At 39.5% G+C, this 57,671-nt stretch carries 40 protein-coding genes (2 of these 40 running past the window's edge); 20 read left to right on the top strand and 20 right to left on the bottom strand.

Features of this window, described 5'->3' with window-relative positions; translation table 11 throughout:
• The 7 genes from E4635_RS07495 to E4635_RS07465 all read right to left on the bottom strand — a co-directional run.
• Nucleotides 1–2,024, bottom strand: partial view of a non-ribosomal peptide synthetase gene (locus E4635_RS07495; RefSeq protein WP_135526011.1) — the 5' portion only. Its footprint begins 3,778 nt before the window's first position; the window shows 2,024 of its 5,802 coding nt (coding positions 1–2,024); its start codon is at nt 2,022–2,024; its stop codon lies beyond the left edge, outside the window.
• Nucleotides 2,025–2,074: 50 nt separating this feature from the next.
• Nucleotides 2,075–3,064, bottom strand: coding sequence for a TauD/TfdA family dioxygenase (locus E4635_RS07490; protein WP_135526010.1), 990 nt, complete (start codon nt 3,062–3,064; stop codon nt 2,075–2,077).
• Between the two features lie 2 nt (nt 3,065–3,066).
• Nucleotides 3,067–7,728, bottom strand: coding sequence for a non-ribosomal peptide synthetase (locus E4635_RS07485; protein WP_135526009.1), 4,662 nt, complete (start codon nt 7,726–7,728; stop codon nt 3,067–3,069).
• An 81-nt stretch (nt 7,729–7,809) separates the two neighbouring features.
• Nucleotides 7,810–16,509 (bottom strand): non-ribosomal peptide synthetase, encoded by an 8,700-nt coding sequence (locus E4635_RS07480; RefSeq protein ID WP_135526008.1) that lies wholly within the window; start codon nt 16,507–16,509, stop codon nt 7,810–7,812.
• A 15-nt stretch (nt 16,510–16,524) separates the two neighbouring features.
• On the bottom strand, nt 16,525–17,046 hold the full coding sequence (locus E4635_RS07475) for a UpxY family transcription antiterminator (protein WP_135526007.1): 522 nt from the start codon (nt 17,044–17,046) through the stop codon (nt 16,525–16,527).
• Nucleotides 17,047–17,708: 662 nt separating this feature from the next.
• Complete coding sequence (locus tag E4635_RS07470) at nt 17,709–18,539, bottom strand: alpha/beta hydrolase (protein WP_135526006.1); 831 nt, start codon at nt 18,537–18,539, stop codon at nt 17,709–17,711.
• 31 nt (nt 18,540–18,570) lie between these two features.
• Nucleotides 18,571–18,990, bottom strand: coding sequence for an OsmC family protein (locus E4635_RS07465; protein WP_135526005.1), 420 nt, complete (start codon nt 18,988–18,990; stop codon nt 18,571–18,573).
• A 141-nt stretch (nt 18,991–19,131) separates the two neighbouring features.
• Here E4635_RS07465 and E4635_RS07460 point away from each other — a divergent pair, with 141 nt between their 5' ends.
• Entirely contained in the window at nt 19,132–20,100 is a 969-nt protein-coding gene (locus E4635_RS07460) for a hydrogen peroxide-inducible genes activator (protein WP_135526004.1), read from the top strand.
• 107 nt (nt 20,101–20,207) lie between these two features.
• Nucleotides 20,208–20,384, top strand: coding sequence for a hypothetical protein (locus E4635_RS15725; RefSeq protein WP_169630219.1), 177 nt, complete (start codon nt 20,208–20,210; stop codon nt 20,382–20,384).
• 38 nt (nt 20,385–20,422) lie between these two features.
• Here E4635_RS15725 and E4635_RS07455 read toward each other — a convergent pair whose 3' ends face one another.
• Nucleotides 20,423–20,620 carry a hypothetical protein gene (locus tag E4635_RS07455; RefSeq protein ID WP_135526003.1) on the bottom strand — a complete coding sequence of 66 codons (198 nt, stop codon included), beginning with the start codon at nt 20,618–20,620 and terminating at the stop codon, nt 20,423–20,425.
• A gap of 487 nt (nt 20,621–21,107) precedes the next feature.
• Between E4635_RS07455 and E4635_RS07450 the strand changes: the two genes are divergently transcribed.
• From E4635_RS07450 to E4635_RS07440, 3 genes are all read left to right on the top strand, one after another.
• Nucleotides 21,108–21,599, top strand: coding sequence for a nuclear transport factor 2 family protein (locus E4635_RS07450; protein WP_135526002.1), 492 nt, complete (start codon nt 21,108–21,110; stop codon nt 21,597–21,599).
• Between the two features lie 115 nt (nt 21,600–21,714).
• Complete coding sequence (locus E4635_RS07445; RefSeq protein WP_135526001.1) at nt 21,715–22,152, top strand: hypothetical protein; 438 nt, start codon at nt 21,715–21,717, stop codon at nt 22,150–22,152.
• A gap of 18 nt (nt 22,153–22,170) precedes the next feature.
• Nucleotides 22,171–22,755 (top strand): globin family protein, encoded by a 585-nt coding sequence (locus E4635_RS07440; RefSeq protein WP_135526000.1) that lies wholly within the window; start codon nt 22,171–22,173, stop codon nt 22,753–22,755.
• Between the two features lie 125 nt (nt 22,756–22,880).
• On the opposite strand, the gene E4635_RS07435 is transcribed toward E4635_RS07440, so the two are convergent.
• The 4 genes from E4635_RS07435 to E4635_RS07420 all read right to left on the bottom strand — a co-directional run bounded on the left by E4635_RS07435 (nt 22,881) and on the right by E4635_RS07420 (nt 27,793).
• On the bottom strand, nt 22,881–23,351 hold the full coding sequence (locus E4635_RS07435) for a hypothetical protein (RefSeq protein ID WP_135525999.1): 471 nt from the start codon (nt 23,349–23,351) through the stop codon (nt 22,881–22,883).
• A gap of 565 nt (nt 23,352–23,916) precedes the next feature.
• A complete protein-coding gene (locus E4635_RS07430) occupies nt 23,917–26,577 on the bottom strand; it encodes a carboxypeptidase-like regulatory domain-containing protein (RefSeq protein ID WP_135525998.1) in 2,661 nt (886 codons plus the stop codon).
• 3 nt (nt 26,578–26,580) lie between these two features.
• On the bottom strand, nt 26,581–27,348 hold the full coding sequence (locus E4635_RS07425) for a GLPGLI family protein (RefSeq protein WP_169630218.1): 768 nt from the start codon (nt 27,346–27,348) through the stop codon (nt 26,581–26,583).
• Nucleotides 27,349–27,400: 52 nt separating this feature from the next.
• The gene (locus tag E4635_RS07420) at nt 27,401–27,793 is read right to left on the bottom strand and encodes a hypothetical protein (protein ID WP_135525996.1); all 393 of its coding nucleotides are present in this window, start codon (nt 27,791–27,793) and stop codon (nt 27,401–27,403) included.
• A 517-nt stretch (nt 27,794–28,310) separates the two neighbouring features.
• Here E4635_RS07420 and E4635_RS07415 point away from each other — a divergent pair.
• The 5 genes from E4635_RS07415 to E4635_RS07395 all read left to right on the top strand — a co-directional run bounded on the left by E4635_RS07415 (nt 28,311) and on the right by E4635_RS07395 (nt 35,623).
• The gene (locus E4635_RS07415; RefSeq protein WP_211518742.1) at nt 28,311–30,032 is read left to right on the top strand and encodes an AraC family transcriptional regulator; all 1,722 of its coding nucleotides are present in this window, start codon (nt 28,311–28,313) and stop codon (nt 30,030–30,032) included.
• 84 nt (nt 30,033–30,116) lie between these two features.
• Nucleotides 30,117–30,317, top strand: coding sequence for a hypothetical protein (locus E4635_RS07410; protein ID WP_135525994.1), 201 nt, complete (start codon nt 30,117–30,119; stop codon nt 30,315–30,317).
• An 83-nt stretch (nt 30,318–30,400) separates the two neighbouring features.
• Nucleotides 30,401–32,050 (top strand): S8 family serine peptidase, encoded by a 1,650-nt coding sequence (locus E4635_RS07405; protein ID WP_135525993.1) that lies wholly within the window; start codon nt 30,401–30,403, stop codon nt 32,048–32,050.
• A 159-nt stretch (nt 32,051–32,209) separates the two neighbouring features.
• Nucleotides 32,210–33,886 (top strand): S8 family serine peptidase, encoded by a 1,677-nt coding sequence (locus E4635_RS07400; RefSeq protein ID WP_135525992.1) that lies wholly within the window; start codon nt 32,210–32,212, stop codon nt 33,884–33,886.
• An 84-nt stretch (nt 33,887–33,970) separates the two neighbouring features.
• Nucleotides 33,971–35,623, top strand: a complete 1,653-nt coding sequence (locus E4635_RS07395) for a S8 family serine peptidase (protein ID WP_135525991.1) — start codon at nt 33,971–33,973, stop codon at nt 35,621–35,623.
• Between the two features lie 169 nt (nt 35,624–35,792).
• Here the strand turns inward: E4635_RS07395 and E4635_RS07390 are convergent, their stop codons facing one another.
• The 3 genes from E4635_RS07390 to E4635_RS07380 all read right to left on the bottom strand — a co-directional run bounded on the left by E4635_RS07390 (nt 35,793) and on the right by E4635_RS07380 (nt 44,233).
• On the bottom strand, nt 35,793–37,670 hold the full coding sequence (locus tag E4635_RS07390) for an OmpA family protein (RefSeq protein ID WP_135525990.1): 1,878 nt from the start codon (nt 37,668–37,670) through the stop codon (nt 35,793–35,795).
• A gap of 18 nt (nt 37,671–37,688) precedes the next feature.
• Nucleotides 37,689–38,609 carry a PorP/SprF family type IX secretion system membrane protein gene (locus tag E4635_RS07385; RefSeq protein ID WP_135525989.1) on the bottom strand — a complete coding sequence of 307 codons (921 nt, stop codon included), beginning with the start codon at nt 38,607–38,609 and terminating at the stop codon, nt 37,689–37,691.
• Nucleotides 38,610–38,677: 68 nt separating this feature from the next.
• Nucleotides 38,678–44,233: a fibronectin type III domain-containing protein gene (locus E4635_RS07380; RefSeq protein ID WP_135525988.1), complete on the bottom strand. Its 5,556-nt coding sequence runs from the start codon at nt 44,231–44,233 to the stop codon at nt 38,678–38,680.
• Nucleotides 44,234–44,406: 173 nt separating this feature from the next.
• Here E4635_RS07380 and hflX point away from each other — a divergent pair, with 173 nt between their 5' ends.
• The 7 genes from hflX (at nt 44,407) to E4635_RS07345 (ending at nt 50,044) form a co-directional block, all read left to right on the top strand.
• Nucleotides 44,407–45,636 (top strand): GTPase HflX, encoded by a 1,230-nt coding sequence (gene hflX / locus E4635_RS07375; RefSeq protein ID WP_135525987.1) that lies wholly within the window; start codon nt 44,407–44,409, stop codon nt 45,634–45,636.
• Nucleotides 45,637–45,727: 91 nt separating this feature from the next.
• Complete coding sequence (locus tag E4635_RS07370) at nt 45,728–46,414, top strand: HAD family hydrolase (protein WP_135525986.1); 687 nt, start codon at nt 45,728–45,730, stop codon at nt 46,412–46,414.
• The gene (locus tag E4635_RS07365) at nt 46,414–47,037 is read left to right on the top strand and encodes a chloramphenicol acetyltransferase (protein WP_135525985.1); all 624 of its coding nucleotides are present in this window, start codon (nt 46,414–46,416) and stop codon (nt 47,035–47,037) included. Before E4635_RS07370 ends, E4635_RS07365 begins: the two co-directional genes overlap by 1 nt.
• Before the next feature lie 90 nt (nt 47,038–47,127).
• Nucleotides 47,128–47,538 (top strand): BrxA/BrxB family bacilliredoxin, encoded by a 411-nt coding sequence (locus tag E4635_RS07360; RefSeq protein ID WP_135525984.1) that lies wholly within the window; start codon nt 47,128–47,130, stop codon nt 47,536–47,538.
• An 84-nt stretch (nt 47,539–47,622) separates the two neighbouring features.
• Nucleotides 47,623–48,357 carry a lysophospholipid acyltransferase family protein gene (locus tag E4635_RS07355; RefSeq protein ID WP_135525983.1) on the top strand — a complete coding sequence of 245 codons (735 nt, stop codon included), beginning with the start codon at nt 47,623–47,625 and terminating at the stop codon, nt 48,355–48,357.
• Between the two features lie 4 nt (nt 48,358–48,361).
• Entirely contained in the window at nt 48,362–49,351 is a 990-nt protein-coding gene (locus tag E4635_RS07350) for an acyl-ACP desaturase (protein WP_135525982.1), read from the top strand.
• A 48-nt stretch (nt 49,352–49,399) separates the two neighbouring features.
• Entirely contained in the window at nt 49,400–50,044 is a 645-nt protein-coding gene (locus E4635_RS07345; protein WP_169630217.1) for an HD domain-containing protein, read from the top strand.
• Between the two features lie 30 nt (nt 50,045–50,074).
• Here the strand turns inward: E4635_RS07345 and E4635_RS07340 are convergent, their stop codons facing one another.
• From E4635_RS07340 to E4635_RS07320, 5 genes are read right to left on the bottom strand one after another with little or no spacing between them, the layout of a single operon-like run.
• Nucleotides 50,075–50,857: an enoyl-CoA hydratase/isomerase family protein gene (locus tag E4635_RS07340; RefSeq protein ID WP_135525980.1), complete on the bottom strand. Its 783-nt coding sequence runs from the start codon at nt 50,855–50,857 to the stop codon at nt 50,075–50,077.
• A 13-nt stretch (nt 50,858–50,870) separates the two neighbouring features.
• On the bottom strand, nt 50,871–52,346 hold the full coding sequence (locus E4635_RS07335) for a sensor histidine kinase (RefSeq protein ID WP_135525979.1): 1,476 nt from the start codon (nt 52,344–52,346) through the stop codon (nt 50,871–50,873).
• Nucleotides 52,347–52,901: a CopD family protein gene (locus E4635_RS07330; RefSeq protein ID WP_135525978.1), complete on the bottom strand. Its 555-nt coding sequence runs from the start codon at nt 52,899–52,901 to the stop codon at nt 52,347–52,349.
• A gap of 2 nt (nt 52,902–52,903) precedes the next feature.
• Complete coding sequence (gene hemH / locus E4635_RS07325) at nt 52,904–53,920, bottom strand: ferrochelatase (RefSeq protein ID WP_135525977.1); 1,017 nt, start codon at nt 53,918–53,920, stop codon at nt 52,904–52,906.
• A gap of 52 nt (nt 53,921–53,972) precedes the next feature.
• On the bottom strand, nt 53,973–54,845 hold the full coding sequence (locus E4635_RS07320; RefSeq protein WP_135525976.1) for a helix-turn-helix domain-containing protein: 873 nt from the start codon (nt 54,843–54,845) through the stop codon (nt 53,973–53,975).
• A 229-nt stretch (nt 54,846–55,074) separates the two neighbouring features.
• On the opposite strand from E4635_RS07320, the gene hemA reads away from it, so the two are divergent.
• The 3 genes in view from hemA to E4635_RS07305 are tightly spaced (each overlapping or abutting the next) and all read left to right on the top strand, a layout consistent with a single transcriptional unit that may run on beyond the window.
• Nucleotides 55,075–56,328, top strand: a complete 1,254-nt coding sequence (gene hemA / locus E4635_RS07315) for a glutamyl-tRNA reductase (protein ID WP_135525975.1) — start codon at nt 55,075–55,077, stop codon at nt 56,326–56,328.
• Nucleotides 56,328–57,251 (top strand): hydroxymethylbilane synthase, encoded by a 924-nt coding sequence (gene hemC / locus E4635_RS07310; protein WP_169630216.1) that lies wholly within the window; start codon nt 56,328–56,330, stop codon nt 57,249–57,251. The genes hemA and hemC overlap by 1 nt, the downstream gene beginning before the upstream one ends.
• Nucleotides 57,251–57,671, top strand: the 5' portion of a protein-coding gene (locus E4635_RS07305) for a uroporphyrinogen-III synthase (protein WP_135525973.1). Its footprint extends 248 nt past the window's final position; 421 of the gene's 669 nt are visible here — the first part of the coding sequence; it begins with the start codon at nt 57,251–57,253; its stop codon lies beyond the right edge, outside the window. The genes hemC and E4635_RS07305 overlap by 1 nt, the downstream gene beginning before the upstream one ends.

Below are 57,671 nucleotides of genomic sequence, written 5' to 3'. Positions count from 1 at the left end.
GTTAGTTTTAAAGTGTCGATTTCCGGGTTGGCAAAAGCATCGGATAACATTTCACTGATATTTTTCTCAAAATCCCCCAGCCATAATTTCTTCCCTCGGGTCAAGCTCGTAAAAAGCGCAGTTACTGTCAAATCGAATGAAATGGAAGTGATTAGGCCCCAATTCCCAACGTTTGGAGTTTCGAAATAATACTCATTTGCCCATTGGATGTAATTCAATAAACTGCCATGGCTGATCGTGCAACCTTTAGGATTTCCGGTAGAACCCGAAGTATAAATGCAGTAAACCAAATCTTCCGGGTTGATGGCGACCGGATGGTCTTTCCATTGCTCTGTATAAATCTGCGCATCATGAGGATTCACGTGTGTGGCTCCTGTAGTATGGGCCGCCCCGTTTTCCGGATCGCAGACTAAAACACTGCAATTGGATTCTTTTAAAATGTAATCTATTCTTTCTTTTGGGTATTTGCTATCGACTGGGATGTAGTACGCGCCGGCTTTGATAATCCCTAAAATACTGATGACAAACCAATCTGTGCCTTCGCCTACAACACAAACAGCATCACCTTTCCTGACATTGTGGTTCTCGATAAGGTAATTCCTGAACTGGTCTGATTTTTTATGGAGCCCGGCGTAATCCAGTTCCAAACCATTCGCAAACAGGGCTATGTTTTTGGGGAAAGCCTGGGCTTGTTCTTCAATTATAGGTATAATGGATCCAGCTGCTGCAAATTTCCGGTCAGTGGTGTTGGATTTTTCGATAATCTCTTTTTCCAGAAGGCTTATTTCCGGATTTGAGGCCTGGAACAAGTCTAGGTATTTTGCCCGGATTTGCCTAGATACAATAGTAATATCGGTTGTATTGAGGCAGGCCTGGTTGTAATACAGTTCGACGGAAATGCTGTTGCCGTTATCAATACAGGAAATTTTCAGGTCAAAAAGGTCTTCTGTTGAAAACAATTCTGCAACATGGAAAGCTTGCAAGTATTCGGAGCTTACAGAAGGTAGGTCTATAAATTCAAAGCCGTAATTGAAATACCGTAGCGGTTCGGAAACTGCCGATTCTTTTCTGTTTAACGTAAAAAAATCTGTCCATTCCGAAGCGTCCTGCCTTTGGGTTTCTATTTCTTTGACTCTTTCGGCAAGGCTTTTTCCGTCCTGTTTGCCGATGGCCAGAGGAATAGATTTCGAAACCAATCCTAACGTATGCTCCAATTCATCATAATCCCTTTTGAAATCAGAAACCCCAACGGTTACCTCATTCTCGGAAAACAATTGCAGGTATTGTACAAAATGGGACAGGAAAACCGTTTTGGCCTCGCAGTCATTACCGGTACAAAAATCTTTGATTTTGGCATATTCCGCGCCATCTATGGTAAGGATATGTTTTTTTACAGGCTGGAATGATTTTGCCTTTTCCGAAAACGGGAACAACGCTTCCGATGTATGATAACTGGCATTTTTCCAGAAAACAATGGCTTCCCTTTCCGGTTTGCTGATCAGGTCATTTTGCCAGGCACTGTAATTGATATAATCGATTTTATCCTGGCCTTCTTCCGGGTTGTTTTTCCCGCCCGACAGGATTTTGCCTAACTGGTTGCAGAGGTAAAAACAGCTGTAGATATCCCCGAAAACCGCATACAGGCGTACTGCCAAAGATGTCAGTTTCCCGGATTCCTTCACCAGGCAAAACCTTGCTGGATTATTTACGGAAGGATCGTACGGATAATCCAGTACCGCATCCACTTCCTTTATCGTGCCTTCGATTTCCTTCCAATCAATGTCGGAAGTATCCGATTCGATCTGGAAAGGATAATTGAAATTGGCATGATGGATCAGGTTGTATCTTAAAATAGTATTGGCATCGGTTACTGTTTGTATCGCATGAAGGACCTCCCTTACAGACCAATCCTTTTTTATTTCCAAAATAATCTGGTTGTAATAAAGCCCTGTCTGGTTTTTAGAAATGCTCCAAAGGTTCTTTTGGTTTTCTGATAATTCGTAACCTCCGATATTGTTGATCATACTATGTTTTTTTAGGTATTATAGTGCGTTTTTGCAGCAGGATGAGTAAATCAGGAAATGGACACAATGATTTTCCTGGCACCTTTGTATGGGTTCCTGCCATGGGAGAAAAGGTAATTGTCCAAAAACAGGACATCACCGCTGATCCATGGGAATTCGGTCGTAGCCTTTTGATAAGCTGCTTTTACTTCTTCGATTTCTTCCTTCGAAATTTCGGAACCATCGCCAAAAAAAGTATTGTTAGGCAGTTCGTCATCGGAATTAAGCGATTTCAAAAAGGCCTCGTCCAATAAGTATTTGTTAAAGAACAAACTATGGTTGAACCAGGTCAGTTCGCCGGTAACCGGATGCTCCCAAATGGCCTCTTTGCGCCAGGTCAGCACCAATTCGTTGTCGTTTACCCATTCGAAATCAATCCCGTTGGCCGTACATTCGGCTGAAACCTGCTCCTTGTCCGTAGTCTGGAAAACTTCCTGCCAGGCCAAACCTAATACGCCGTTAAGGTTCCTTCTGTATAAAACCCCTTTTTCCTTGAATTTTTTCCGCAAAGGCTCACTGATATAACTAAGGACCAACCTGTTGTCGGCAATAGGCGTTTCCCCGCGGTATTCTGCAGCGGTCACGCAACAAAACACGATCCGCTGCGGGGAATGCACAGCATACGAGTTCTCGCTGTGCATGTTGATGCTCTCGTCTTCCGGATATGTTGTAGAAACGTATACATTGTCTCCCAGTTCGAACCTTGGCGAAGAACGGAATTTGTATTCCAGCAGTTCTGTTGGGAAGATGGACATCAGGTCCTGGAATTTCTCTACGGAATTGATATTGAAATCGCGGAAAAGTATCGCTCCGTATTTCGTAAGGTCCTTGTTGAATTTTTCGTTGTTTTCGGTAAACCAGTTTTTTAAACTGTACCCCGAATTGACAGGAGTGATAACTAAAGGGAATGTTTGGCCTTCAAAGAAAAAGGTTTTAACATCTTCTTCCGGGTTGATTTTCTGGGCCGATTGATTCTTTAATGTGCTTATTCTGTTCATCATGGTTAGATCTTTAAAAAGTCAGACATTCTGTTTATATTTCTCTTTTTGGTTTCTTTTTTTGATGCTGTAAATTCGTTCAGGGCCATAGCCGGATTTGCAAAAGCCTTGTTCCAGATTTTCTCGAAATCGCTAAAAATCCGTTCTATCTCAAAAGCTTCAAAAATGTCGGTATTGTATTCGATAGTTAATCCCAATGGGCCGCTTTCGTTAAAAACAAAATTCAGGTCGAACTGGGCCGCTTCCTTTTCGATTTCGAACCTTTCAATTTCAAAAGCCTGGAAGGCGGAATAATCGATAATCTTATTTTCAGCGTTCAGGCTCATCATAACATCAAACAATGGCGAACGGCTGGCATCTCTGTCCAGGTCCAATTTTTCAATCAGGTCGATGAGCGGATAATCCTGGTGCCTGAACGAATGGAGCAAGTTGTTTTTCTGCCTTTGCAGGAAATCTTCAAAAGTACCTTCCGCTTCGATGCGTGACCGTATCGGTATGATATTCAGGAATAAACCTATCAGGTTTTCCGTATCCGGGTGGTTCCTTCCGGCAAGAGGTGTCCCGATGATGATGTCCTCCTGGTTGGAATACGTGTAGAGCAATACATTTACGCCCGAAAGCAATGCCATAAACAGGGTAATGTCCTGGTTTTGTGCAAATGCTTTTAATTCATTGGAGAATTCATAGGAAAACTGATGGCTTTTTTTGCCTCCGTTGAATGTTTTAGTCAATGGGCGGTCTTTTAGGCTCGGAATAGTCAAAACAGGCAACGTACCTGTAAACTGTCCAAGCCAGTATGCTTCAGATTGTAGGTAATCTTCTTTTTGGCCATTTCTCCAGGAAACAAAATCCTTGAATTGGATGTCCAACTCCTGTAGCCCAATTTCCCTTTGGTTTGTCAGGCTGTTGTAGGAACGCAGTACTTCATTGATGATGATTTCCAATGACCATCCGTCACCGATAATATGATGCATCGAAAAGAAGACCAGATGCTCGTTATGGTTTGTTTTGATTAAGGAAACTTTTAGCAGCGGCGCTTTCTGAAGGTCAAAAGGAGCTTCGTTGGCCGCATTGATATATTGTTTTATGGCATGTTCCTTATTTTCTTCCGAAAGGAATTCCACCTTTTCGATATTCAGGTGAACGGTACCTTGGCCCGCAATAAACTGTTCGATGGTACCTTTTTCATTCCATTGAAAAGTTGTCCGTAATATTTCATGGCGGTTGAGTAACATTTGAAAGGACTCTTCGAGTTTATCCGTGTCCAGGGCTCCTTTTATTTTTACGGCAATGGAAATGTTATAGGCCATCGTGCCTCCTTCAAACTGGCTTAAAATCCATAATTGCTTTTGGGTGGAAGATATCGGGTAGGAAACAGATTCCGGGGCTTTGGGTATGCTTTGGTAATCGAAATCGGTAAGTTTCCCGGACAATCCTTCTATTGTAGGATGGGAAAAGAAATCCTTGAAGGAAATGTTTTTGTGTAACTGTTTCTGGATTTTATTCATCACCTGGAGCAAAATCAGGCTGTGTCCTCCCAGTTCAAAAAAATTATCGGTTATGCCTACCGTATCTAAGGATAAGATTTCTTTCCATATCGTTGCGATCTCTTCTTCGAGGGAATTCCTTGGTGCCACATATTCCCGGCGGATCAGGTCATCACCGTTTACATCCGGCAGGGCCTTTCGATCTGTTTTCCCGTTTGAAGTTAGCGGCAAACTATCCAAAGCGATATAAAAAGCCGGGACCATATGCTCCGGCAGCCTCTCCTGAAGATAGGTGCGAAGTGAAGATTTGTCTATAGCTGTACCGCAAACATAATAGCCTACCAGCACTTTCTCCCCGTTCACTTCTTTGACATCTGCTATTGCCTGAAGCATCTCTTGGGAATACTCCAAAAGGGCAGCTTCGATTTCTCCCAATTCTATCCGGAATCCGCGAATTTTCACCTGATGGTCTATCCTCCCGATATAACCAATGTTGCCATCTGCCAGCCAATAGGCCAGATCGCCCGTACGGTATAAAAGTGTCTCGGGATGAAAAGGATGGGGCACAAATTTTTCCCTGGTAAGTTCCGGTTGGTTCAAATACCCGGAAGACAATCCTTCGCCTGAAATACAGAGTTCGCCGGCAACACCTATTGGAGCCAATTGAGTCGTTCCGGGTTCCAGGATATACACCTGCCTGTTGGCAATAGGTTTCCCAATAGGAATGGCCGTTTGGAGGTTTGTCACCGGATAATAGGTAGCACAAACCGTACTTTCTGTTGGGCCGTAGGTATTATACACCGCTACCTTATCCCATAAATTATGGATATATTCAGGTTTTAATACATCTCCTCCGCTAATAAGGGCTCTTATGGCAAGATTATAGTTCCCGTAGGCATTGTTCAAAAACTGAAGGGCATACGGATTGGTACTTAAAACAGTGATCTTATGTTGCTCGCACAAACGGAACAAACCTTCAAAATCGCTTTTCGTTTCATACGATACCAATGTCCCGCCGCTTATCAGGATGGGGAAAATTTCTTCTATGGAAGTATCAAAAGAGATACTGGCCTGCTGTACAATACTGTCTTGTGCCGTTATCTCAAAATAAGTTTGAAACGTGGTGGCATAATCCGCTAACGAAGCATGCGTGATTTGGACACCTTTAGGTTTTCCGGTAGATCCGGAAGTGTATATGATATAGGCTAGATCTTCCGGTGTGGCTTCAGAAGCATACTTTGGAGGATAACCATGCATTCGGTCCTTGCATTCTTCCAATACGGCATTTGTAATGATTAGCCTGCAGTCGCTATCTTCAGAAATATAGTGTTTCCTTGTTTCCGGATACGCCGGGTCTATAGGAACATACACCGCACCTGTTTTTAGGATAGCCAGCATTGTAATGATCGTCCAGGAATTCCTTTCCAGCGCGATTCCGATAAAATCCCCTTTGCGGATGGCAAAACGGTTTTCCAAATGATGGGCCAGGCGGTTACTGTATTCTTCCAAAAAAGCATAACTGGTTTCTTCGCCTTGGTAAATCAGTGCGGTTTTATTGGGGTTCTTTTCGGCTATTGCACTTATAAGGTGTACAACCGTTTCAGATGGCCCGCAAGAAACAGGCGGCGTATTAAATTCGGTCAGGAGTTTATTTTTTTCTGCAGGAGTTACCATTTCAATGGTATGAATAGCTTGATCCGGTTGCTGCATCCCTGTTTTTAGGAATGCTTCAAAATGATGCAAAAGGGCTACGATAAAACCTTCCGTATAAATATCCGTATTGTATTCTACGCTTAAGGACAAGCCTTCTTCTTTTTCCACAAAAACAAAACTGATATCCAGCTGGCTTACACCTCTTTCTATTTCGGTATATTCCGATGCGGTAACGCCATTGATGCCTTTCTGATCGTTAATTTCCATTCCTTGGTGGTTCTGCAGCAGCACCATAATATCAAACAAAGCGGACCTGCTCTGATCTTTTGGAAGCGACAAATGATTGACTAAGGCCGTAAACGGGTATTCCTTGTTTTCATAAGCCTTGAGAAGTGTTTGCTTCTGCTTTTGCATCAAACTCAGGAAACTGTCCTCTTTTTCAAATTGCGCCCGGATGGGCAGCGCGTTGGAATACAACCCTATCTGATGTTCAAGATCAGCGTGTTCCCTTCCGGCAACCGTAGTCCCAAGTGTAATGTCGTTTTGCCCTGTATACCTGGAAAACAACCCGCTCAATCCTCCTGACAAAAGCATGAACAAGGTCATTTGATGTTCCCTGGCAAAATTGATCAGTGCTGCGGAAAACGGCTTCGGGAATTCGTGCTGATGGATGCGCCCGGTATAGGTTTTTACTGCAGGGCGTTTCCCTTGGACCAGATCCAGGCCTACCGGTTTGGTGGCAAACTGTTGTTTCCAATAGTCCAATTTAGCTGCATATTCCGGCTGGGAAAGTTTTCCGGAAAGCCACTCGCTGTAGTCTTTGTATTGCAAGGCCAGAGGAGTCAACGGTATTGCTGTTTCACTAACCAGGCTGTTGTAAGCCAGCATGACTTCTCTGGTAAGTAATTGAAGGGACCATCCATCTCCAATGATATGATGGAGCACAAATACCAAAATATGCGCTGCTGACTTGCTTTTTAATAGTGTGGCGCTTAACAAAAAGTCTTTGCCCAGGTCAAAAGATTTCTGGTATTCCTGCTTGATCTGATCATGGAGCTGTTCTTTCGATAAATGTTGCAAATCCATCGTTTGCAATCTAAAAGTTATCTCCTCTTCAGTCCGGATATATTGCTGTACCTCATCGTTTTGATTTTTCCTAAAAAAAGTCCTCAGGGATTCATGGCGTGCAATGACATATTGGAATGCTTTTTCCAGAAGATTCTTATCCAGCTCGCCCTGTAACTTTAATGTTGCCGTGATATTATAAGCCCTGCTGCCTCCCAGGTATTCGTGTGTGAACCACATGAAATACTGTGTTGGAGTGACCGCATAACTTTCTTTTGCCTCAGCCCGGGGAATCGAACTATTGGCTGTAATGAGGTTGATTAAATACGCCTTATGTGCTGAAATTTCTTCCAGCAGCTCTTTTGTCAATACTCCTTTTGGAGCATTCACTTTAAGGTTTCCTTCGACTATTTTTAGCTGGACTCCTAAAGAAAGGAGTTTGTGTATGATTTCGGTTTTCACAAAAAAAATTTGCTCCCGGAAATTCCCGGAATACGTATGTTATTGTTCTTAAAATGATTGAAGTTTTCTTTCGATTAGTATTTAAAGGATGATTTCGTCCTGGTCCAATTCCCGGTCTGCCGTCTCAAATTCCTGGTTTTGAACCAAAGAAAAATGCAGTAAGGCAGACAAATCTTTGATAGTCAGGGTTTCATATAGGTTCGCTATCGAAAAAGAGGTATTGTAGTTTTTATTGATTTTATTGATCAGGACAACACCTTGCAGGCTGTTTCCTCCCAGTTCGAAGAAATTATCTTCGGTTCCCACAATTCCGATATCCAGTTTCAGCACTTCCGACCAAATAGCAGCCAATTTGCTTTCAATATCGTTTTGAGGTGCTACGTAAGGAACTGTTTTCAGGTCGGAAATGGTAGGATCAGGCAAGGCTTTCCGTTCTATTTTACCGGTTCTGGTCATTGGGAATTCTTCCAAAGTGATATAAAGCGCCGGAATCATATATTTCGGTAATATTTCAGCCAGGAGCGCTTTTATTTTTGCCGTCCCCAGTGTTTCGCTTACTCTTATGTAGGCCGTAATATAACTGTTGCCTTGCATTTCCTTAAGCAACACCACTGCTTCTTTTATGGCTTCGATTTGTTCCAACTGGTATTCTATTTCCGAAAGTTCGATCCGCAATCCGTTCAATTTGACCTGGGAATCCTTACGCTGAAGGAATTCGATTTCACCCGAAGGCAGCATTTTTCCTATATCTCCCGACTTATAGACCCTTCCTTTGCCCGTTGCCGGATCTGTAAGGAAAACTTGCTCGGTAAGTTCCTGCCTGTTCAGGTAGCCCAAAGAAAGATAGTCGCTTTTGAAAACGATTTCCCCTTCCTGATATACTCCAAGCGGCTGGTTGTTTTTATCCCATAGGAAAAGGCTTGTTTCCTGTACGGTTTTGCCCAAAGGCATATTGTTCCTGGTTAATTTGGAAGCATGGTTTAGGAAATTCTGGGCCACGATGGTAGATTCTGTCGGCCCGTAATCGTTGACCAAAAAGGCACCTTCCGTAAAATGTTCCCGGAACAAATCCAGATCAGGCTTATGGCAGGATTCACCACCTAAATCAACCAACCGGACTGTGGTAAGGACTTCATTTTCTTCCAATCCTTTCAGGAAATTCCTGTAAATAGTCGGTACCATATGGATAATGGTGATGTTTTGCGTGAATAGCCATTCGGAAAGCTTGTCAAGCCCGTTTTCGGTTATATCGTAAATGCTGACTGTCGCCCCGTTTAAGATGGCGCCGTAAATATCTTTTACAGAGGCATCAAAAGTATAGGTAGAAAAAACACTTAGATTGTCATTGACGGCAATATGGACATTGTTGGTATACACTCTTATAAAGTGAAGGACATTCCTTTGGTTCTGCAAAACTCCTTTTGGCATGCCCGTTGATCCTGAAGTATACAGGACATAGGCTTCATCTGAAGGTTTTATGCTATTCTCAAGGTTTTCCATTTCCGGCAGGACATAGCTTTCAGGTAATTTTATAACCGATAAATAAGGTAATTCTTCCTGTAATAACCGGGTTTTTTCTTCGGTTGTGCTGTTGCAGATGAGCTGGCTGCATCCTGAATCTTCCATGATATACCGGATCCTGTTTACAGGACTGTTGGCATCTATGGGAACGTATGCAAATCCGGCTTTGAGTACACCCATCATCCCTATAACACAGGTTTCGTTATGGCTCAGAAGCAACGCGATCCGGCGTGTACCTTCCTGGGCTTTTTCGAGTATTTGCTGCGCCAGGTGATTGGCACAATTATTCAGCATATGATACGTAAGCACTGTATCGTTGGCATAAACGGCCGTATGATTGGGGAATTGGGCTACTTTCTTTTCAAATCGGGCGGCAATGCTTTGCTCAATTTCAGCAGCTTCGAAAAAGTCAAAATCATTGGTTGGCCTTGCTGCTGCTTCCTGTTCGATATACTGGTCAAAAAGGGTAATCTCACTTATCTGTTTTTCTTCATTTGCGGTCACCTGATCAATGACAGACAAATAAGCGTCCATCCAATAGGTAATGGTTTCTGGCTTAAAAAGCTCGTGGTCGTAAACACAATTGATGCTGTATCCGTTAGCAAAACTTTTGATATAACATTCGATATCAAATTTCGGGGCAGCTTCCAAAACCTCATGGCTTGGACTAAAGTCCGTAATTGTTTCCAGGGTTTTAACATCGAAATCGACCATATTCAAAAACACCGGGCTTATCGGGAAACGATTGTCTTTCTGAGGGACATTCAGCAGTTCCAATAATTGTTCGAAAGGATAATTTTGATGCACCAAAGCATTTACCAACGTTTCATTAACCTGTTGCAACCAAGTATTAAAAGACATTGTCCCGGCTATCGTATCGCGCAGCATGACCGTATTGATGAAACAGCCCACCAGGTCTTTGAGCTGGTAATGGTTCCTGTTGGCTACCGGGATGCCTACGATAATATCTTCTTCCGAAGTAAGCCTGAACAACATTATTTTGAGTGTCGCCACAAATACCGCAAATGCACTGATGCCTTTTTTGACAAATAGCGTTTCTATTTTTTGCTGCTGTACTTGGGTAACATACACTGTATAGGAAGAGGAATTCGCCTCGTTATTTTTCAGTTTCGCCGTATAATCCGAAGGCAGCGGCAAATATGGCAATGTCCCCGAGAGTTTTTCTTTCCAGTAGTGTTCCGGGACATTCGATACGGATGGCTGCAGCAACCCATTTTGCCATTGCGCGTATTCTTTATATTGTATATCCAGCTGCGGAAGCCCGGCTGTATTCCCGCTAATTACGGCGGCATAAAGTGCCATCAAATCCCTGGATATGATTCCCATTGACCAGCCATCGCTTATACTGTGATGGATATTGAAGAACAAGGTATGGTTTTGCCCCTCTTTTACGATGGCTATTTTAAACAAAGGATACGTTTCGAGATCGAACGCATGCCCGAATACTTCTTTTTTACCTTCTTCTTCTGAGGCCAAAAAAGGTACAGGCATGGTTTGGTGCGGCAGTATCTTTTGTTTGGGGATGCCCGCTTCTTCCGCGAAAACACTTCTCAATACCTCGTGCCGTTCCAGCAAAAGGTTGAACGCTGTTGCAAAAGCACTGGTGTTTAAATGCTCCGGAAGTTCGAAGGTACTGTAAATGTTGAACTCCCTGGATTTTCCCTGGATTTTATACAATAACCAATACCGCATCTGAGAAGGCGATATCTCATAATATTCCTGTGGGGCGGTTTTTTTGATTTCCTGCACTACTGTTGCAGCATCTTGTAACAAAACGGCATGGCTTTTCAGGCTGGTATTGGAATACAGTATTTTAAGATCGATTTGGGCCTTAAATGCTTTTTGGTATTCATTTAGCAATTTCGTCAATAGCAAACTGTGCCCTCCGAGTTCAAAAAAGTCATCGGTAACGCCTATCGCCTGGTGGCCCAGCAATTCCTGCCAGATGCCGACGATTTTGGCCTCGGTTTCATTTCCTGGTGCCACATATTCCTTTTTGAGGATATCTTCCTGGGAAGGTGCCGGCAGTTTTATCCTATCTACTTTCCCATTGGCATTCAACGGCAGTTTTTCAAGAGCGACATAATAACCCGGTACCATATAATCCGGCAAAAGTTCTTTCAGGTAATCCCTGAGTTCTTTTTTATCAATTGTTTCCGAAGCGGTATAATACGCTACAATCGCTTGTTCCTGATAGACTTCTTTTACATCTACCAGCACATCGGAAATGCGAGCACCATATTCCCGGATCACGTGTTCGATTTCTGCCAATTCTACCCGGTTGCCGCGAATTTTCACCTGATTGTCTTTTCTTCCGATGAATTCAAGGTTTCCGTCTGGCAGCCATCTGGCCAAATCTCCGGTTTTGTATAATTTTCCTGTAGCCGAAAACGGGTTGGGAATGAATTTTTCTGCTGTAAGTGCCGGCTGCTGCCAGTATCCTTTTGAAAGCCCGGCCCCGGAAATACACAATTCTCCAATAACGCCCACAGGTTGTAATTTCAGGTTATCGGACAAAATGTAAACTTTTGTATTACTTACCGGCTTACCGATGGAAACTTTTTCCTTTACCGCTTTTTTGCAGTCATAATATGTAGTGACTACTGTATTTTCCGTAGGGCCGTAGTTATTGTACACCTGTAGAGAAGTATGAGTTGCATAATTCAGGCTTTCCCCTCCGGTAAGGATGATGGTTTTCAGTTCCAGGTCTTCTTCTGCCATCATTTCCTGGCATATTTTGGAAGGTAGGTACGTATGTGTTATTTCATTGGTTTTCAGAAAGGACGCTAATAACGAGGTCTGCAAGCGTATGTCCTCATTTTGGATCGGATACAATGTGGCACCCGAAACCAGGTACGGGTAAATTTCCCATACGGAAGCATCAAAAGCCACTCCTGAAAATAACGTTCCCTTACTGGTTTGATCCACGCCATAAGCTTCCTTGTGCCAAAAACAAAGATTGGCCAAACTCTGGTGCGTAATCATTACCCCTTTCGGTTTTCCCGTAGACCCGGAAGTGTAGATGATATAGGCCAGGTCAGTACTTTCGGTTTTTAGTTCCGGTACAACGGAAGGCAATTCTTCCTCGCAATAGAAATCATCCATAAAAGCATCATCTACCACAATTTTGCCACTCACATCCTGCAGGATATCCTTAATCCGGTTTTCGGGATAATTGCTGTCTATCGGTACATAGGCTGCACCGGCTTTGAGGATTCCCAACAAAGCAATAAGCAGGCGTTCCCCTCTTTCCAACAATACAGCCACAACATCATGCTGCCCGATTTTATAATTCAGGATCAGATAATGGGCCAGTTTATTCGACAATTCATCCAGGCCGGCATAACTCAAGGCTTCCCCATTGGCTACGATTGCTGTATTTTGTGGTGTTTTGGACACTTGTTCCAAGAATAGGTCTATTATTGTTTTCCCGGTATCAAAAATAGTATCTGTTGTATTGAAGGTATCCAACAACAGCTCTTTCTCTGTTTCGGAAACCAGTTCTATTTCTTCCAGCTGTATTTCGGGAGTTTTTACGATTTGTGTGAAGAGTTGTTCCAAATGAACCGCAATCCCTTCGATAAACCCGGGCGTATATACATCAGAATTATACAGCAATTCAAGCTGTAATGTTTCTTTTTCTATAAACGTGAATACCATGTCAAACGGAGATACGTTTCGGTCGATAGCCAAATCTTCCATCACCACCCCCGAAGAAAAGGTGTTTGTAAAACCCGATACCTGGTGCTGGTTCTGTAAAACAACCATAACATCAAATAACGGCGACCTTGAAGTATCCCTTGCTGTTTTTAATTGTTCCACCAAAGCATCAAATGGGAAGGATTGGTGCCCGTAAGCCGTGAGAAGTTGTTTTCCTGCTCGTTGCAACAATGCTGAAAAAGTTTCTTTTGGATTGATCGATGTCCTTAAGGCCAAGGTATTGATGTACAATCCTATCTGATGTTCCAGGTCAGGATGTTCCCTTCCTGCAACCGGTGTTCCGATAACAATATCGTCTTGATTGCTGTACCGCGACAATAGTATTTTTACTCCTGCCATCAAAACCGTAAACAAGGTGACACCGGATTCTTTGGAAAGTGATTTCAACGATGCAAGCAGTCCGGCTGGCATCGCAAAGCGGTATTGATTGCCATGGTATGTTTTTACAGATGGGCGGTTGGAATACCCCGGCAACTGAAGCACCGGAACAGTTTCCTGAAATTGGGCGAGCCAAAATTCTTTAGCAGCCCGATAGTTTTCTTTTTGTTGTTCGGAAGCAAGCCAGGCCGCATAATCCTTAAATTGAATTGATTTCCCGCTCAACGGAAGCGCTTTCCCTGACTGCAAGGCATCATAGCATTCCAAAACCTGCGACGTCATCACTTTGAGAGACCATCCGTCACTGATAAGGTGGTGAATCGACAAATAAAACACATATTCTTCCGTGGCTGTTTTTAAGAGCGATGCCCTAAACAACGGTGCTTGGTCCAGGCGGTAACTTTGTGTGTCTTTTTCCCTAATGTATTCCCGCACCAGCAAATCCGGGAATTCGGCGTTGGAAAAATCCCCGGTTTCTATGGTAAAATGAAAATCCTCCTCAGGGATACAATATTGTTGTACAATCCCTTCTTCGTCTTTCCTGAAAACTGTCCTCAGGATTTCATGGCGGGCCACCACCTGCTCAAAAGCTTTGATGAAATGATTACCGTCAACCGTTCCTTTTAAAGTCACCGCACCCGAAATCTGATACGCTGCATTACCGCCTTCCAGCTGGCTTAACAGCCATAAACGGTTTTGTGAAGGTGTCAACGGATAGGAATCGGCTACAGGAACCGATGGAATTGGTAGGTATTCCTGGTCTTTCAGGACTTTCCTTAAATCGCTTAAGGTAGGATTCGTATAAAATACCTTATATGGGACACTTTTATTTAATTTTTTATAAATCGAATTGATCACCTGGGAAATCATCAGGCTATGTCCTCCCAATTCAAAAAAGTGATCGTTCATTCCAATTGGGGAAACGCCTAAAGTTTGTTCCCAAATGGCTACCAATACTTCTTCTACGCTGTCTGCCGGAGCGACATAAGCCGTTTTTTCCATAATGATATCCGCTATTTCCGGAAGTGCTTCTTTGTTTACTTTCCCGTTGGGTGTTAGCGGTATCGCATCCACCTTGACAAAATGTGTAGGGACCATGTAGCCCGGAAGTTGTTTTTCCAGGTATTTCCGCAAAAGCGTTTTATCTGTTGGTGTGTTTTCGACATAATAGCCTACCAGTACATCTTCCTTATTCTTTTTTACCGCTACAACTGCCTGTTGTATGGTTGCAGAAAAAGAAAGGATCACATTCTCGATTTCTCCCAGCTCAATACGGTATCCCCTGAGTTTTACCTGATGGTCTTTCCTCCCGAAAAAAGCAAGATTACCGTCCGGCATCCATTTGGCGAGGTCACCGGTGTCGTACATTTTTGCTGCATTATCGAAAGGATTGTCTATAAATTTTGCTGCTGTAAGTTCCGATTGGTTAAGATAGCCTTGCGCGATTCCGTCACCGGAAAGATAGAGTTTACCGATATTTCCGGCCGGTACCAATTGCCGCTCATCATCCAGGATATAGGCTTGTGTGTTAAAAATAGGTTTCCCCACAGGGATAGACTGATAATCCTTTTCTGCAGATAACCTGTAACTAGTACTATAGGTCGTATCTTCCGAAGGGCCGTACAGATTCCTGATTTCAGCATTGGTTTGCAGTAATTTTTTGGCAATATCCACAGGAAAAGGCTCTCCCGCCAGGTTAATGACGCTAACATTTTCAAGGGAAATACCTGCCTCCAGGACATTCCGGATGCTCGAAGGAACCGTATTAATCAGGATTTTTTGGTCCTGGCCGCTTGTTAATGCCGCTCCGATTTCTAAAGCATTAGCAAGTATCCTTATTTTTTTTCCAACGGAAAGCGGATAAAACATCTCATAAACGGAAAGATCAAAACAATGGGAAGTAGCCGCGTACAGGATGTCAAAACTTTCGGTACGGAATTCTTCCCGGGCCCAATGGATCAAGGCAACCGCATTTTGGTGCGTGATCATCACTCCTTTAGGATTGCCCGTCGTTCCTGAAGTATAAATAATATAAGCAAGGTCATTTGACTGCCTGTTTACCAATGGGTTTTCCGTGGAATAATCCCCGTAGGTTTCCAGGAAGCCCTCATAAGCATCAGCATCGATAATATAAGTGCAATTGCTGTCTTTCTCTATATAAGCGATCCTTTCTTCCGGATAGTTAACATCGATAGGGACATAAGTAGCACCGGCTTTCAATACGGCGAGTATGGCGATAAGCAGTTTTTCGCTTCTTTCCATCTTAACTCCTACAAAATCCCCTTCTGAAATATTTTTTTCCCGGATCAGGAAATGAGAAAGACGGTTGGCCATTTCGTTAAGCGAAGCATACGTATATGCTGTTTGCTGGCAAACGACTGCGATATCCTGAGGTGTTTTCTGTGCTTGTTCTTCTACAAGTCCGGCCAGTGTCATCTCGGTATCATAACTGCCTTTTTGAGGGTTGAGGCCAAGCAGTTGCTCTTTTTCTCCTTCGGAAAGGATCGAAATGGAGGCAATTGGCAGATGGATATTGGTTTCCAGGCTTTGGAGCCATTTTTTGAAATTCATTACAAAATGACCCACAATCGCACGATCAACAAATGCTCCGGCATAATTTGCTGAAATCTTCAAATCTTTGTTTTCCAGTTTTTCAATATGGAATGACAGCCCATGACACAACACATGCCCATCATTTGTAGTACCGTAATTGAATTGGAAAGGAATATGGTTTATGCCGGATATTTGTTCGGTAAAAGCAGCTTCGCAAAAAGGAGCGAAAGTATACACTTCCTCGACTTCCTGCTTGGTTTCCTGTATAAACTCCCGCACCGTTTTTTGAGCAATGGGCCCAAAGGAATAGCACAGCAGGTTTTTTGCCCCGGGCAGAAACGGTTTGGAGGACAAAAGTGTACTATCCTCAAAATAGCGCTGCAGCAGCATGGCGTAAAGTGCCGATAATACCGTGAATTCGGCCACGGTTTTTTCTCCGGTAAGTTTATAGAAATACGAAAGTCCCTGAGCCTCGGCAATTGCAGATTCCGATAAAAGGTTTTCAGGAAAAACCCCTTCGGAATGCACAACTTTACCGGCTTTCTTATGCCAATAGTCCTTGGCTATTTTATCGTGAATGTCTTGCATTATAGAGCGTGGTGCTTAAGCTGTTAATTTGTTGAATAGATAACTCGACGGAACTGTCGCCGTAATGTTTTGCTGTAAAGCTTCTATCTGGACAATTATCTTATGTTCGTTGTTGACTTTTACCACTTTGCAGTTCAGTCCGCTCAACGGGCCGGAAGAGATCTCCATCAGGTCGCCTATTTTAGGCAGCATGTCGCCCACTTCGATATTGGTAATGTATTCCTTATTGATCAAAAGCTTGATCTTGCTTATTTCCTGTTCCGAAATTTTAGCATATTCCATTCCGAATCGGATATACATACAGGCGCCGTTTACAGCTAGTGTTTTATAAAAGTCAAGGGAAGAATTGATATTGACAAAAACATAGGAAGGAAAAAGCGGTTTTTCGACTATTTTTTTCCTGTCGCTCCATTTCCGCTGTTCCTTAATCAGTGGCAAAAAAGCCTCGATGGATAAATTCTGAAGCGCTTCGTAAACCTTCCTTTCGTACCGGGATTTTACATACAGCACATACCAACCATTATGAGTTGCTTTCATAGATAATAAAAAACATAAATTTTAAGTAAAAGCTTCGCTTCCCTTGGTTACAAGAGGAGCTCTTTTTGAAAGAGAAATACAGAGTCCGATGAATTCAAAAAACCAATAAAATTGTAGGTGTAAGAAACGTGTGTTTCTAAATTTTATTAATCTTTTTCGCACTGCAATGATAGGCATTAATTCTTACAAAAAAATAGTTTGGGGATTAAATTATTTGTAAGAATAAAAACATAATATTCCACTAACATCTTTTTAACAAAAACCTTGTCAATGCCTAAAAACAAAGCTATGACCTCTTTTATTATATATAAAAAAAGGCTGGAATGCATTCATTTAAATGCACTTCAAACAAAATGTTAGCGGGGAAATTATGGATAGGAATATGACTTCGGAGCATAGCTACGCTTTCCTTAGTCACATAAGGTTACCATTTCCGAAAGCGGAAAAATTCGCGGTGTAAAAATGGTCTTATTAATCAGAAAAGGATTACGGTTTAACCTTATTTATTGTTAAATTTTATTATTCTTTTTCTTACATTTATAATGCTTTGAAAATCAAGGCATAATCTCTTTCCAACTGCTTTTTCACCTACAAAAAAACCCGGTACAAGACCGGGTTTCAGAGGTAAAAAACCATAAAGGCAATCGGATTATTTTGCTTCACTATTCTTTTTTTGAGGCGGCCACGATTACTTTGACAACCAATTCGGGCTGCGAGATAAACACAACATGGCTTCCTTTTATTTCGGTAATTTTCGCGCCGGAACGTTTGTACATGGTCCGCTGGATGTCTGGATTGATGCTCTTATCTTCCGTTGCTACAATCCCATAAGATGGTTTTTCGTGCCAAGCTGCCTGTGTAAGTGGTGTTACAAATCCTTTGGCATGGAACGCGCCTTGGGAAGCATACATGAAATCGGCATCTGCCTTGCTGATATCGGCACAAAAACCCGCGTGGTATTTGGCTTGGTCATAATAAACAATGCCTTTGGCGTCCGGGGCCAGGATTCCATTTTCAGGAGCTGGCGGGGCTTTTTGCACCCATGTCAATACAGATTCGCCATTATCCGGCTGAAATGCCGCTACGTATACCAAAGCAGCCACTTTCGGATGGTTCCCGGCTTGCGTAATTACAGCTCCGCCCCAGGAATGGCCTACCAATATTGTGGGCCCGTCCTGTTTATCCAATACCGCATTAGTGGCTGCCACATCATCTTCAAGCGACGTCAGCGGGTTTTGTACAATCGTTACATGGTATCCTTTTTGGGTTAAGATCTTGTAGAGTCCTTTCCAGCCGGAACCGTCGGCAAAAGCGCCATGGACCAAAACTACATTCTTAACCGGTGCTGTGGTTTGTGCGTAGGAAGTCATCGATAAGAGACTAAAAATAAAGGCTGCGAACAGGAAAAAGTGTCTACTCACTCTTTTTACATTGCTTTTTTGGTGTTTGTGAATCTCCGATTTCAATTGTTGTTTTATAATTGTTGTTTTCATTGTTTCTGTTTTTTATAGATTTGTACTTAAATTAAGCTAACAGTTCCACCGATAAGGTAATTTCGGCATTGAGCAGTTTTGAAACAGGACATATTTCCTTGGCTTTTTGTGCTGTTTTTTCAAAGGCATCAGCTGTAATGCCCGGAACGCTTCCTTTGAGGATCAGTTGGATCAGGGTAATGGTGCCTTCTTCAAATGTAACTTTGGCTTCTGTATTCAAATCTTCGGGAATAAATCCGGCTTCGCTCAAAAGGAAGCTTAACTGCATGGTGAAACAGCCGGAATGCGCTGCGGCAATCAATTCTTCAGGATTCGTGCCCACCCCTTGGTCAAATCGTGTCTTGAATGACAATTGGGCGTTGTCTAAAGTTGTGCTTTGGGTACTGATGGTTCCTTTTCCTTCCATTCCCGTACCTTTCCAGTTTGCGTTTGCTCTTCTTGTAAATTTCATGATCTTGTTTTTTTAAATGATTATTTTTATTTGTGTATTGATTCCAAAGCGTTACTGCTGATTGGATAGGACAAATTTATTGCGGGCATTATTATAAATCAAATTGATAATTTTTTACCTTTATAAATTAAATTTATAATTATGACTATCCAGCAACTGAAATATATTGTAGCTCTCGATGAAGAACGCCATTTTGCTAGGGCTGCCGAAGTTTGTATGGTAACACAGCCAGGACTAACCATTCAATTAAAAAACTTAGAAGAAGAAATCGGGATCAAGATTTTCGACAGGACAAAAGTGCCTTTAACCCCTACTTTGCTGGGAAAAGAAATTATAACCCGTGCCAAAAAAATCCTCCGGGAAGCGGATGACATCCGTGATTTTGTGATCAATGAGAAAAACACCCTCGAAGGAGAACTCAAACTGGGTGTTATCAGTACACTTTCACCATATCTTATTCCTTTATTTATCAAGGCGATGAGCGAAGCGGCCCCGAAAGTGCATTTTATCATTAAGGAAGCCAATACCGGCCAGCTCATGCAAGACCTGGAAACCGGAACGCTTGATGTTGCCATTATGGCTACGCCTACCGGGAATCCTAACCTGATAGAACATCCTGTTTTCCAGGAACCATTTGTCGCTTACCTTCACTCCAAACATCCAATGGCCAGCGAGTCTTTTTACGAAATACAAGCCCGGGACAAATCGGAGTTACTGCTGCTTCAGAGTGAATTTTGTTATAACGCACAACTATTGGACATTTGCGGTATCAAAAATCCCAAAAAGATAAAAGAGCAGTTCACCTATGATATCAGCTCCATCGAAACCCTGAAAAACCTGGTCCGGGCTCAATTGGGCTTTGCCATCATTCCGGAATTGTCTATCCTGAACGAGAAAGAATCACATCTCTTCAAACCGTTTAAGGAACCCAAACCGGTACGTGAAATAAGCCTGGTAGTTTCGGATACATTTTCAAAAAAACTACTCTTGGAGAAAATGAATGAGGCCATTTGGAACTGCCTTCCCAACCCTTTGAAACAAAACTTTGCTTTTCGCAAGATCCGGTGGAACGATTCTCCCTACTTTGTAAAATCAGTGAGTGGTTTATAATTCATAGTAAGAGTAAACTGGGAAATTATACTAAATAAATCAAAAATTATATAAGGAAAAGCACCATAATAAGGCCCAAATTTACCACATCATTCAAATCTTTTATTATGAAAAGTATCCCGGCCCTACCAACACAACCTACTGATCAAAAAACACCAGGTGCATCGGTACCTCCTACCGCAACGGCACATGACAAAACACCTGCAGAGCCTGAAATGCCTGAAGAAAATGATTTTTCGCTAAGAGCGGGCATCAAAGCTTTTTATATGGCATTAAAACGTTAATGCTCCAAAAACCTTTCATTGCGGGCCATGTATTTCATTTATGCTTCGTCTTTGGTATTTCGGACCAAACTGATGCCCGAGGCAAAAAAGAGGCCGCCCAAAACACTATACACAATGATATTCCGGATTTCCTGGTTTGTGGTTCCATCGTTCCCCGAAAACAAAAAAGCCGCATATATTAGCCCGCCAATGCCCAATAACGTGAGGATGGCTCCAAAAATTCTTTTCAGATTCATGACATTTAGTATTAATGATAGTATTTCCAAATTGAAATACCTCAACAAAGCTATACTCCAAAGAGGCAAGATTTGTTATAGGATTGAAATGAAAAGTTATAAGTTTATGGGGTGTTAAGTATTATTTGTTCTTCAATAATTATATACAATCGTTTGTCATTTTGAGGAAAGGAGAATCTAATCCAACGGCTTTTAACTGGAATATTCTCCTTCTCATCAACCCTTTCGTATCTTTACATTTGTATTATTTTATAGATATAGCACTGATATAGCACTGATATAGCACTGATATAGCACTGATATAGCACTGATATAGCACTGATATAGCACTGATATAGTACTGATATAGTACTTATTTGGTATTATTAAATACAGTCAAAACACTATCAAAGTACCGTTTTTGAGCCCACTCACTTTACATCCCCAAACCAATCCCCTTCCCTTTTACCTCAAAAAGTGTAACTTTACAAAAACCAACAAACCACCTATGAAGAAATTCACACTCCTTTTCGCACTATTTATTTCTGGCATTGCCTTCTCCCAAAACAAGGAAACCGCCTCCATAAACACGACCCTCGATGCCTGGCACAAAGCTGCGGCCCAGGCAAAATTTGAAGCATATTTCAGCCTCATGGCAGACCAGTCCGTGTTCATTGGTACTGACGCTACTGAGAATTGGGACAAACCCGCCTTTATGGCCTTTGCCAAACCCTATTTTGACAAAGGCAAAGCCTGGAATTTTACGCCGCTCGAACGTCATATTTATTTTGACGCCTCTGGGAAAACAGCCTGGTTCGATGAACTGCTGGATACCCAAATGAAAATATGCCGCGGTTCCGGCGTCCTGGTCAAGGAAGGTAACCAATGGAAAATAAAACATTATGTCCTTTCAATGACCGTACCAAACGATAATTCGGATGCAGTGGTCAAAATCAAAACGCTACTGGAAGACCCTTTGATCCAGAAGCTTAAAAAATAATATTCAAAACCTGCCCTAACAAGCAGGTTTTTTTTATGCTTTTTTTAAATCCGGATAAAACCATCCTTTCTTTTTTCTCGTACATATATAATAAACAACTAAAAACCATATAATTATGAAACTGAACAGGAAAATTAAAGGGTTTATAGGAGGCTTCTTCGCACTCACAGCAATACTGTTTATTATATTGATCGTGCATATAGCCACCGCTACCAAAGTGGTATATGACAATGCCACAATACAGATCAGCCGTATTGACTTTACTCCTCCGGTAGATCCGTTGGAGGCAAAAGACATCCATCGAAACCTTAAAAGCATTCCCGGTGTACAACATGACAAACTCAACACCGAAACCGGTATACTGGTTTATTTCCATGATAACCGTATTACCAATGCCCAAAAAGTCTATGATCAATTAATGACCAAAGGCCACTACAAAGCCAAACCGTATATTATTTCCCAGGAAATGGCATCCAAATCCGTCTGTCCTATAATGGATACGGAGAGTTACAGTTATAAATTCTCAAAATTCATACAGAATATCTTTCATTAATCTATAAAATCCATCTTTATGAAAAAACTGATCCACATTACCCTCCTTGCGCTATTTCTGGGAGCTTCTTTTTCCTTTCTATCCTGTAATGACAATGATGATGACCCTGTCATGACTGAATTGACCCTTTACCAAAAATTAGGAGGCACGCTGAAAGTCCCTGATCCAAATAATCCCGGCACTTTGATCGAAAAAGGGCGGTTGAGCTATCGTTCTGTAGTTGATACAACCATCACTTTAATCGTTGCAGACATTGTCGCAGGATCTAGTGGGAATTTTGGGGCACATTTCGCTCCATTGGTAAGCGAAGTATCTGCTGGTAATACCACTAAAGTAGCGGTATTAAGCAAAAACCTGACAGACTTCTTTTCGGTCAATACCGGTGGAGGCGCCACGAACACCTATACCGGTGCAAGCATGACAGTAGCGCACAATCCGGCTATCAATACCAGGATGGGAGTTAAAGCCACCAATGCCAATTTCGATAAATTCATAGGTTATGTAGGCACCGCCGCAAACCTTAATGGCGTTACCGATCCTGTAATTATCAATCAGGTTGTAGCTGTTTTGGAATCTTTACGAACACAAGTCGTACAGCCCTAAGTTTGTTTTGTTTTGTTGTTAATGCACAAGCGCTGTCTGGTAACGGCAGCGCTTGTGCTGCTTTATCCAATACTTTTCAGGTACTGGAAATCAAAAACAACAACCAAAAAATTACCCTCTTATTCCTAACAGGGCCAAGGCAATGCATTACAAGTATTAATCACAATATTCATCACTTCTGCCAAAACCTTTAACATACTCTTCAACCATAAAGTGTGCTCTTTTTTATCCGGTAAACTCATATTGTCTATATCCCCGAATACATTCCTTCCCCCGTTTTTTAGTAACCTGACCACCTCATGAATTTCCTTTCCCTCATAGGAGTTTAAAATTTCTTCAGTTGAGACCTCTTTTTTGTAGAAGTCAAATGCTTTGTTTAAGAAAATTATTCCTTCTTTAGAAACACTCATTTCTATTAGCTCCTTATTGAAATCCTCTTTGGTTGTCTTTGTCGGCATGGTTCTTTGTAACAACTCGACATTGATAACCATTATGGTTCTTCGTAAAGCGAGCGCTGTATTGTTATACTGGGCATTCCCTATAAAACCAAAAAAGACAACAACAATAATTGCTGGTATTATTTTTTTCTTTTTCATCTGATTTTGAATTTCTGAAGGTTAGAAAATTAGGAAGCGATTGAGGCTAAGCCGAATAATAACCCGAACTTTGGCCTCAATAACAGCTTCCTCACACAGGTTCCTATAGATTCTTATCGTAACTAACACATTTCGCATAACAACGACTTCTTTTGTTTCGTTTTCGTCTTAATTAAACTTTGTCTTTCGTCGTTAAGTTGAAGTCTATCTTGTTATGCGATTCTTCTTTGAAAGAATTTATATTTGAAGTAGCAGCCAGGTAGACAGCTATTACTCCCCTGTGGTTTTTTCAATATTCTAATTTTTTCACTTTTATGGTAGACTATTTTGATCGATTAATCTAGCAATCTTAGTGTAAACTTTTATCAGAATAACAATCATGATTACAATTAGGCAGATTCCTAATAAATCGAAAAGGGTATTAGTAACGAAGATTACATCCTTCTCTGTTGTTTTTTGAATTAAACTCTCTTTCATGGCTTTAAAAATTAAAATTTCTATTCATTTTTTATGGCGTTATATTTATGTAATAATTGTATAATCATGCTAAACAATAATCGAAATATTAAAAACGATAGTCTATTCGGAGTAAGACATAACGGGGTAACAATCTATATTCAGTACCATAAACCGAAATGTCATTTACATGATATTCACGAAATGTTTTAGTTCCAAATAAATTCTTGCCTGAAAGCGTGAATGACAGTTTATTGTCCTGGACTGTATATTTTGATTCAAAATCAAGGAAGTAATATTTATTGTTCTTATCCAGGTTGCCAAAAAAATAACGTTCTGATTCCAAGCTAATATTGAATTTTTTATTGAAATCAAAAATCAAATCCAAGAAGCTTATATTGATTGTGTTTTTGTTGATCATGTTGGTTTTCGTTTCACTGGTTTTCCATTTGCTGCCAACATGATAATTGAACATTCCTCTAAAAGCGGAGCGTAATTCAAAAGCATAATTAAAATTGTTTGTCTTTATCTCACGCTCTTTATTGTTGACTACATTTTTAAAATTTGAATTAGAATACACAAAGTTTAGTTTAAAATTGGATGTAATTGCTTTTATAAAATAATTCCCATCTAAACTGACACTTAACAAATCCTGATTTTTTATAATTATTTTTTCAACTTGCGAATAATTAGGTATTATTGTACTGTTTGTAGAATAAAAATCATGGTTTTTGGTATAAATAAAGGAAGCATTAGCAAAAAACTTAGCTCCCCAGTTTCCTAATCCATAATTTAAGAGAATAGAACTCGCTTGCAACTGATTGATATTGCTAGTCCCTTTATCAAAATTGCGGTATCCCGTGAGCACATAATTACTATAGACATCGAGGATACCAGCGTTTGTCTTATTATAAGAGTAAACAGAAAAAAATCTATTACTCTTGTTAATTTCTATATTGAAACCAATTTTTGGATTAACAAAAAAAGGTGCCTGCTTTTCGTTTCTTCCTACATCAGTATATTTATTAAATAATTGATGTGCTTCCATTTCTCCAGTTAAAGTATATCGGCCTTTTTTATAGGAATACTTGGCATTTAGATAAGCATCCATACTGGCATATTTCCCAGAATTTTGATATTCTTCCGGAACAGTTGCAATCGTATTATTTTCCTGAAACATTAACCGAGTGTTTAAAATATCCTGACGGTGTTTCAATCCTGTTTTCACTTCCAATAAACTGCCATTCCTTTTACGGTCTAAAAGGTTACCATCAATGGCACTAAACTGCATTTTGTTCTCACTTTGTTGTATTACCTTGTCTACGTTTTGTCCAGAAAACAAATCCGGAAATAAAAGAGCGTTAATATTGTAGGTTTGTGGTGTTTTCTCACTGATACACCTTCCTACTAAAACAAGAACCTTATTATCATTGATTTTATTAGTAAACACAATTTTTTCATCTATCAACTGATTATTTCCCTTTAGCTTTTCATTGGTAGGAGTTTCGTTGAAAATTAATTGTGACGTTCCATTTTCATGTTCATTATTATATTTACTGGTAAATTCCAGCATCTTGTTATTTGACAGATCATAGTTTAAATCAATTTTCCCAAAGCCAACAATTTTCTTTTTTGTTAATGTAAGATTGTTGGTATTTGTAAATGAAGTCCCATTTATTTGGTAGAATTGATATTCATTAAGAAAGGAATCATTTTCATCCCAATTGAAAAACCCTAGTGTTTTCATCTTTACTTTTGGTGAAAGTGTATGAATTGCATTTAAGGAGATCATTTCTGCATTATTAAATTTGGTTCGTTCTTCTTTAAGTGAAGGAGTCATTATATTAAGATTAAGCAAACTATTTGCCTGCTGGTCATCACCCAGTGTTTCAATGTCATCTAAACGAAAAGGTCTAATAAGATGGTTAATATCACCAGTAGCATCCACACCTGTATTATTAAGATTCCCTAACAGGTAATATTTTGCTTTAATATCAAAAGACATAAGATTTGTTCTAGTTTCATAACGATTCTCAGAAATAAGCCCATAACCGGCATCAATATTGCCAAACCATTGCATTTTTAATCCTTTTTTTAATTTTAAATTTAAAGCAACTTTATTGCTGTTTTCTATTCCTTTTAAAAGCCTATTGCTGGAATATTTCTTATAGATTTCTATTTTATCAATCGTGTTAGCATTCATGTTTTTAGTAAGCAGTTTATACCCACGCTCAAAAAAATCATCCCCTTCGACCATCACTTTTTCTATTTCTTGGTTTCCTACTCTTATTGTTCCATCTTCAGAAACATTTATGCCTGGTAAGTTTTTAAGTAAATCTTCAACTACTGTTTCGTTTCCCTTTGAAAACGCATTGGCATTCATAATAATGGTATCTTGTTTAATTGTTATTGCTCTTTCATTTTGAACAATGACTTCATTAAGTGCAACTATTTCATCTGCAAGGCTTGCATTTTGGATGTAATTTTTATTGCCTTCCAAGGCAACAGGAAAAGTAGCTGCTTTAAAAGAAAGTGCACTAAAACATAAATTATAATCTCCTGTTTTGTTGGTTTTTAAATTATAATTCCCATTATTATCAGTTGTAGTAAAAGCAATGATCGTTAAACCATTTTGCACCTTAATGGATACATTGGCAAACGGAATAGGGTTTTTAGCACTGTCCAATATTTGACCTGAAATAATAGATTGGGCATGCAAAGACAAACCACACCCTATAATTAGGAAAAGGAGAAAATTAAATCTATTCATTTTCTATTCAATTTCAATACCTTTATTAAAAACTGGCTCAGATACTTTGATTCTTACTTTATCCTCTTTACTAAAAGAACTTTCAATTATTTTTGCTCTCGTTTCTATTTCTTTTTGTTTTTTAGCCCATTGTTCAGCAACTTTTTTTTGCTCTTCTTCTCTGGAAATAAGTGTTTGTTCTGAATCAATCCCTGTTATGTTTTTTGAAAATGGCATGTCAATCTTTTTTACTGCCATATACACTTCTTTTCTTGAATCATATATTTCAATGATTAATCCGGGCAAACCATTAAATTTCCATGGACCAAAAGAAACAGGAATAGTATTTACATACCATGCGATATAATCCCGTCCTCTAAAAGAACAAACCGCTTTCGCGCAATGAAGATTACCAATAACTTTTTGTTCATCGATTAACTCCCATTTCTGCTGATTATTATCTTCAAAAACCACCTCATTAAGCTTGCTCGAATACAAGATATTTTTTACAGGATTAAAAAAGATAGAAGTCATCGTAGTATCTGCTTTTTTAATTACTGTTTTAGAAACATTTGTAGCTGTTTTAATCTCTGACACTTTATCAGACGTCTCTTTGTTTTTATAATCAAATTTTGAATACACATTATTAAAATAAAGATTGGCTTCAAAGTTTTGAAGTGATCCATCAGTATTAATCATCATTTCATATTCAACCTTTGCAGTTGAAACAAAGTTTTGTGAAAAGGCTTGTACACTACAAACAAGTAAAAAAAATATCTTATTTATTTTCATAACCATTATTTTAATTAGCCCTAACTATAAAACAGTTAGGGCTTTTGTAATATTAACCTTGTGCCATAGCTATAAGACTAGCACGTAGCCTTCTTCCAGCTGCTACTGCTCCTTCACAAGAAGCAGTAATTGATCCTGAAACAGTAGTAGTGATTTCCCCTCCTGCTACACCAATACTTGTGCTTACAGTAACGGAAACAGTCATTGAAATAGTTACAGTACAAGCTTCATCTAACATTACGCTATCAACACTTTCAAGGATTTGATTTGTATGATTTCTAAAATCATTTACTGAATTGAAAGCGTAAACTGTTTTAGCATCCTTTGTTTGAATTGTAATCGATGCGGATTCAGTTTTAACTTCATTCATTGGGTTAATTGTACTAGCCGAACTAGCAAAAGAAAATGTAACAATAGCCACTAGGCTGAATAAAAAGTTTTTCATAATTTTGTTTCTTTATTAATAATAGCAGTCATACTTTTTTGTCGTCCAAACAATTATATAGGTATGACTGTTTTTTGTTAGATTTACTCATAATGTTATTTACATAACCCAACTTAAAAGTAAATAGCATATCTCTTTTTATTTTCTTTAGGATAAAAGACAAATCCTGCAAAATTCGTAGCTACTGAAATTTATAACTCACTTTCAAAATTGAATATTTTTGATTGCTTGTTGAGACAAAGTAAATGTAAGAAATATCGTAATCCAAATGTTGTATAAGCCAATTTGGAAATTGATAGATTCCAATTTCCAAATTGACATTAATATTTGTAATAACACGCAGATTTTCAATGATTTGAATTTGAAAATAAAACTGTATCAAATTGTCAAATAATTATAAAAAAATGATGATAAAGCCTTTTGTAGGACATGATTATGTGAAAAAGAAAATTCTTACATTAATTAAAAATTCCTAAATTCGCTATGAGAAATTCAATTCAAACAAAAACTATTAATGATGGGGAAATTTAAAATTTTAGTCTTTTGTTGGGGATTGTTACATGTCAATCTTATCTTCTCCCAAGACTTAAAAAAAATACCGGACACTTTAAAAAAGTGCAGCTTCTTAGATTTACAAAACAAGATAGCCAAGCATAAATTCAATTATAAGAATAATAATGTCTATGCAAATACTTATTTGCTGAAAGCTAAAGGAGAGAATAATATTGAAGAAATTATTTATGGTTATAGCTCGATGGGAGATGTGTCGAATAATTTTGAATTAGATTTAAAATATTCAGATTCTGCAATTAATATGGCTAAATCTAAAATGCCAAAAACGCTCTCTTATTTGTATTATGTTAGAGGACACATATACTACAATCAAAAAATGCTCAAAAATGCATTGAACTACTTCTTAATTGCTCGTAAACATTCAACCGGGATGTCCAAAGATTTGAATAATAGCATAGACCATTCTATTGGTTTAATCAAAAACACACAGGGAGATTATGAAGAGGCAATTACTATATATAAGAAGTGTGAAGAAGTAGCCAGGGTAAACAATTATTCAAATTATCTATATTACATCCTCGGATTGTCAGAGTTATATAATAAAGTTGATAAAATAGATCTTGCTGAAGAATACATAAATAAGGGTATTTCATTAAAAAATAAAGATATCTCAGGCTACTACTATTACCCTTACTTTATTTCCAATAGAGGTAAAAATTACTTTAAGCGTAAGCAATATCAAAAAGCAATTAGACATTTATACAGTCAATTAAAAATTATCCAAAAGAATAATGATTATTCAAACTATGCAGAAAACTGTTTTTATATAGGAGAATGTTATTACCAGCTTAACCAGGATAAAAAAGCTATCAGCTATTATAAAAAAGTGGATTCAATATTTGAAGCTAAAAATGATATTTACCCGCTGACAATTAAAACTTACGAAAGACTTATTGACTATTATAAAAAAAATAAAGACTATAAGAATGTGATCTTTTATTCAGACCAATTCATTAAAGCCGATAAAGTACTTTATGATAACTACAAATATATTTCAAACAAAATTGCTAGAACCTATGACATTCAGGAAATAATCACCTCAAAACAAGCTGTTATCTCGTCTCTAAAAAATGACAGAATGACTTCTGGAATTACGATTATCTTATTAGGTTCCGCTATTGTTGTGCTCGGATATATATTATACCTAAATAAAAAGAGGACTGAAAAAAAACTTCAAAAGCAAGAAAGGTTATTCAATATTTATAAGGCAGAAAGAGAGCAACAATTACTTGCACAAACCAGTTCTCCTATAATTGAAGAAAAGAGTAGTAAAAAAGCATCTATGCTACCAATTGATGAAAATGTAGTAGCACAAATACTCAGCAGTCTTAAGCAATTTGAAAAGGAACGATGGTATTTGCGCAAAGAATATACTGTTGAAATGCTTGCAACGGAATTTAAGACTAACTCACATTATTTGTCAAAAATCATCAACGAGATAAAAGGAATCAGATTCACTCAATATATTAATTCGCTTAGAATAGAATATTTGCTAGAAAAATTAGAAACCGATAAAAAATATATGCACTATACCATACAGGCTTTGTCAGAGTTTTGTGGATATAACAGCGTACAAACATTTACAAGAGCATTTACATTGCATACTAAAATGAAGCCTTCTGATTTCCTTAAAATAATGAGAAACAAATATTTAAATGCGAGTTAAATCTATCAATTTCCAAATTGGTAAAACTAAGCTTGTGATTGAATACACATATTTGTTAGATTTGTCTGACAAAAAATAAACGAAATGAAAAAAGTAAATTTAAAATTGGCTAAAGACCTATCAGATTTTTTAGAGTTTGAAGTGTCTAACTTAAGAGTTATCAAAGGTGGCGATGACAATGGTTTTTCAGACAACACAGGAGATACCGGAGACACTGGTGGCGGTACGGGTACTGGTGGTGGTCCTATTGACCCTCCAATACATCGTCCTCAATTACCGAAATAATTTTTAGCTAAATTACCTTCTCTAAAGAAGGTAATTTTATATTAAATTGCTACATCTGACTCTTTCTTCAATTTTAATAAATTATGATTAAATTTCTTTTTATAAGTTCTTGCTGCCTCTTTTTTATTAATTGCGCTGCGCAAAAAACAACTCCAATCAAAGCTCCTGCTGTGATTGTGAGAAAACATCATCCGGTAAAAGTTTTGAATTGCTGGCAGCAGTTGGATATTGAAAAAGATACCATGGCAGGTACGAGTTTACAAAGAGCCTATAAAGAAATCCTCAAAAACAAAAAAGGTAAGGAAATTATTGTAGCTGTAATTGATACCGATATTGATATACATCATGAGGACTTGAAATCCAGCATTTGGGTTAACAAAGATGAAATCCCCAATAATGGAAAGGACGATGACAATAACGGATATATTGATGATGTAAATGGCTGGAATTTTTTAGGAACTGTTAAAGGAGAAAGCATGATTTACGCCAACACGGAACCAACAAGAGTACTTAAATCTTTAAAGAAAAAGTATCCTAACTTTCCTGTTTTCAATGGGAATAAAAAGGATTCATTATTATATCTAATAGCGACTAATGAATACGCACAGGATAAAGATTTTATGATTTACTTGAGGAAGTATGCTGTTGAAAACCTTACAAAATACAGGGAAAGTGAAAAAGGATTGATGCAGAAATTTAATAAAACTAAATTCACATTAAGTGAATTAGACAGTCTTTATTTTAAAAATAAGAAAGATTCCTCTTTAACAGATAATATTATCTATATGAGGATGTTTACCCGGCTAGGTAAAGATTATAATTCATTAAAAAACGACAGCATTAAAGTTGAAGATAAATTACGAACTACTTACAATGAAGCTTTTTATGACAGACTGATAACCGGAGATAATGAATTTGATTTTAAGGACACTCACTACGGTAATAATAATGTTTATAAAAACGCAACATGGACATATCACGGTACAATTGTCAGTGGTGTAATAGGGGCTAATAGAGCAAATAAAATAGGAATAGAAGGCTTTAGCGACCAAATTAAAATTATGCCAATATTAGCAATACCTAGCGGCGGTTATGAGCATGACAAAGACGTTGCCTTGGCAATCCGCTATGCTGTAGATAATGGGGCTCAAATTATTAACATGAGCTTTGGGAAAACCATGTCCCTTTATCCCGAGCTAATAAAAGAAGCTTTTTTGTATGCAGAGAAGCATAATGTTTTATTGGTAGCCGGTTCCGGGAATGATTCCAGTGATAATGACATCAAACCATTTTATCCAATAGACTACGATGAAACGACAGAAGTAGAATTTTGTAATAACTTTATTAAAGTTGGCGCTGTAGCCCTGGATTGTGACACCTATTTTTTAGCTGATTTTACAAATTATGGGAAAAAGACAGTCGATGTTTTTGCTCCAGGATTTTTTCTAAAAACTACTGATGCAGAAGCCGGATATTCCTATCGTGATGGAACTTCTATGGCGAGTCCTATTGTAGCAGGAGTAGCAGCTTTAGTATGGTCGTATTATCCTAAACTAAGTGCTACACAATTAAAACAGATTATTCTTGAATCAGGAGTAGCTTACAACATAGATGTGCAAGTACCAGGTAAAAAAGAAGGAACTTTGAAACCATTTTCCTCACTATCAAAATCGGGTAAAGTTGTAAATGCTTATAATGCTTTGTTAATGGCTGAAGAATATAATAAAAAATGATTCCAGCTTTCTTATAGTATCCTAAACAATAAATTTGTTTCTTTAGGAAACATTTAGATCTCTTCTAAAAGTTCAATTTTAAAATTGACAAAATTTGAGTTTTACCACTTAAAGAATTTTAATTCTATTATTTCTCTTTCTTTTAAAATACATATAAACATGAAACTTAATATATTTTTTTTGATCCCATTTCTTTTTTTCGGCATTAGCTCTGAATCTCAAATAACTGAAGAGAACGAGCTCAATAATGCTATTTCAAAAAAATGGTATAAAAAAGATTTCCTAGACGATAAAGTTTTAGGAATTTCATTAGATAAGTTTTATAAAAATCAAAAAGCAGCTAAAAATCAGAAAAAGGTAACCGTTGCCGTTATTGATAGTCAAATTGATTTAAATCAAGAAGACTTAAAAGAAGGATTCTGGGTCAATAAGAAAGAAATTCCTAACAATAATAAAGACGATGACCATAATGATTATATAGATGATGTTAACGGATGGAGTTTTATAGGTACTAAAAGCGGAGGCTATATGGTATATGAAAATTTTGAATATGTGCGCTGTATTAGAGAATGGGATGCTAAATTCAAAAATAAACTAAAATCAGACATTTCAAACAATGAAATGTCTGATTATGAAGAATACCAAAGAGCTATAAAATTTAATGAGATAAAAAATAAGTATTATAAAAATTGGCAAAAATCTTTACTTTTTGATATTGAATTATTTCCGATAGTTAAAGATACTTTAAAGCATTTTTTCCCAAAAGAAGACTATACAATCAAACAATTAGATAGTTTGTATAAGACATACAAGATTAACGATAAAACATTCAGGCAAAGAAGAGACAGCAATGATAGGGATTTAGGAGCATTAATTGATTATATGATTGGGAATCTTGAACTTAATCACAAAACAATTGATGACATAAAAGAACAAAGCATCCAACTGGATTCTGTAATTAACAGAAATCTTAATATTAGTTTTGAAGAGCGAAAGTTAATTGGAGATAATCCAAATATTCTTGAAAAAGGATACGGTAATAATAAAGTAGGTGTTACAATTACAGGAGTTACCTCAACAAAGGAACATGCCACCAAAGTTTCAGGAATTATTGCTTCAAGAAGGAATAATCAAAAAGGGATTGAAGGTTTTTCAGACAATATTAGCATCATGCCTTTACATGTTTCAGCTTCAGGGGACGAGCATGACAAAGATATCACCATGGCAATACGATATGCGGTTGACAATGGTGCTAAAGTAATTAATATGTCCATTGGTAAAGAATTTTCATTGCATAAAGATTGGGTTGATGATGCTTACAAATATGCTGAACAACATAATGTCTTATTAGTTCATGCATCAGGTAACGATGGCATGGATGTAGATGTCAATCCGTATTATCCAAGTGATTATAATTATGACAACACAGGAGAAATTTGTAATAATTTCATTAATGTGGGTTCAATAAGTAATAGAAATGGAGATTTAATTGTATCACAATTTTCAAACTATGGTAAAAAGAATGTAGATCTATTTGCTCCCGGTGAAGATATATATACTACAGCTCCTAACAATACATATGAGTTTGATTCAGGAACTTCACTAGCAGCTCCAATGGTTTCAGGCACCGCGGCCTTGATTTGGTCATACTATCCTAAACTAACAGTACAACAAGTAAAGCAAATTATTTTAGAATCAGGAACTCCGTATGATATTGATGTATTTATCCCAAAAGGAAAAGGCATGAAATTACCTTTCAAAGAATTATCTAAAACAGGAAAAATACTCAATGTATATAATGCAATGCAAATGGCAAAAATGATGAGTAAAGGATAGAAGGAATGAATCAATTTAAAATTCAGCCTTTTCTCAATATGTTGTAAGGATCCTTAGCATTCACTCAAGAGTATTTTTTAAATCATGATTAAAAAAAATCTTATAATCTTTTGCTTTCTTTGTTTTATTAATTGTTTTGGCCAGAAATTAACTCATATTAAAGCCCCTTCAATAATCTATAAAAATAGTTTGCCTACATCCGTTAGAGATTGTTGGCATAATTTAGATATCCAAAAAGACACATTAGCAGGAACAAGTTTAAACAGGGCATATAAAGAAATCATAAAAAATAAGAATGGTAAACAAATCATTGTCGCAGTCATTGATACAGACATTGATATTAACCATGAAGATTTAAAAACTGCCATATGGGTAAATAAGAAGGAAATTCCTAATAATGGGATTGATGATGACCACAACGGTTATGTTGACGATGTTAATGGCTGGAATTTTTTAGGTAATAAGAATGGAGAAAGTATTTCTTATGCCAATTCAGAACCAACAAGAATATTACGCAGGCTAAAAAAGAAGTATGATTCATTTCTTAATTTTAGGGGGAATAAAAAAGATTCACTTTTATACTTAAAAGCAATAGATATCTATAAAGAAGATTTTGCTCAAATAGATACTTTAAAAAAATATGCTTCTCTTAATCTTTCAGCATTCAGAGAAAATTCTAAAAAATTGCACCAACTTTTCGGCAAAAATAAATATACTTATTTTCAAATTGATAGTTTATATAAAAAGAATAAAAAAGCAGACCCCAAAATAGTATCCAGTATATTATCAATTAGAGATTATATCCGTTTGGGATTGACCTATGATGTATTAAAAAGAGATAGTTTAAAGATCATTGAAAAATATAAGACAACTTATAACCCCCAATATTACGACCGGGTTTTAATCGGAGATGATGAGTTAGATCTAAAAGATAATCATTATGGGAATAACAATGTGTCAAAAAACGCAAAACTGACTTATCACGGAACTATTGTAAGCGGAATTTTAGGCGCTAACAGGTCGAATAAAATTGGCATAGAAGGTTTTAGTGATCAAATTAAAATCATGCCTATACTAGCGGTTCCAACTGGAGGATATGAAAATGATAAGGATATTGCACTGGCAATAAGATATGCTGTTGATAATGGTGCGAAAGTCATTAATATGAGTTTTGGCAAGACTTTTAGTGCTAATCCTGAATGGATAAAAGAAGCCTTTTTATATGCACAACAACATGATGTATTATTAATTGCCGGTTCAGGCAATGATGCCAGCGATAATGATTCAAAGCCCTTTTATCCTATTGACTATGATGAAGATACTGGAAAAGAATTTTGTCAAAATTTTATTAAAGTTGGTGGCATTACATTTAATGGAAATAAGAAATTTTTAGCAAATTTTACTAATTACGGTAAGAGAACTGTTGATCTTTTTGCTCCAAGTTTCTTTTTAAAGACAACCGATGCAAATGTAGGATATTCCTATCGTGACGGAACTTCTATGGCAAGCCCCATTGTAGCAGGAGTTGCTGCTTTAGTCTGGTCCTATTATCCTAAACTAAGTGCCGCGCAATTGAAACAAATCATTTTAGAGTCCGGAGTATCATATAACATAAACGTCCAAGTCCCGGGAGAAAAAGAAGGTGTTTTAAGACCCTTCAAAGAATTATCCGTATCTGGGAAAGTGGTTAATGCTTATAATGCTTTGTTAATGGCTAAAGAATATAGTAAAAAATGATTCATGTTTTTATTTGATACTTACAAGCACTTATGCTCCTGTATCGTTAAAAAGACAAATCCAAAAGGTATCGCAAGCCAAACAAGGCAACTCAAAACGCTATTATCAAACAACCCAAAAATAAAAGGCCCCGTTCTTCAACGAGGCCTTTTTAATATATAGAAATGTATTATTTCTTAACGATCATAAACTCAGAACGACGGTTTTCAGCGTGTTGCTCTTCTGTACAATCAGCGCCGCAATTTACTTTAGGCTCAGATTCTCCAAAACCTTTACCGGTAATTCTTTCTTTAGCGATTCCTTTAGAAATTACATACTGAACCGTTGATTTTGCTCTACGGTCAGATAACGCCATATTGTATTTGTCGTCTCCTCGTGAATCCGTGTGGGATTTCGCAAAAATAACCATCTCCGGATATTGTACCATTACCGCTACTAACTTATCCAACTCGGCAGCACCTTGTTCGGTGATATTGCTTTTGTTGTATTCGAAATTAATATCGTTAAGAATAACTTCCGTTTCAGTAATAATAGCTTCAATAGGAGCCAAATCAGCATTTAAAGCAACTTCTCCACCTTTGGATTTGTCCATTGTAAAGACATTGCTGGAATATCCGTTCCTGTCCACATTTACGAAATACTGCTTGTTGCAATCCAATGGGAAATTAGCATTACCCATTTCGTTTGAATTTCCTTTGGCAACCACATTTTTCTTTTCATCTACCACAGAAACCACTGCGTCTGATAATGTTGCTCCGGTTTTAGCATCACGTACGGAAACAACCAGGTTCACATTACAAACCGGGATAGCCAGGTAAATGTCATCATCCCCTGCACCACCGTCACGGTTACTGGATAAGAAAGCCGTATTTTGTTCTTGGTTGAATGTAAAGCCGAAATCGTCTTTCTCACTGTTTACCGGTTTCCCAAGGTTGATAGCTTCTGCATTTGTGTTCAGGTCGTAAGCATAAACGTCAAGTCCGCCCAAACCTTTTCTTCCGTTAGAAGCGAAATACAAAGTATTGTTATCTGCGATAAAAGCGGATAATTCATTTCCTTCCGTATTCACTTTATTCCCTAAATTTTCAGGAGTCCCAAAAGAACCATCGCTGTTTATGGCAACTTTCCAAACATCGGTTTTACCCAAAGTCCCGGCCATATCGGAAATAAAATAAAGTGTTTTACCATCCTTGCTTAAAGAAGGGCTGCTGGTATTAAAGTCTTTTCCGTTGAAAGAAACCGAAGTAACATTACCCCATTTTTCTCCATCCTTAGTCGCTTTAAAAATATTCATTTTACCCATGTTCGCTTTCTTATCCTGCGTTTTAACGCCTTTCTTGTCAAAGAAGCTCTCGCGTGAAAAATAAACAGTGTTCCCATCCGCGCTTATGGTAATTGGTCCTTCATGGTATTTTGTGTTCAAATCCTCAACAGCAATAGCAAGGTTACCTGCCTGGCCGTCTTTGAAATCTGTCTTGTAAATATCAAGGAAAGGCTGGTCGTTCCACTCGTAGGTTTTACGTGCCGTATTCCTGGCAGAGGCGAAATAGATAACGTTGTCCTTCAAATAAGCACCAAAATCCGAATATTTGGAATTGAACCCTAATGAAGAAACTTCGAATAATTTTGCTTTCCCCAATAATTTAGTTAGGTAATTCGCATCATCCTGAACACTTTTAGCCCGGTTGTCATTTGGTGCCAAAGCTGCAAATTTCTGCATCATGGCATTTGCCTGGTCGTATTTCTTGTTAGCCTTCAGCATTTGTGCATAACGGAAATATGTTTCAGCATCTTGTGGTGACGTTACTGCTTTTGCGTACCATTTTTCAGATTCAACCGAATTGAATACGTTATAGTAACAGTCCCCTAATTGCTTATAAACATAAACGTCTGCTTTTCCTTTATCAGTTAATTTTAAGTATTCCTTAGCGGCATCAACATACTCATATTGCGAGAACAATTTGTCTCCAATTTTAGTGTCTTTGTTTTGAGCGTTACTTGCTGAGATGGCTAGAACAAAACTTAAAGCTATGTATATTTTTTTCATTTTGTTTTCTTTAATATTTTAGAAATAACGTGGAGAACTTGATACTTTTTTAGGGAAGTTCAAGTCGAACAACAAGATAAATTCATGTGATGAAGGTGTAGCCACTTTCAAATCCGAAACGATATGATCGTAAGCGTAACCCACTCGAATTCCATCTGAAACTTTATAGTTTACCATACCACCAAAAGAATCATCAATTCTATAAGTAGCTCCGATTTCGAATTTTTCAAAGAACAGGAAGTTAGTCGATATATCAAATGAAGTAGGAGCATTAAATGCTGATTTCACCATGAAGAACGGTTTGAACTTCGTTGATGGGGATAAATTGAAAACATATCCTCCCGTTAAGAAATAGTGTTGTACTTCAGATCCGTACTGAACGCCGTTATAATCCAAATGAGTCGCTTCGAGCATGTTTGGGATCGAAAAAGCCAAATAGTATTTATCTGTATAGTAGAACAATCCGGCCCCGACGTTTAAATCAGAGTTTGAAGTGTTTTCAGAGAAAGCGCCGTCAGTAGGTACCGGTAGTGTACTTGCGATCTGGCTGTTTAGTCCTATTTTCTGCAAAGAAACACCCGCTTTAATACCCATGGCTAACCTATGCTCACCTCCTAAATTAAGTGTATAGGAGAAATCTCCGTAAATATTGGTTTCTTCAACCGGTCCGATTTTATCTGAAATAACAGAAAGTCCCAATCCTACATTTTTCCCCACCGGAGAATGCCCAGTCGCGGTAAATGTTGTCGGTGCATCTTCAATTTCAACCCACTGCTTGCGGTACAAAAGCCCAAGCGATAGGTTTTCCTTAGATCCTGCATAAGCTGGATTGATAACATTCATATTATACATGTATTGTGTATAATGCGGATCTTGTTGAGCCTGAACATCATAAATTGCCATCAAAGCAACAACTGTTGTGAAAAATAATTTTTTCATTTGTTAGTTTTTATTTGGTTAGTAAAGCAAGTCTGCCTGTTACCGGCAGACTGCTTTCCAATTTTTAATTATCTATTAATATATATCCAACCTGACTTGGTTTCGCCGCTGGTTTGTTCAATTACATAGTAATATGTTCCGTCCGGCAAGATATTCCCTTTATCTGACTGACCTTTCCATTCGTTGGTATAGTTTGCCAAACTGTAAACTTTGGTACCATATCTGTTGAAGATACTCAATTGTCTCACACCTAAACCTCTTAAATCGAATTCGTCATTATCACCATCATTGTTAGGAGAAATACCTTTTTGAATAGTACAAAGAGGGCTTTCCACAACAAATGTTTCGCTATCAGTACATCCTTCCGGAGTTGTAGTTACCTTAACTACGAAAGTGACAGGGAAAGAAGATATATTATTAGCATTAGCATATGCAGTTACATTGAAACTAGATCCGATAGCATCACCGTCAACAATTGGTGTTGTCAGGTCGTTTCCATTATACCAGTCATATGTATATGTTCCTGTTCCTTGAGGGGTTGCAGTAATCATATAGTTGCTTCCTTGACATTCTCCTACAGTATTGATTGGAATATTCGTCGAATCTAACGTGATCTCTATTTGATGCGTTGTTGTACATCCAAGATTATTCACCGTTACGGCAAAAATACCATACGCTGTCGTGCTCAAAGTAGCAGCTGTTTCACCTGGCATCGGGTTACCGTCATGAGTCCATGAATACGTAACACCAGCAGCAAACGGAACGTTTGGAGCTACAGTAAGTACCGCTGTTTCATTAGCACACTTAACAAGGTTGGTTCCTGTTATTCCAAAGTCCGGAAGAGCATTGATTGTAAAGGTCAATGTCAACGGTGCAGTACATCCGTTCAAGTTGATTGTCACACCATAAGTACCGCTGGCGGTTGGTGTAATTTGAGAACCTGTTGCTGCAATCGGATTGCTATTTAATGTCCAGGTATACGTAGCGTCTGTTGCCACGAAGTTAACCGGGTTAACGCTAATAGTCGCTGTTTCATTACTACAGATCGTATTGTCCGCATCAGAAGAAGTAAGCGTCGCAATTGGCGTTGGCTTAACTACTAAGTTTTGAGGTACAATAGTGTTACATACCGGATATCCTACCGCTACGACTCTAATGAAAATCGTTTGAGAAGCTCCTGTATAAGGAATTGCCGGGTTGATAGCATTTAGACCTGTTAAAGCATCTGCTTCATTATAATGATATGTTATGTTATAAGTGAAGTTTGGATCTAAACCTGCAAGGATACCTGTTGTCAATGTTGACAAGTCAAAAGTAGCGATACCGTCATTTGAAGCATCATCACAAAGTGCATAATCCGGTTGGTCACCAATGATCACGTTAGGTCCTAAATTCAAGACCATTGAATCCTGTACATCATTTGGTGCGCATGTTCCGATAACGGTATACGTTCCTGATTCAGTAGCAGTATATGTTGAAGAAGTAGCTCCCACAATAACATCTGTACCTTTTTTCCAAACAAATGTTGCCAATGGGTTATTCAAGTGAGAATCTAAAACTACAGAAGAAACTCCACATAAGTTTTGATCCGGTCCTAAATCTACCTCACATACGATAGAACAGTCAGTTAATCCTGATCCAGGTACACCAAAGTTCGTCTGGTCAAATCTGATGAATCCAGGTGCTCCGTTAAAGTTAGTAATTACAATTACGTATACCTGACCGGCAACCGCGTTATTGATTGTAAATGTCTCAACCGGTGCCGCAGAATAACTACAGTCCATGATATTACCCGGTACATACGGATAGAATGTTGGGTTTGTCGTATTGTTAGGACACGCTCCTGGTGTAGGACATCCGTTACCTAAATTACCACAAGCTGCAGAATTAGATGTAAATGGCCCCCAAGCAACGAAGTCAACGTCAAGACCAGTTCCTGTTGGGTTACCAGCTGCATCAAAAGCAGTATTTTGCGTGATTTGGAAAGATAAGTTTCCTGATTGCAAAATCGTCATGAAGTAATACGTCGGGTTTGGATTGGTAAACAAACAAGCTTGCTGCCCTTCACTTGGAACTCCTGTTGTATTTGGGAAAATAAACGGATCCGTCGGGTTAGAGCATGTTGCTTCCGCAGTACTACAAGTAGAAACTGTTCCAATACAGATATTAAACGTTGTTGTTTGGTTTGTAGTAGCCGTAGCCGTATAAACCCTTACATAGTACACATTTCCGATAGTCAAACCTGAAATGATACTGTTATTGTTCAATTGACAAGCACCTTGCTGTACTAAAGCACCACATGTACCTGAATATACAACATGATTTAAATCTGTCGTAGAACCTGCAACGTTAAACAAGTTGATATAATGTTTTGTCGAAGTTGCCGTGAACTGGAACCAAACGTCATCATTTGCCGTTCCTCCACAAGCTGTTGCCGGTAACGAACCTGTCGCCCCGATAACAGAACCACTTCCAAACAAAGCACAAGATGCATCGTCATTTACAGGAACAACAATTGCCTGTGCACATTCGTTATTGGAAACCTGAGTTCCGAATGCAAACGGTCCAGCCCATCCACTTAAACCATCAGCTGCCCCACAATCCGTTCTTACGTAGAACTCATATAAGGTACCTGGTGTTAAACTTCCAGCTGCAAACGTTGTTGCTGCAGCAGGAGTTCCAGCTCCCGTAGGCGCTCCTAAAATAGCTGGTTGAACAACAATTTGCCATCCTCCTACCGGAGATCCAGGCGCTGCTGGTTGTACCCAAGTTAAGTTAGCTGTTGTTTGCGTAATTGTATTCGCTCCTAATGTAATAGGTTTAGCACAAGTTGGAGGTGTACACTGAGCCATATCTGAATATAACAATGACGGCGCAGAACCTACACCAGGTGCTTTTGTATATAAAACATCTGTAAAAGGATCGATAATTGACACTCCTACTTCTCCAGGGAAACTTCCCGGAACAGTCCAATGCAATTCAAACGGAATATCATCACAAAGAGGTACAAGGATATTTATTGGTCCTGCTCCTGTAGTGAATGTTGCTCCTAAAGTAGCTACAACAATACCATTTTGTCTTACTTCCATTCTAGCTCCGTTCCATCCGTCACCGAATGAATCCGTTAATCTGAAGGTGTAATTACACTGGTTTGCTGGTAAACAAATAGTTGTACAGAATGATTTCGGCCCTGACCATAAACTTGAATCCGTAGGAGAACATACTGCTCTTACATAGTACTCATAGCAATGTCCAGCCAACAATCCTGTTGCTGAGAAATTATTGGTAACACTAGGGAATGTAGGTGTTGATGTTGCAGTCGGAGCTGCAGATCCAGCATCAACCACATAAATATCCCAAGCTGTTGCCGTTTGTGCTTCAGTCCACGCTAAAGTAGCTGAATTCATAGAAATATTAGAAACAGTTAAAGCAGTTGGTTGAGGACATGTTGGTAACGTTGTGAAAGTAACCGGTCCTGCCCAAATACTATTGCTTGTTCCTGAACAAACAACTCTTACATAAAACTGATACGTTGTAAGCGGCAATAGCGGCCCGGCAACTTGAGCGTTTGTCGTGATATCATTATACGTAGGTACAGTAGATGCATCCGGAGCAGCTGATCCGTTTGTTACTACATATACATCCCACATAGTGGCTCCTGCTCCATTCCATGCTAAATTCGCAGTTGTAGTAGTCATACCTGTTGCTGTTAATGCCGTAGGAGGCAAACATGCCGGTGTAGAACAACTGAAAGTTGATGTATATAATAAAGAAGGCGCAGAACCAGTACCAGATGGTTTATTATATAAAGTCTGTCCGAAGTTATTGATTACAGAAACCCCAACTTCTCCAGGGAAACTTCCCGGAACAGTCCAATGCAATTCAAAAGGGAAATTCTGGCATAAAGGAACCGTAATATTTATTGGTCCTGCCCCTGCTGTAAATGTAGAACCGATAGTGGCCACTACTACTCCATTTTGTCTTACTTCCATTCGCGCTCCATTCCAACCGTCTCCGAAAGAGTCAGTCATCCTGAAAACGAAATCACATCTGTCAACCGCGTCACATATAGCGGTACTGAATGTATATGGTCCAGCCCAAGAACTGAAAACACCTCCACCACAATCAGCTCTTACCCAATATTGGTATGCTGTTGCAGGAGTCAAAGGACCTACTGTAAAGTTTGTGTTGGTAGCTGCTGGCTGACCTGCTCCTGTTGGAATACCAGATCCTGCCGGTTGTACCGCCACTTCCCAAGCTGTAGCCCCTGTAGGGTTTGTCCAAGACAAATCAGCACTGGTTGTATTGATATTCGTTGTAGGCAAACCAACTGGTGGCGTACAATTAAACTGTTGTATAACCAAAGAATACGGAATTCCGGCAGCCGGAGTCGTACTTGAAGAGATAACGATAATATACGTTTGTCCTGCAGTAACGGCCAATGGCTGGATTACCCTAGGATTCCCTGTATTGTCGGCCACACCGCCCAAACAGCTTACGCCCACATTTGCGCAACCGTTGTAAACATATAAACTTGAACTAACACCTGTTGGTGTCATTGAAATCGTAATATTTCCTGTAAAAGTTGGTGTATAAGAATAAAACACTTCTGCACCAGCCATATAATTTGTCGCACCACCGGCACAACCGGCTCCTTGAGGAGTATCTACCTCATCACCATATAAATTCGTATTGCTACTTTGACTAAAAGGCAATCCTCCAATTACTATCGGAGAACTACATATAGATCCTGCCGGAGTCGTCAAAAAGGTATACGGACCAACCCACTGGCTGTTATTTCCTCCTCCGCAAACTGCTCTTACATAATATTTGTAAGCCGTTCCAGGAGTCAATCCTCCAAAAGGCTGGTTATTTGCAATTCCTGCACCACCTGGGCTTGGATTTCCTAGTGGACTAGCGGCTGCCGGAATAACTTCCACATCAAAAGTCGTTGCTCCTCCATTGGCTGTCCATAACAATACAGCCGATGTCGGTGTTATGGTTCCAACACCCAAAGCCGTCGGATCCAAACATTGTTGCAAAACTTTCACATCATCCACGAGCCATCTGTCTCCTGTTGTTGATCCGCCTGTTTGCGTATGAACTTTAACGAAAGCAATGTAGACCTGCTGGCCTGCATAACCACTTAAACTAACTAATTTCTCCTCATACACATTGTATGTGGCATTTAAAGTTGTTTCAGTCCAGGATTGCAATGGGGTTGCATTAAATCCTGCCAAGTTACTCTGTACAGGGTCCGTTGAGATTCTTATCTCATACGTTGAACCATTATTACCAATTAATGTCTGCCTGGTAAAAAATCGTAACTGACCGTTTGCAGGCACCGTTATACGCGGTGTCACAAGCCAATCCTGTGAGGTATTCCCTGAGCCAATACCTTCACGATCCACGAATGCCGCTTTTGCACCTGAATGCACAAGGGCAGCATTTGTTGTTTCGGTCCAATTAGAACCTGTTCCTACACCGTTATCAAAAACGGCCCAGTTCCCTGGCACAGCAGCTGTAGGAGGGAAAGTGGCTCCTTCAAAGCCTTCATCTATTACCTGGGCAAAACTCAGGAAAGGTAAAAGCATCATGAAAAAACCAAAAGTAATTTTTTTCATAGTTGTAATATTTTCGGTTAACTAGTTTGATTAATCCCCAAATGTAAAAAAAATTAACAATTCTATAAGATTTAAGTCAAAAATGTTCGATTTTTTTCGATGAATTACGTATTAGAGGTAAAGAAAATGCAAAGTTTCGCCACAAATTAGTAGTTTTGTGCTTTATTCACACTATGTTAGAAAAAGAGAAAATAAATTTCGAAAAAACGGTTATTGTAGGAATAATCACCCAAAATCAATCCGAGGAAAAGTTGAAAGAGTATCTGGATGAGCTGGATTTTTTAACATTTACCGCTGGTGGTGAGGTAGTAAAGCGCTTTTCCCAGAAATTAGACAAGCCAAACCCGAAAACTTTCCTCGGAACAGGAAAGATGGAAGAAATCAGTTACTATATTAAGGACAATGGAATTTCAACGGTGATATTTGATGATGAGTTGTCTCCATCCCAACAAAAAAACATTTCCAAAATACTGGATTGCAAAGTTTTGGACAGGACCAATCTCATCCTGGATATTTTCGCCCAAAGAGCGGAAACTTCCTATGCCAGGACACAGGTGGAATTGGCCCAGTGCATTTACCTTTTGCCAAGGCTCTCCGGGATGTGGACACACCTCGAACGCCAAAAAGGAGGTATCGGGTTGCGTGGCCCCGGGGAAACCGAAATTGAAACGGACCGCCGTATTGTCCGGGACAGGATTTCCCTTCTGAAAGATAAGATCAAGACAATCGACAAGCAGCAATCCATCCAGCGCAGCAACCGCGGGGCAATGGTGAGGGTAGCGTTGGTCGGTTACACGAACGTGGGCAAATCGACACTGATGAATGCTATAGGAAAAAGCGATGTTTTTGTAGAAAACAAATTGTTTGCCACTTTAGATACGACTGTCCGCAAAGTCGTGATTAAAAACCTGCCGTTTTTGCTTTCCGATACCGTAGGGTTCATCCGGAAATTACCCACACAATTGGTAGATTCCTTCAAAAGCACGTTAGACGAAGTCCGCGAAGCCGATTTATTGCTTCATGTGGTGGATATTTCGCATCCGGATTTTGAAGACCATATAGAATCTGTCAACAAGATTTTATTGGATATAAAAAGCGCCGATAAACCGACCATCATGGTTTTCAATAAAATTGACGCCTACCGCCACCTGACCATTGACGCCGATGACCTGATTACCGAAAAAACGACCAAACATTATACGTTGGAAGAATGGAAGAACACCTGGATGAGCAATGTAGGTGCCGATAATGCTTTGTTCATCTCGGCCACGCAAAAGGAAAATTTCGAAGAATTCCGTAAGAAGGTGTATGAAGCGGTCCGGGAAATCCACATTACAAGGTTTCCGTATAACAAGTTTTTGTATCCTGATTTCGAAGACGCAATCGAAAAGGAGGACGAGTAGCTTTCAGGAACAATAGATGTAAAATAATTGCTATGGAATTGCTCCGTTTTAACTAATGGCCAATTTCTTTTTTAGACCAATCCGATACAAAATGAATCTAAAAGTTATTGCTTTCGACGCCGATGACACCTTATTTGTCAACGAACCTTATTTTGAGGAAACCGAAAAGAAATTCTGTGGCCTGATGGAAGATTATTTGTCGCATCAGGGGCTATCGCAGGAATTGCTCAGGATTGAAATCCAAAACCTGCCTTTGTACGGTTATGGGATCAAAGGGTATATCCTTTCCATGATTGAAGCGGCCATGAAAATTTCGAACCAGACCATTTCCATAGAAACCATTGAGAAGATCATCGTTTACGGAAAAGAATTGCTCGAAAAACCGATCGAACTGCTCGACGGTGTTGAAGATACGCTCAAAACCCTTCACGGAAAATACAAACTTGTGGTCGCCACAAAAGGAGATTTGAAAGACCAACAGAGCAAATTGCACCGTTCGGGACTTGGCCATTATTTCCATCATATCGAAGTCATGTCCGACAAACAGGAAGTCGATTACCGGAAATTGGTACAGCGCCTGGATATCCTGCCGGAAGAATTCTTCATGATCGGGAATTCCTTAAAATCTGACGTGTTGCCCGTACTTGGCATTGGCGGCCACGCCGTGCACATCCCATTCCATACCACTTGGGCGCACGAAAGGATTGACCATAAAGTAATCCATCCTAATTTCAGGACTTTAGAAAAAATTACAGACATTTTACCCTTCCTATTATAGTGAGAACAAAATTAGACCTTGACAATTGGAATCGGAAAGAACATTTCTTATTCTTCAAACAAATGGAAGAACCCTTTTTCGGGATCACCACTTCCATCGATTGCACCAAAGCTTATGCCAAAGCAAAAGAATCCGGCATTTCCTTTTTTACCTATTACCTGCATGCCACATTAAGCGCAGTAAATGCCATTGAGAGTTTCAGGTACCGGATTGTGGAAGGTGAGGTATTTATCTATGACCAGGTCGATGCGTCCGCTACCATCATGAGGGATGATCAGACTTTCGGGTTTTCCTACATGCCTTACTCACCCGATATAACTATTTTTGCCAAAACAACAGCAGAAGAAATCCAGCGGATCCAAAACACTCCCGGGCTCATCACGCGGGGCTTTGGCATCAACCTAATCCATTTTTCCTCTTTGCCTTGGGTAAATTTCACTTCGCTCTCCCATGGCAGGAGCTTTACTTTTCCGGATAGCTGCCCGAAAATTTCCTTTGGGAAAATGATGGAAGAAAACGGAAAAAAAACAATGGCAATGTCCGTACATGCACACCATGCCTTGCTAGACGGTTACCATGTAGGCCAATTTGTAGACCTTCTCCAAAGCCTGATGGATTCGTAAAGCGGCCTTTCGTTAAAATCCTATTAATCCCGATACAGTTAGAAGAGAATCTTTGTAACTTTGCATCACTAAACTTTAGAAATTAAAATTATGTATCCAGAAGAAATGGTTAAACCAATGCGTGCTGAATTATCAGATGCGGGTTTTCAAGATTTATATAGCGCTGATGCAGTAGAGAATGCTATCGCAAAAGAAGGAACAACTTTAGTAGTGGTAAATTCAGTATGTGGCTGTGCGGCAAGAAATGCCCGCCCGGGAGCAAAAATGAGTTTGGAAGGAGCTAAAAGACCGGATCACTTAGTGGCTGTTTTTGCCGGTGTCGATAAAGAAGCGGTAGATGCTGCCCGCCAGCACATGTTCCCTTTTCCTCCATCATCGCCAAGCATGGCTTTGTTTAAAAACGGGGAGTTGGTGCATATGCTAGAACGCCATCATATTGAGGGCCGTCCGGCAGAACTAATCGCGGAAAACCTTCAAGACGCTTTCAACGAATTTTGCTAATTTTGAAAGATTAAAAATAGAAGCCACGTTTTTGCGTGGTTTTTTTTATTTAATGCCTTATCTTTGTATAAAATACCTTTTTAAATGCAAAAAATAATGTCATACCCAATATCGATCGTTTATTACATCGCTTTTGGATTATGTTTGTTGATTTTTCATCCAATACAATGGGTTTGTTTGAATGTATTCGGCTATCAGGCACACAAGAAAAGTGTAGATTACCTGAATTTTTTCCTGGCAAAATGCACTGCTATTTTAGGCACGACATACCGTTTCAAAAATGTAAACCTGGTTCCGGAAAACGTACCGGTCATTTTTGTAGCCAACCATCAGAGTTTGTATGATATTATTGGGATTATTTGGTATTTAAGACGTTCTCATCCAAAATTTGTCAGCAAAAAAGAACTGGGAAGAGGCATTCCGAGCGTTTCCTACAATTTGCGGCACGGCGGATCTGTACTTATTGACAGGAAAGATCCCAAACAGGCCTTGCCGGTTATAAAAGGCCTGGCGGAATATATTGAAAAGACCAACCGTTCCGCGGTGATTTTCCCGGAAGGGACGCGAAGCAAAAACGGCGTACCGAAACGATTTTCGGAAAGCGGATTGAAAATTCTGTGCAAATATGCCCCATCGGCTTATATTGTACCGATTTCTATAAACAACTCATGGAAAATGGTCCGTTATGGCACATTTCCAATGGGTTTGGGCAACAAATTACAATTCACCATTCATGAGCCTATAGCCGTGAAGGATTATTCATTCCCTGAAATAATGGAAAAAACTGAAAATGCAGTGGTTCAAGGGATAAAAAATTAAAATTATGTCAGCACAAAACGTACGTCTGGAAGTCATGCAGCTTCTGGAAAAAGATATCGATACTTTCGTTGAAAACTATCTGATTCCCGTTGAAAAAATATGGCAGCCGTCAGATTTATTACCGGATTCCGAAAAAGATACTTTTTTTGAAGACGTAAAAGAACTCCGAGAAATTGCCAAAGAACTCCCTTATGATTTTTGGGTTGTCCTTGTTGGCGATACCATTACCGAAGAAGCCTTGCCTACTTACGAATCCTGGCTAATGGATGTGGAAGGGGTTTCACAAAAACCGGACAACGGCTGGTCAAGATGGCTTCGGCACTGGACCGGGGAAGAAAACCGCCACGGGGATCTCCTCAATAAATACCTGTACTTGTCGGGCCGTGTCAATATGCGTGAAATGGAAATCACCACCCAATACTTAATCAACGACGGTTTTGATCCGGGAACCGATAGAGATCCTTACAAAAATTTTGTCTTTACCAGTTTCCAGGAATTGGCTACTTACGTTTCGCACAACCGTGTGGCCCAATTGGCTAAAAAATTCGGGGACCACAAATTATCCAAAATATGCCGTTTAATCGCCGGGGACGAAATGCGCCACCACCATGCCTACAGCGAATTTGTAGAACGTATCTTTAAAGTAGATCCAAGCGAGATGATGCTTTCCTTCCAATATATGATGAAGCAAAAAATCACGATGCCCGCCCACCTGATCCGCGAATCGGGAGAGAGTATAGGACTGGCCTTCGAAAAATTTTCAGAATCGGCGCAACGCATTGGTGTGTATACAGCAATGGATTATGTTGATATCCTTCAAAAACTGATCAACCGCTGGGAAATCGACAAAATTTCAAACCTGACCGACGAAGCCGAAAAAGCACGTGACTATCTGATGAAATTACCGGCAAGGATGACAAGAGTAGCCGAACGGATGATTGTCCCGGCCGAAGAAAAATTATTCAAATGGGTCCAGCCCGCTTTAGTAAAATAACAACTCAAATCCTTTCCTTCCGAAAGGATTTTTTTAACCGAAATAGTGATGAGCATTATAGAGAATACCATACATTTTGTAAAAAAACAACTGGAAAATGCCGAAGGAGGCCATGATTGGTTCCACATAGAACGCGTCTATAAAAATGCCCTTTTAATTGCCGAAGGAGAAAACTGCGACATAACCGTAGTGGCCTTAGGTGCTTTGCTCCATGATATCGCGGACAGTAAATTCCATGACGGTGACGAAACCATTGGCCCCAAAACGGCCCGGGATTTCCTTCAAACGCAAAATGCCGATGAAAAAACCATTGCGCATGTGGTTGGCATTATTGAAAATATTTCGTTCAAAGGTGGCAATTTTGAAAGGAAATTCAATTCCAAAGAGCTGGAAATTGTTCAGGATGCCGATCGTTTGGATGCTATTGGCGCCATAGGAATTGCCAGGACTTTCAATTATGGCGGGTTCAAAAACAGGCCTTTATACGATCCTCGAATCGAACCGAAACTGAACATGGATAAAGAAGAGTACAAGAACAACAATTCACCTACGTTGAATCATTTTTACGAAAAGCTTTTACTCTTAAAGGACAAAATGAACACCGTAAGCGGCAAGAAAATCGCTTTGGAAAGACACCAGTACATGGAAAATTTCCTGACCCAATTTTACGCCGAATGGAATGGGGAAAAATAAAAAGAGAGCAATTAAGCTCTCTTTTTTTATTTAGTTTCCGGTAAACTCCGCTTTTCTTTTTTCCAAAAAAGCAGTGGTCCCTTCCTTGAAATCCTGTGTGGCGAAACATTCCCCAAATGTCCTGATTTCGGTGTGGTAACCGTTTACTCCATCTTTGAATCCGGCATTTACCGATTCGATGGCTTTGGAAATAGCCACCGGTGAATTCTTCATGATCTTATTGGCCAATTGCTGGTACGTTGCATACAAATCCGCTTGCGGTACCACATGGTTGACCAATCCTGTCCTGTAAGCATCTTCGGCAGTAATCATCCCTGCTGTCATGATCATTTCCATAGCGCGTCCTTTTCCTACTAGTTGAGCCAGACGTTGGGTGCCTCCATAACCCGGGATCACTCCTAAAGAGGTTTCCGGCAATCCCATTTTGGCATTATCCGATGCGATCCTGAAATGGCACGACATAGCCAGTTCCAATCCTCCGCCAAGCGCAAATCCGTTAATGGCCGCAATAACCGGTGTTTTTAGGTTTTCTACAAAATCGAATAATAACTCCTGTCCTTTTGCCGCCAACAAAGCACCTTCTTTAGCTGAAAAATGGGCAAACTCCGAAATATCGGCTCCGGCCACAAACGCCTTTTCCCCGCTTCCCGTCAGGATAATGACTTTAACTTCCGGATTGGCATCAATCATTTTCAATGTATCGTGCAGTTCCTGGATTGTCGCTTTGTTTAAAGCATTCAATTTTTCAGGCCGGTTGATAAAAATAGTCGCGATCCCTTTTTCGTGCTCTAAGATTATATTTTCTAATGCCATAGTTTGTGTGTTTTTATTTGTTTATGATCGGTAGGGAAACTTTAAAAGTGGTCCCTTTCCTTATTTTAGATTCAAAAGTAATTGTTCCGTTGTAATTTTCAATAATATTTTTGATAATTGCCAAGCCCAAGCCCATCCCGCTGGATTTTGTGGTGAATTTCGGTTCAAAAATCCGGTCAAAATCTTCTTTCGCGATTCCTTTCCCGTTGTCTTTTACCAAAATTATGGCATTATTGGCTTCTTTCTTAACAATCACCTGGATATTTTTCTCCGGTTGTTCTTCCGGGATGGCCTGGATGGCGTTTTTGACTAAATTGGTAATGATCCGGATAAGCTGTGTACGGTCAATTTTGGTTATGATTTCCGTTGTTTCCGAAGAAAATCGGATACATTCTTCGTTGAAAATATCCAATGCCAACTGAACGACATCTACCACATTCAAAGTCTCATTTTGTTGGGCCGGCATCGAAGCAAAATTCGAAAAGGCCGATGCCACGGCGCTCATCGTATCGATTTGCTGGATGAGGGTTTTGGAATAATCGTTGAGTTTCTGGTTCACGTTCGGATCGTTCGGATCGAATTTCCGCTGAAAACTCTGCACCGTCAAACGCATCGGGGTTAACGGGTTTTTGATCTCGTGCGCTACTTGTTTGGCCATTTCACGCCAGGCTTCTTCCCTTTCGCTCTGCGCTAATTTGTTGGCACTTTCCTCCAGCTCGTCAATCATATTATTATAGGACTGCACCAGCCTGTCAATCTCGTAACTGTTACTGACCAATTCTATTTTTTTGTTTTTCTCCGTCAAACTGGTTTCGGTCAGCCTATTGGAAATGGTTTCCAAAGACTTTGTGATATACCGTGACAAATAATACGCCAGCAGGATCGAAATCCCAAACATTCCAAAATAGACAATGGCAAAAATGGAAAGGAAATTCTGCAATTCGTTTTTATAAAAAGAATCGTCTTCCGGATACGGCAGGTTGATAATCCCGATGGGTTTCCCTTCCACATAATCCAAAAGGTAACTGTACGAAGAACGGAATGTCTTGCCTTGGTTCTCGCTGATGCTTACGTATCTTTTTTCTTTGGAAAATTTAACCTTATCGATAATATACTGCGGCAGGTTGGGTGAAATTTGCCCTTTGATCATGGGTGCTTTGGAATTGATCAGCAACCTTCCGTTCAGGTCGTAAATACTGATTTCCAGGTTGTGGATGTTGGCGATCTCAAAGATTTTATACCGGAATATCGACGGGATGTTTTGTGTAATCAGCGGGTGCGGCGTGGTTGCCATGACATAATTGATATGTTCCTTTATTTGGTATTCTTTGTGGTCCAGCCTTTCCTGATGGTACACCTGGCTTTCATTTTTGAACTGTATGATCGATACCGAAGCAATAAGTATGGAGGCGATGAGCGTAATGAAAATCATCGAAAGGAAAATCCTAACCCTGAGCGACCAATGTTTTATTGAAAAAATACTATTCATCTATTGCTTCCTTTCGCGGATGTTTTTGTAAAATTTATACCCCAGCATAATCAAAACCGAAAATAAAATAATGCCCACAACCCCATAAATCCAATTCAGGGCATCTTTTAAAATCACCAGGAAAACAACGGCAAAAAGGATAATTGTCGCGCCTTCATTCCATAGCCTGAAAAACCCGGAGGTATGTTTCACTTCACCGCGTTGCAGTTGCTTGAAAATCTGGTGGCATTTCCAATGATACAAATACAACACAAAAACGAAGCCAAGTTTTACATGCATCCACGGCATTTGCAGCCAGGAATTGCCCAAATGGGTCCCAAAAAGCATTAAAAAGGCAAAAGTACTCGCCAAAACGGCGCTCGGCCAGGTAATGATATACCACAAACGATAACTCATCAATTGGTATTGTTTGATTAAAATGCTTTGCTCGGGTTCCGGTTTTGCTTTGGCTTCAGCATGGTAGACAAATAACCTGACGATATAAAAAAGCCCGGCAAACCAAGTGATCACAAAAATCAAATGCAACGATTTCAGGTAATTGTAATAGGCGTCCATAGTTATTTTTTACTCCATTCGTTAATCCAGTTGCTGATGGTTTGTACCCAGGCATCGCTATCGTTCAGGCAAGGGATGGCCAAAAAGTTCTCGCCTCCGTGTTCCTTAAACTGATGATTGGCTTCCATAGCAATCTCTTCTAATGTTTCCAAGCAATCTGCCACAAAAGCCGGTGTTACGACCGCTAGGTTTTTAATCCCTTTTTCCGGCATTTTATTAATTTCAATGTCCGTGTAAGGCTCCAGCCATTTGTCTCCCGCCAATCGCGACTGGAATGTCTGGCTGTATTTTTCTTTCGGTATCCCTAAAATCTCCACTACCTGCCTTGTGGTTTCAAAACATTGATGGCGGTAACAGAATTCATGGGCCGGTGATGGTGTATGGCAGCACGATCCGTCAATCTTGCAATGCGATTTGGTGATGTCGGTTTTACGGACATGGCGCTCCGGAATCCCGTGGTATGAAAACAACAGGTGGTCGTATTGAAATCCTTCCAGATGGTTTTTGATGGAATCGGCCAGGTTTTGGATATAATCCTTTTTGTTATAGAATGCCGGTACAATGGTAAATTTCATGTGTGGGAAATGCTTCTTGCGAAGTTCCTCGGCCAACACCAAAATAGTAGTGGTAGAAGCCATGGCGTGTTGCGGGTACAACGGGAAAAGCAGTACTTCGTTTACGCCTTTATCGTGCAGTTCCTGCAGTCCGGACAAAATACTCGGCTCTCCGTAACGCATCGCCAAAGACACCGGGATATCTGTTAATTGCCGCACTTTCTCGTGGGTTCTTTTTGAAAGGACAATAAGAGGCGATCCTTCTTCCCACCAGATTTTTTTATAGGCCGCTGCCGATTTTTCCGGCCTTTTCCTCAAAATAATGCCCCGGACCAATAAAGCCCTTAATAAAAAAGGGACATCTATTACGTACCTGTCCATTAAAAATTCATCTAAATAAGGCTTTACATCTTTAGCGTCAGGGCTTTTTGGCGAACCTAAATTAACTAATAATACTCCTTTCATTCTTGTGTTGGTATTTTATAAAAGTAACAAATCTTTATCTTTAAACTCTTTTTTAGGTATTGGGATTGATGGACATCAGGTATTTTTTCGGTGTGGTCGCAAATTTCTTTTTGAAAGCCGTGATGAAATGGCTCCCAGTGCTGTAACCGATTTTGAGCCCTACCTCATTTACATTATAGGAACCGCTGTCCAGCAATTTGCGGGCGTATTCCATTTTATGATCGAAAAGAAAACCGTACACCGTGTCTCCATAAATCTGTTTGAAACCCATTTTAAGTTTTTTCAAATTAAGCCCTACCTGGTCCGCCAGTTCCTGTAATCCTGGAGGTTCAGCCATATTGGCGATGATAATTTCCTTGGCTTTCTTTATTTTCAATACATTTTCCTCATCAATCAAAAAAGGGCATTGTTCGGCATTCGGGTCTTCGGAACGGTTAAAAAACAAACTCAGCAGTTCGTATCCTTTTCCTTTATAATATAGATTTTTCAGCGACTGGTTCAGGTTGTAATGGAACATCTGGTTCAGGACAATGGCCATCGACGGGCTGATATTTTCCTCTCCGTAATATTTTTTGTCCCGGTTGGCATCACTCAAAAAAGGCACATGCTCGACATCGGCAGAAAACAGGCCGTGGAATTTTTTAATGGAAACCAAAATTGAAATCACCCAGGACCTCGGCTCGAGTTTCAAGTTGAGCGGCAATTCCTTTTCGGGGTTGTAAAACAAGAGCGATTTCTCTTCCTTAAGGTCCAGGTTGTAATTTCCCTGGTTGAAAATGAATTTCGCACTGCCCTTCAAACCAAAGTGAAATTGGATCAGCCCTGTTTTTACCTGACGTTCAACACTCAGTATTTCGTCCGAATCATTTTGAAACCGTATCAAAATGAAATCTTCTTCGATTTTAATCTCTTCCTGAGAACCCATAGCGGTATTTTTTCGTATATACTTTGAAGCAACCTGAAAAATATTATTTAGAATTATTCTAAACAAATAGCTACTAAAGCATTGATTTTAGTGCAAATTTAAAATAAATTACGTTGTGAAGGTGTTTTTGGTTTAAAATATCTCTGAGCGATATAAAAAGTCCCTCCAGCGTTATTTTTATACTAGCGATAGTGATAATTTTGTCAAACTTACTTGAAAAGTAAACTACATGGAAAATAATAACTTATCAAAGCATCAAACTTTTTACTCTATTGGTTTGAGTTACAAGAAAGCCGATGCAGAAGTTAGAGGGAAATTCAGTTTAAGCGATGTGGCCAAAACCAATCTTTTGCTCCAGGCGAAAGAAGAAGCGATTGACAACCTGATCGTAACATCTACCTGCAACAGGACCGAAATTTACGGTTTTGCGCAGCATCCCTTCCAATTGATCAAATTACTTTGCGAAAACAGCCAGGGAACCGTTGAAGAGTTCCAGAAAGTGGCACACGTTTATAAAAATTACGAAGCGATCTCGCACCTGTTCAAGGTTGGGACTGGTTTGGACAGCCAGATTTTGGGGGATTTCGAAATCATCTCACAAATAAAAACCAGTTTCGCGCAATCAAAATCATTAGGTTTGGCCAATGCTTTTATGGAAAGATTGGTAAATGCCGTTATCCAGGCCAGCAAAAAAATCAAGACCGATACCGAAATTTCCTCAGGAGCCACTTCGGTTTCTTTTGCCTCCGTACAATATATCATGAGGAATGTGGAAAACATCGGAGACAAAAACATCCTGCTTTTCGGAACGGGGAAAATTGGCCGCAATACCTGCGAAAATTTAGTAAAACATTCTAAAAACGAGCACATTACCCTAATTAACCGAACCAAGGACAAAGCGGAAAAATTAGCCGGGAAATTAAACCTGATCGTCAAGGATTACGCAGACCTGCAAACCGAAGTACAACAGGCTGATGTTTTGGTCGTGGCCACCGGGGCACAAAACCCTACCATTGACAAAGCCATCTTGAACCTAAAGAAACCCATCCTGATTTTAGACCTGTCGATTCCTAAAAACGTCCACGAAAATGTTACGGAACTGGAAAATGTTACGCTGGTACACCTGGATGATTTGTCCCAGATTACTGACGAAACCCTGGAGAACAGGAAACAGCATATCCCGGCAGCCGAAAGCATCATTGAGGAAATAAAAGATGAGTTCATTACCTGGATGAACGGCCGCAAATACGCCCCGACCATCCATGCTTTAAAAGCCAAGCTAAACAATATCAAGGAAACGGAACTTAATTTTCAGCGAAAAAAACTATCCAATTTCGATGAAGAGCAAGCCGAACTGATCAGCAACCGCATCATACAGAAAATAACCAATCATTTCGCCAACCACCTCAAGGATGATAATACTATGGTGGATGAAAGCATCGATTGGATTGAAAAAGTTTTTCAGATAGAAACTGCCAAATAATGTCAAAAACAATTCGTATTGGAACCCGTGACAGCGAACTCGCCCTTTGGCAAGCGCATACCGTGGAGAAACAACTCAACGATTTAGGCTATACCACCGAAATCATCGCTGTAAAATCGACAGGTGACATCCTTCTCGACAAACCTTTGTATGAATTGGGCATTACCGGTATTTTTACCAAAACGCTAGACATGGCCATGCTTTCGGGGCAAATAGACATCGCAGTCCATTCTATGAAAGATGTCCCTACTGCTTTACCGAAAGGAATCGTGCAGGCTGCCGTTTTAAAAAGGGCAAATGTCCTGGATATTTTAGTCCACAAAGGCGATCTGAATTTCCTGGAAAAAGAATCGACCATTGCCACCGGAAGTTTACGACGCCAGGCACAATGGCTCAGCAAATACCCGAACCATACTGTTGTGGACCTGCGCGGAAACGTCAATACCCGCATGCAGAAACTAAAAGACAGCCAATGGGGCGGAGCTGTTTTTGCCGCTGCCGGTTTGGAACGCATCAACCTGAAACCTGCTACATTTATCAACCTGGATTGGATGGTTCCGGCCCCTGCCCAGGGAGCAATGATGGTAGTGGCCATGGAAAACGACGACTTTTCACAGGAGGCATTATACCATCTTAACGATATCGAAACCGAAATCTGCACCCATATTGAACGACAGTTCTTAAGGACTCTTGAAGGTGGTTGTACTGCGCCTATCGGTGCTATTGCCAAACACAATGAGCATGATGATACGCTGTATTTCAAAGGAATCCTTTTATCGGTTGACGGAAAAGAAAAAATCGAGATCGAAAGGACTGTTCCAATTGAAGAATGGAAGAAACTAGGCTATACACTGGCTCAGGAAATCCTGGAAAACGGAGGTTCGGAACTCATGGCAAATATTAAAAAAACACTGCAGAAATAATGCAAAACCAAATCCGTATAGTATCAACAAAGAAACTTCTGAGCAACCAGAAGCAGTATTTATTGAATGCGGATTTCAATGTCATTGAAGCGGATTTCATCAAGACCCATAACAAGCCTTTTGACCTGAACCACATCAATAACAACCTGATTTTTACCAGCCAGAATGCTGTTTTGAGTGTTTTAGAACATGAAAAAGCAGATCAGCTAAAATCAAAAAACGCATTCTGTGTCGGTCTGAAAACCAAAGAGCTTCTCGAGAAAAACGGCTTCAATGTAATGGCCTATACCGGTTATGCACAAGATCTGGCGGAAATTATTGCTTTGGTCTATACTGAAGAAAGCTATACTTTTTTTAGCGGAAACCTGCGCCGGGACACGTTGCCGGATGCTTTAAAAAGAGCCCATATACAATACAACG

Source organism: Flavobacterium humi, assembly GCF_004745595.1.
In the GTDB taxonomy this organism is placed as follows: Bacteria; Bacteroidota; Bacteroidia; order Flavobacteriales; family Flavobacteriaceae; genus Flavobacterium; species Flavobacterium humi.
This window is presented reverse-complemented; position numbering and strand designations above follow the sequence as displayed.

Coding starts and splice junctions, on each gene's coding strand:
- E4635_RS07490 (WP_135526010.1), bottom strand. CDS start 3,064: ATGATGAACAGAATAAGCACATTAAAGAATCAATCGGCCCAGAAAATC.
- E4635_RS07480 (WP_135526008.1), bottom strand. CDS start 16,509: ATGCAAGACATTCACGATAAAATAGCCAAGGACTATTGGCATAAGAAA.
- E4635_RS07475 (WP_135526007.1), bottom strand. CDS start 17,046: ATGAAAGCAACTCATAATGGTTGGTATGTGCTGTATGTAAAATCCCGG.
- E4635_RS07470 (WP_135526006.1), bottom strand. CDS start 18,539: ATGAAAACAACAATTATAAAACAACAATTGAAATCGGAGATTCACAAA.
- E4635_RS07465 (WP_135526005.1), bottom strand. CDS start 18,990: ATGAAATTTACAAGAAGAGCAAACGCAAACTGGAAAGGTACGGGAATG.
- E4635_RS07460 (WP_135526004.1), top strand. CDS start 19,132: ATGACTATCCAGCAACTGAAATATATTGTAGCTCTCGATGAAGAACGC.
- E4635_RS15725 (WP_169630219.1), top strand. CDS start 20,208: ATGAAAAGTATCCCGGCCCTACCAACACAACCTACTGATCAAAAAACA.
- E4635_RS07455 (WP_135526003.1), bottom strand. CDS start 20,620: ATGAATCTGAAAAGAATTTTTGGAGCCATCCTCACGTTATTGGGCATT.
- E4635_RS07450 (WP_135526002.1), top strand. CDS start 21,108: ATGAAGAAATTCACACTCCTTTTCGCACTATTTATTTCTGGCATTGCC.
- E4635_RS07445 (WP_135526001.1), top strand. CDS start 21,715: ATGAAACTGAACAGGAAAATTAAAGGGTTTATAGGAGGCTTCTTCGCA.
- E4635_RS07440 (WP_135526000.1), top strand. CDS start 22,171: ATGAAAAAACTGATCCACATTACCCTCCTTGCGCTATTTCTGGGAGCT.
- E4635_RS07435 (WP_135525999.1), bottom strand. CDS start 23,351: ATGAAAAAGAAAAAAATAATACCAGCAATTATTGTTGTTGTCTTTTTT.
- E4635_RS07430 (WP_135525998.1), bottom strand. CDS start 26,577: ATGAATAGATTTAATTTTCTCCTTTTCCTAATTATAGGGTGTGGTTTG.
- E4635_RS07425 (WP_169630218.1), bottom strand. CDS start 27,348: ATGAAAATAAATAAGATATTTTTTTTACTTGTTTGTAGTGTACAAGCC.
- E4635_RS07420 (WP_135525996.1), bottom strand. CDS start 27,793: ATGAAAAACTTTTTATTCAGCCTAGTGGCTATTGTTACATTTTCTTTT.
- E4635_RS07415 (WP_211518742.1), top strand. CDS start 28,311: ATGGGGAAATTTAAAATTTTAGTCTTTTGTTGGGGATTGTTACATGTC.
- E4635_RS07410 (WP_135525994.1), top strand. CDS start 30,117: ATGAAAAAAGTAAATTTAAAATTGGCTAAAGACCTATCAGATTTTTTA.
- E4635_RS07405 (WP_135525993.1), top strand. CDS start 30,401: ATGATTAAATTTCTTTTTATAAGTTCTTGCTGCCTCTTTTTTATTAAT.
- E4635_RS07400 (WP_135525992.1), top strand. CDS start 32,210: ATGAAACTTAATATATTTTTTTTGATCCCATTTCTTTTTTTCGGCATT.
- E4635_RS07395 (WP_135525991.1), top strand. CDS start 33,971: ATGATTAAAAAAAATCTTATAATCTTTTGCTTTCTTTGTTTTATTAAT.
- E4635_RS07390 (WP_135525990.1), bottom strand. CDS start 37,670: ATGAAAAAAATATACATAGCTTTAAGTTTTGTTCTAGCCATCTCAGCA.
- E4635_RS07385 (WP_135525989.1), bottom strand. CDS start 38,609: ATGAAAAAATTATTTTTCACAACAGTTGTTGCTTTGATGGCAATTTAT.
- E4635_RS07380 (WP_135525988.1), bottom strand. CDS start 44,233: ATGAAAAAAATTACTTTTGGTTTTTTCATGATGCTTTTACCTTTCCTG.
- hflX (WP_135525987.1), top strand. CDS start 44,407: ATGTTAGAAAAAGAGAAAATAAATTTCGAAAAAACGGTTATTGTAGGA.
- E4635_RS07370 (WP_135525986.1), top strand. CDS start 45,728: ATGAATCTAAAAGTTATTGCTTTCGACGCCGATGACACCTTATTTGTC.
- E4635_RS07360 (WP_135525984.1), top strand. CDS start 47,128: ATGTATCCAGAAGAAATGGTTAAACCAATGCGTGCTGAATTATCAGAT.
- E4635_RS07355 (WP_135525983.1), top strand. CDS start 47,623: ATGCAAAAAATAATGTCATACCCAATATCGATCGTTTATTACATCGCT.
- E4635_RS07350 (WP_135525982.1), top strand. CDS start 48,362: ATGTCAGCACAAAACGTACGTCTGGAAGTCATGCAGCTTCTGGAAAAA.
- E4635_RS07345 (WP_169630217.1), top strand. CDS start 49,400: ATGAGCATTATAGAGAATACCATACATTTTGTAAAAAAACAACTGGAA.
- E4635_RS07340 (WP_135525980.1), bottom strand. CDS start 50,857: ATGGCATTAGAAAATATAATCTTAGAGCACGAAAAAGGGATCGCGACT.
- E4635_RS07335 (WP_135525979.1), bottom strand. CDS start 52,346: ATGAATAGTATTTTTTCAATAAAACATTGGTCGCTCAGGGTTAGGATT.
- E4635_RS07330 (WP_135525978.1), bottom strand. CDS start 52,901: ATGGACGCCTATTACAATTACCTGAAATCGTTGCATTTGATTTTTGTG.
- hemH (WP_135525977.1), bottom strand. CDS start 53,920: ATGAAAGGAGTATTATTAGTTAATTTAGGTTCGCCAAAAAGCCCTGAC.
- E4635_RS07320 (WP_135525976.1), bottom strand. CDS start 54,845: ATGGGTTCTCAGGAAGAGATTAAAATCGAAGAAGATTTCATTTTGATA.
- hemA (WP_135525975.1), top strand. CDS start 55,075: ATGGAAAATAATAACTTATCAAAGCATCAAACTTTTTACTCTATTGGT.
- hemC (WP_169630216.1), top strand. CDS start 56,328: ATGTCAAAAACAATTCGTATTGGAACCCGTGACAGCGAACTCGCCCTT.